Below are 57,472 nucleotides of genomic sequence, written 5' to 3' on the forward strand. Positions count from 1 at the left end.
TACAGCTCGGCGGCCGGGACGTTTGCGGTGAGTGGTGCTGTGCAGGCGGCGTGGATCGCGCAGGGTTGGGAGGCCGGGCCGTTGGGTTATCCGGCTTCCGGGCTGATCTGCGGGTTGCGCGACGGTGCCTGCAGACAGACGTTCGAGGGTGGAACGGTGGTGAGCCGGCCGAGCGGCACCTTCGTGCTCACCGGTGCAGTGGTCGCGGCCTGGACGTCTGCGGGTGGGGAAGCAGGTCCCCTCGGTCTGCCGAGCTCGAAGTTCGTGTGCGGGCTGCGCGATGGTGGGTGCGGTCAGGTCTTCGACGGTGGCCGGATCTACTCATCCGTTGCCGGAGGCACGCGCGCGATGCACGGGCCCATCCACTCAGCGTGGGTGGCCCAGGGGTACGAACTCGGTCCGCTGGGCTATCCGACGTCCGATCCCCACATGGTCTCCGGGGGGACCGCACAGGATTTCCAGGGGGGAACTCTCACGGTGGACGACGCCACCGGTCTGGTCACGCGGAGCTGAGTCCATTCGGGGCCCGCCACCGGACGGTGACGGGCCCCTCGTACGTCGCCGCGGGCTACTCGGCGTCGGCGATGGTGCAGATGACCGCGCCGCTGGTGACGGCGGCGCCGACCTCGGCCGAGAGGCCGGAGATCGTGCCGGCCTTGTGCGCGGTGATCGGCTGCTCCATCTTCATGGCCTCGAGCACGACGACCAGGTCGCCGGCCGCGACCGTGGCGCCGTCTTCGACGGCCACCTTGACGATCGTCCCCTGCATCGGCGAGGTGAGGGAGTCACCGGACGCGGCCGAGCCGCCACCGCCGCTCCCGCGCTTGCGCGGCTTGGCGGCCGCACCGGGCGCCGCGCCGCCACCGCCAGCGGCGGCCAGGCCGGCGGGCAGGGACACCTCGAGCCGGCGGCCGCCGACCTCGACGACGACGGTCTGGCGCGGCGCGTCCTCGTCGGCCTCGGCCGGGGCGGCGTCGTAGGGCGGGACCTGGTTGTCCCACTCGGTCTCGATCCAGCGCGTGTGCACCGTGAACGGCTCGCTGGTGAAGGCCTCGTCGCGAACGACGGCGCGGTGGAACGGGATGACCGTGGGCATGCCCTCGACGACCAGCTCGTCCAGCGCGCGGGCGGCCCGCTGGAGGGCCTCCTCGCGGGTGGCGCCGGTGACGATCAGCTTGGCCAGCATCGAGTCGAACGCGCCGGCCACCTCGCCGCCGGTCTCCACACCGGAGTCCCAGCGCACGCCCGGGCCCTGCGGGATCTCCAGGCGGTTCACCGGGCCGGGGGCCGGCATGAAGTTGCGGCCGGCGTCCTCGGCGTTGATCCGGAACTCGATGCTGTGCCCGCGCGGGGTCGGGTCCTCGGTGATCTCCAACGGGAGACCCTCGGCGATCCGGAACTGCTGGCGGACCAGGTCGATGCCGCTGGTCTCCTCCGAGACGGGGTGCTCCACCTGCAGGCGGGTGTTGACCTCGAGGAAGGAGATCGAGCCGTCGGCGCCGACGAGGTACTCGACGGTGCCGGCGCCGTAGTAGCCGGCCTCGGCGCAGATCGCCTTCGCCGAGGAGTGGATGCGCTCGCGCTGCTCGTCGGTGAGGAACGGCGCCGGGGCCTCCTCGACCAGCTTCTGGTTGCGCCGCTGCAGCGAGCAGTCGCGGGTGCCGACGACGACGACGTTGCCGTGCTGGTCGGCGATGACCTGTGCTTCGACGTGCCGCGGCTTGTCCAGGAACTTCTCCACGAAGCACTCGCCGCGGCCGAACGCCGAGACGGCCTCGCGGACCGCGGAGTCGAAGAGCTCGGCGATCTCCTCCTTCTTGCGCACGACCTTGAGGCCGCGGCCGCCGCCACCGAAGGCCGCCTTGATGGCGATCGGGAGGCCGTGCTCCTCGGCGAAGGCGATGACCTCGTCGGCGCCGCCCACCGGGTCCTTGGTGCCGGGCACCAGCGGGGCGCCGGCCTTGGTGGCGATGTGCCGGGCCTGGACCTTGTCGCCCAGGGCGATGATCGCCTCGGGGGAGGGGCCGATCCAGGTGATGCCCGCGTCGATGACGGCCTGGGCGAAGTCGGCGTTCTCCGAGAGGAAGCCGTACCCGGGGTGGATCGCGTCGGCGCCGGACTGCTTGGCGGCGTCGATGATCTTGTCGATGACCAGGTAGGAGTCACCCGGGGTCGTGCCGCCGAGCGCGAAGGCTTCGTCGGCCACGCGCACGTGCAGCGCGTCGCGGTCGGGCTCTGCGTAGACGGCGACGCTGGTCAGCCCCGCGTCCTTGCACGCGCGGGCCACTCGGACCGCGATTTCGCCACGGTTGGCGATGAGGACCTTCTGCACCGGTGCTCTCCCTCTTCTGTGGGCCGGTCGAACTGTTGTCGGTGCCCGCGCGGGGCGGGGTGGAACGGGGACGTCGCGGTGGTCAGCGGCGCCAGAGATCGGTGATCGTGAGGCCGCGCTTGCCCAGCTGCGTGCGGAGCAGGGTCAGCGAGAGCCCGACGACGGCCGCCGGGTCGCCCTCCACGCGACGGACGAACGGAGCGCCCAGCCCGTCGAGGGTGAACGCACCGGCCACCGCGAGCGGCTCGCCGGTGGCGAGGTAGGCCTCGACCTCCGCCGGGGTGGGCTCGGCGAAGTAGACGACGGTGGAGGCCACCGCGATGTCGCGGCTGACCACCGCGCCCTCCCGCACGTCGAACAGCGCCTGCCCGGTGTGCAGCACACCCGACCGGCCGGCCATCCGGCGCCAGCGGTCCCGCGCCTCGGCAGCGTCGGCCGGCTTGCCCTGCGGCTTGCCACCGAACTCCAGCAGGGAGTCCGCGCCGATGACCAGGGCGTCGGTCTCCCGCTTGGCCACGTCTGCCGCCTTGGCCGAGGCCAGCAGCGCGACCTGCTCGGCGACCCGGGGCGCGGAGTAGGCCGACTCGTCGACGCCGCTCACGACGACCTCGGGCGCGAGCCCGGCCTGCCGGAGCAGGGTCAGCCGCGCCGGGGAGGCCGAGGCCAGCACCAGCCTGCGGTCGACGGTCACTGGGCGAACCTCCCGGAGGCGCGCCAGCCACCCGGACCGGCCAGCGCCGACCGACGGTGCCCGTCGGCGTAGGACGCCCACGCACCCACCGGCGTCGGGCGCTTGCGCGACCGGCGCTGCGACAGGGCGGCGACGACCACGGTGAGCGCGGCCAGCTCCTCGGCCGACGGTTCCCCCTTGACGACACGCAACAAGGGTCGCGCCGAGTGGGCCCCGGAGGGGTCCGCGGAGGCGTGACGGGTGGGCTCAGCGTCCCCGGGGGACGGCTCATGGCCGCGGTGCGGCCCGGAGGGTCGCGATGTCACAGCGGGATGTTCCCGTGCTTCTTCGGCGGCAGGGTCTGCCGCTTGTTCGCCAGCACCCGCAGCGCCTTGGTCACCTGGACGCGCGTGTGCGACGGCGGGATCACCGCGTCGACGTAGCCGCGGTCGGCCGCGATGTAGGGGTTGGCGAGGGTGTCCTCGTACTCGGCGATGAGCTCCGCGCGACGCGACTCGGGGTCCTCGGCCGCCGCCAGCTCCTTCCGGTACAGGATCCCGACCGCACCCTGGGCGCCGACGACGGCGATCTGCGCGGTCGGCCAGGCCAGGTTCACGTCGGCGCCGAGGTGCTTGGAGCCCATGACGTCGTAGGCGCCGCCGTAGGCCTTGCGGGTGATCACCGTGACCTTGGGGACGGTGGCCTCGGCGTAGGCGTAGATGAGCTTCGCGCCGCGCCGGATGATGCCCTCCCACTCCTGCGACGTCCCGGGGAGGAAGCCCGGGACGTCGACGAAGGTGAGCACCGGGATGTTGAAGGCGTCGCAGGTGCGCACGAAGCGGGCGGCCTTCTCGCTGGCGTCGATGTCGAGCGTGCCGGCGAACTGGGTCGGCTGGTTGGCGACGACGCCGACCGGGCGCCCCTCGACCCGGCCGAAGCCGATCAGGAGGTTCGGCGCGAACAGCGGCTGCACCTCGAGGAACTCGCCGTCGTCGAGCACGTGCTCGATCACGGCGTGCATGTCGTACGGGGTGTTCGCCGAGTCCGGGATGAACGTGTCGAGCTCGAGGTCCTCGTCGGTCAGCGCGTCCGGGAGGACGGTCTCGACCGCGCCCACCTCGACGGTGGGCAGCGGGTCGAGGTTGTTGCTCGGCAGGTAGGACAGCAGCGCCTTGACGTAGTCGAGGGCGTCGTGCTCGTCCTCGGCCAGGTAGTGGGCGACGCCGGACTTGGTGTTGTGCGTGCGCGCGCCGCCGAGCTCCTCGAGCGTGACCTCCTCGCCGGTCACGGTCTTCACGACGTCGGGCCCGGTGATGAACATCTGGCTGGTCTTGTCGACCATCACGATGAAGTCGGTGAGTGCGGGGGAGTAGACGTGGCCGCCGGCCGCCGGGCCCATGATCAGCGAGATCTGCGGGATGACGCCGGAGGCGTGCACGTTGCGCTGGAAGATCTCGCCGTAGAGGCCGAGGGAGACCACGCCCTCCTGGATGCGGGCGCCACCCCCCTCGTTGATGCCGATGACCGGGCAGCCGTTCTTGATCGCGAAGTCCTGGACCTTGACGATCTTCTCGCCGTAGACCTCGCCCAGCGCGCCGCCGAAGACGGTGACGTCCTGGCTGAAGATCGCGACCGGGCGGCCGTCGACCGTGCCGTAACCGGTGACGACGCCGTCACCGAACGGGCGCTTGTCGGCCATGCCGAAGTTCGTCGACCGGTGCCGGGCGAACTCGTCGAACTCGGTGAACGAGCCCGGGTCCAGCAGCGCCTCGATCCGCTCGCGGGCGGTCATCTTGCCCGCGGCGTGCTGCTTCTCCACGGCCCGCTCGGAGCCCGCGTGCTGGGCTTCCTGCACGCGGCGCTCGAAGTCGGCGAGCTTTCCCGCGGTCGTGTGGATGTCGACGTCGTCGGGGACCTGTTCCCCGGCGCTCTCCAGTTCGGCGGCACTCACGCGTCCTCGTTCTCCTCGCTGGCGCTCGTCGGCCGCCGGAGCGGCGCTGCTCTTGCACGGGGGCGTGACCTCGCAGAACGGGCCACGGGTTCCGTAGCGTAGGCGAGCACCCGACCACCTTCCTGCTGACGTCCTCAGGTCCGCCGTTCGGGTGGCGACGACGGTCACATCGGGAGGGTCGGGCCCCCGCGTGCGGGGACCGTCCGGCCGCGCCCACGTGCTGGCTACGGTCTCCCCGTGGCCGACTCCTCCTCGCGCTGGTCCGACCTCGAGCGCCCGGCGCTCGACTCCGCCGTCCTGCAGTCGGCGCTCCTCCGGAAGAGCGCCCTGTGGCGCTCGCTGGAGGTGGTCGGCGAGATCGGCTCCACGAATGCCGCGCTCTCCGCGGCCGCCGCCGAGGGCGCCCCGGAGGGCACCGTCCTGGTGGCCGAGCACCAGGTCGCCGGCCGCGGCCGGCTGGACCGGGTCTGGAGCTCGCCGCCGCGGGCCGGGCTGACCGTGTCCGTGCTGCTGCGGCCCGACGTGCCCGCCTCGCGTCGCGGCTGGCTGCCGCTGCTGGTCGGGGTCGCCCTCGCCGAGGCGGTCGGCGAGGTGCCGGGCGTGCGGACCTCGCTGAAGTGGCCCAACGACCTGCTCGCCGCGGACGGCACCAAGCTGGCCGGCATCCTCGCCGAGGCTGTGTCGAACCCCGAGCCCGCCGTCGTCGTCGGGGTCGGCCTGAACGTCTCCACCCGGCCGGACGAGCTGCCGGAGACCGGGTCGTCGTTGGCCCTGGAGGTCGGCCGCACCGTGGACCGTGGCCCGGTGCTGCTGGAGTACCTGCGGGCGCTCGAGCGGCGCTACGTGCCGTGGGTGGCGGCCCTCGGCGACCCGGTGCAGAGCGGCCTGGCCCGTGACTACCTGGCCTGGTCCTCCACGGTGGGCGCGCAGGTGACCGTCACGCTGCCGGACGGCTCGCTGCTGGACGGCACCGCCGAGGCCGTGGACTGGGACGGGCGCCTCGTGGTGCGGACCCCCCGGGGCCCGGTGGAGCTGGCCAGCGGGGACGTGCGCCACGTCCGGACACGCGCCTCCGAGGCATGACGGAGGGCGGTCGCTCCGTCATCCTGGCGGCGTGGCCTACCCCGACAAGCTGCTCGCCGACGACGAAGAGGTCGTCCGCCACCTGCACCCGCACTGGCTGACGGTCCTGCGCCCGGTCCTGCTGCTCCTGGTCGCCATCGGCGCTGCCTCCTTCGGCGCTGCCGTGGTGCCGCCCGGCCCGCAGCAGGGCATGGTCCGGCTCGGGATCGTCGTCCTCGGCGCGCTGCTGCTCCTGGTGTTCGTGCTGGTCCCGCTGCTGCGCTGGCGGACCACCCACTACGTCGTCACGACCCACCGGCTGCTGTTCCGCGAGGGCATCCTCGCCCGCCGTGGCCGGGACCTGGGGTTGTCCCGCATCACCGACGTCTCCTACACGCAGACGCTCTGGGAGCGGATCATCCGGTCGGGCACCCTGACGATCGAGACCGCCGGGGACGGCGGCGCCACCGTGCTGCGGAGGATCCCCGACAGCGACGGCGTCCAGCAGCTCATCGCGCACATGATCGAGGAGGATGCCGACCGGCGCGCGCAGGAGAGCGCCGGATACCTCCGCGACGACGGGGGCGACTGGTTCCCGCCGCAGGACGGCTGGCGACCCACCGCCGTCCTCTGAGGCACCGACTGTGACGGGTCCGTCACGGCGCGCCTGGGTGAAACTGTCGTACCCCCTCCCTAACTTCTGCGCCTATGCGGCTGCTGCACACCTCCGACTGGCACATCGGTCGGACGCTGCACGGCACCGACCTGCTCGCCGAGCAGGAGGAGGTGCTCGGCGGCCTGGCCGCGGTCGTCCGGGACGAGGGCGTGGACGTGGTCGTGGTGGCCGGTGACGTCTACGACCGGGCCGTGCCGTCGGCCGACGCGACGGCGGTCCTCGACCGGGTCATCGGCCGCCTGCTGGCCACCGGTGCGCGCGTGGTGCTCACGCCCGGGAACCACGACTCCGCTCGCCGGCTGGGCACCTTCTCCGGTCTGCTGAGCGCCGCGGGCCTGCACGTCCGGGCGGCCACTCCGCGGCTCGACGAGCCGGTGCTGCTGGCCGACGAGCACGGCGAGGTCGCCGTCTACGGCATCCCCTACCTCGAACCCGAGGTGGCCCGGCACGAGCTGGGCGTGCCGGGCGCCCGAGGCCACGAGGCGGTGCTCCGGGAGGCCATGGACCGGGTGCGCGCCGACCTCTTCCTCCGCCCGGGTGTGCGCTCCGTGGTGCTCGCGCACGCCTTCGTGGGTGGCGGGGTGCCGAGCGAGAGCGAGCGCGACATCTGCGTCGGCGGCGTCGACCTGGTGCCCGCACCGGTCTTCGACGGGGTGGACTACGTCGCCCTCGGGCACCTGCACCGTCCGCAGACGCTCAGCCCGCGCATGCGCTACAGCGGATCCCCGCTGGCCTACTCCTTCGGGGAGGCCGGCCAGCAGAAGCAGGCGTGGCTGGTCGAGCTCGGCGCGCAGGGCCTGGCGGGGGTTCGCGCGGTCCCGCTACCGACGCCCCGGCCCCTGACCATCCTCACCGGCACGCTGGAGGAGCTGCTGTCCGACCCCGCGCACGCCACCGCCGAGCAGCACTTCGTCTCCGCCCGGCTGACCGACCCGGCCCGCCCCGCTGACCCGATGCGCCGGTTGCAGGCCCGGTTCCCGTTCTGCGTGCACCTGGACTGGACCGGTGCGGGCTCCGCCCCGGGGTCCGGGAGCTACCAGGAACGGATGCGCGGTCGGAGCGCCCTCGATGTCGCGGGGGAGTTCGTCAGCCACGTGCGGGGCGTCCCCGCCACGCCGGCGGAGCGGGAGCTGCTGGCCCGCGCGCTCGGGGCGGCCGACCGCGAGGAGGCGGCCCGATGAGGTTGCACCGCCTGGAGGTGACGGCGTTCGGCCCGTTCGCCGGCACGGTGGAGGTCGATCTCGACGAGGTCGGTCGCGACGGCCTCTTCCTGCTCTGGGGCCCGACGGGCGCGGGCAAGACGACCCTGCTCGACGCCGTCGTCTTCGCCCTGTACGGCCGGGTACCCGGCGCCCGCGGCGAGGAGAAGCGGCTGCGCAGCGACCACGCCGAGCCGGGGATCCGCACCGAGGTCTCCTGCGAGCTGACCCTCGGCGAGGAACGGCTGCGCGTCGTGCGCCGCCCCGAGCAGCAGCGGCCGAAGAAGCGCGGTGAGGGCTGGGCGACCGAGCAGGCGCAGCTGCGGGTCTCCCGGCTCACCGACGGCGGCTGGGAACCGGTCAGCATCCGCATCGACGAGGGCTCCGAGCACCTGCGCACCCGGCTCGGGCTCGACGTGCACCAGTTCTGCCAGGTGGTCCTGCTGCCGCAGGGGGACTTCGCCCGGTTCCTGCGGGCCGAGCCCGAGCACCGGGCCGAGCTGCTGCGCACCCTCTTCGACGTCGACCGGTTCGCCCGGGCCGAGGAGTGGCTGGCCGAGGAGCGGGCGCAGGCGCGGGAGCGCACCGCCGCTCACCGGGCCGAGCTGAGCACCCTGCTGGCCCGGGTCGCCCAGATCGCGGACGTCGACGTACCGGAGGAGCTCGCGCCCGAACTGGTCGGTGCCGCACCGGGGGCCCGGGTCCTGCCCTGGGTCGACGAGGTCGCCGCCGGGGCGCAGCGCCGACTGGCCGACGCCGAGGCGCGGGCCGAGGCGGCCGCGGCGGAGGTCGTGGCCACCGACGCGGAGCTGGCCGCCGCACGGGTGCTCCAGGAGCGGCACGCCCGACGGGACCAGGCCCTCACCGAGCTCGGCACGCTGGAGGAGAAGGCTCCGGCGCTGGCGCCGTTGCGCGAGGAGCGCGACGCCGGCCGGCGGGCCGAGCCGTTGCGCGACGTCCTGGTCGCCGCCGGTGCCGCCGCCGTCGCGGCCGAGCGCGCGGTCGGCGAACTGGCAGCGGCCCGGGCGGCCTGGGAACCGGTCTCGGAGGGCCGCGAGGCCGGCGCTGCCACCGCGCGCGAGCTGCGCGACGCGGCCGCCGCCGCGCGCGCGTTGCTGCCGGAGGTCGACCGGGCCCAGGTCCTCGACCGGTCGATCACCGCCCTCGACCGCGACATCGCCGCGCTCGCCGGCCGGTGCGCGGCGGCGGAGGAGGCGCTGGCCGGCGTCCCCGCACGGGTGACCGCCCATGAGCAGCAGGTGGCCGAGGCCCGTGCCGCCGTCGCCGAGCTACCGGGCGCGCAGGCGGCGCTGGCCGCGGCCGAGTCGGCCCTGGCGGCGTGCCGTGCCGTCGAGCAGCTCGAGCGCCGCCTGGGGGCGCTCCGCGAGGAGGTCCGGGTCCGCCGCGACGAGCGGGCCGACGCGCGCGAGCGGTGGCTGGACCTGCGCGGTCGGCGGCTGGACGGCATGGCGGCCGAGCTGGCCGCGGGGCTCAGCGCGGGGAGCGACTGCCCGGTCTGCGGCGCCACGGAGCACCCCCGGCCGGCGACCGCGGCCGGGGAGCGGGTCACGGCGGCCGACGAGGACGCCGCCCGGACGAAGGCCGACGAGGCCGAGACGGCGCACACCGCGGCGACCGGACGGCTGGAGGCGGCCGAGCGGGACCTGGCCGCTCAGCTGGCCCTGGCCGGCGCCCTGCCGACGGTCGAGCAGGAAGCACGGGTCGGAGAGCTGGCCGCCCTCGTGCAGGCCACGGCGGGCCGAGCGGCCGGGCTCGCGCAGGCCGAGGCGGCCCTGCGCGAGCTCGTGGAGGAGCGCGAGCGGTCCGTTGCCCGGGTGGCGGCCGACCGCGAGGAGCTGCACGCGCGCCGGGCCGAGCGGGAGGCCGTGGCCGCCGCTGCGGCCGAGCTGCGGAAGCGTCTGGCGAGCGCGTGCGGGGAGGACGGCGACCTCGCCGGGCGGGTGGCCCGTCTGTCGGCCTCGGCCGCCGCCTGCGAGGCCGTGGTGGCCGCGGAGACCGAGGAGCTCCGCGCCCGGGTGCTGGCCGACGGCACCCGCCGCGCTGCCGAGGAGCGAGCGGCGGCGGCCGGGTTCGACGACCTGCTCGACGCCTCCGGGGCACTCCTGGAGGGCGGTCGGCTGGCGGCGCTGGACCGGCAGCTCGACCAGCACGACCAGCGGGTGGCGGTGCTCCGCGCGGTGCTGGAGGAGCCCGAGCTGGCCGACCTCGCCCCGCGTCCCGACATCGCCGCGCTCGAGGGGCGCTGCGCGGGGACGACGCGCCGCCGCGAGGAGGCGGTGGCCGACCTCGAGCGCGCCCGCCGCTGCACCAGCTCGCTGGCCGACCTCGTCGGCCGGGTCACCGCCGCGGAGCTCCGGCTCGCCGAGCTCCGCGACTGGGCCGACCAGGTGACCGGCCTCGCCGACCTGGCCCACGGCCGTGGCGCCAACACGCGACGCATGCGGTTGCAGTCCTTCGTCCTGGCCGCCCGGTTGGAGCAGGTCGCCGAGGTGGCCAGCCGGCGACTGCTCGACATGTCCGGCGGCCGGTACACGTTCCTGCACAGCGACGCGCAGGGCCGCAACGGCGCTCGCGGCGGCCTCGGTCTCGACGTGTTCGACGAGTACACCGGTGCGCGCCGCCCGACCAAGACGCTCTCCGGGGGTGAGAGCTTCATGGCCTCGCTCGCCCTCGCCCTCGGCCTGGCCGACGTGGTCACCGCCGAGACCGGAGGCGTGCGGATCGACACCCTCTTCGTCGACGAGGGGTTCGGCACCCTGGACGCCCAGGCGCTCGACGCCGTGATGACGGTCCTCGACGAGCTGCGCCGGGGCGGGCGGACGGTCGGCGTGATCAGCCACCTGGAGGAGCTGCGCACCCGCATCCCCACCCGCCTGGAGGTGCTCACCGGGCGGAACGGTTCGCGTCTGGCCGGCTGACTGCAGCAACTGGTCAGGCTGTTGGCAGTTCCGGCCAATACAGACTCGCCGCTTCGTGAGGTTCGTGGTCTGTTACGAGTCGATAACTTTCAGTAGTTTCGACTCGAGAGACGGCGGGATCATTCCTCTCCGCCGACGACACCACCTGCGAGGCCATCCTTGTCGATCGACACCCTTCAGCGCACCAGTGCACCGAGCGGTGCGGTCGCCACCGCTCGCGTCGGTCGGCGTCCCGACGTGCACGCGCTGACCGGACTGCGAATCGTCGCCGCCAGTTGGGTCGTGCTGTACCACTTCCAGGCATACCTGTGGCCAGTTACCGACCAACTGCCGTTCGTGCGCCCCATCCTGCAGGCCGGATGGACCGGTGTGGAGCTCTTCTTCGCGCTCAGCGGCTTCGTGATCGCCCGCGGTTACGTCGACCAATGCGGTCGGCGCTGGGACACCCGGCTGGCTCTGCGTTTCGTGTTCAACCGGTTCGCCCGCGTCTGGCCCGCCTATGCGGTGGTGACACTCCTCGCGCTGTCGTGGATGGTGGTCGCCAGCGGATACGGCCTCCGGACCGACGTCGTCGCGCCCCACCCGCCCATGGACGTGCAGCACCTGTTCCGCCAGCTGACCATGACGCAGATGTGGGGGGCGGACTCCCTGGTCGGCGCCAGTTACAACCCTCCGGGTTGGTCGATCAGCGCGGAGTGGGCGGCCTACCTCAGCTTCCCGCTGCTAGCGCTCCTCGCCCGGCCGTTGCGCCGGCTCCACCCGCTCGTCACGCTGCTCGCCGCGGTCCTGGCGACCCTTCCGCTCTTTCTCCCGGCCTTCCTCTACGGGCCCCATGACACCGAGGTCAGTTGGGTCTTCCGCATCGCAGCCTGCTTCGTCGCCGGAGTGCTCGCCTCGGTGGCCGTCGACGGATTGGAGGGGCGGCGGTACGCGGACTCCTTGGGCTTGTTCCTCTCGGTCACCTCCCTCTCGGCGATCCTGTTCATCTGCTGGTGGAACAGCTGGCGCCGAGCAGGGGACTTCACGATCGACTTCGCGGGCGTCGTCACGCTCTGCTACCCCTTGTTGATCGTCGGTCTGACGCTCACTCACCGGGGACCTGCCCGGCTTCTGGCCCGCAGGCCCTTGGTCTACGGCGGGCGCATCTCCTACTGTCTGTACCTGGTCCACTTCGTGGTGCAGGAGGTGGTCATCACCGCGGTGTGGCGTCAGCAGGAGCAGATCGGGGTCATGACCCCGGGGCTGGCGCTGGCGGCCCCCGTGATGCTGCTGGCCTCGGGACTTGCGGCCGCTGCGCTGCACCACGGTGTGGAGGAGCCGGCCCGCAAGCGTCTGTTGGCGCTGTGGCAGCGGGTCGTCGAGGGCGGTCGAGGCGACCGTCGCGAGCAGCTCACGCCTCCGGTGGAGGTCTCTGAGACGCCAGCCTCGCTGGTGCCGGAGCCGCGCCGTCTGATCGAGTCGCCCACGGAGCGGCTCCTGCTGACCGGTGGCGACTTCGACCGGCACAGCAACGCCGCCCCGGGGGCCCACCGAGGGTCGGCGTTGCGCCCTCACAGCCGCGCCGCGCGGACCGGGGCGGGCCGGCACAGCTCAGAACTCTGAACCCCGGAGGAGCAGCACCGCGTTGCTCCGGGCGCTGCGGTCAGTCTTCTGTCGCGGCGTCGAAGAAGGCCTGGATCTGGTCCAGCCGAAAATTCGATGCGTCGCCGTGCTCGCCGATCGTGTCGACGAGCACGGCGGTACCGCCGCCCTCTCGCACCTGCTGAGCGCAGACGGCCGCGTTGCGGACCTTGGCGACGAGGGTGTCCTGGTCGGATGCCCACGCGATGAGCGGGACCGAGCCGTCGAGATCGACGGGGGAGAGCTCGTCCAGCAGGGCCTGCGGAGCCGAACCTCCGGCGGCCTGGATGGAGGGGCCGAAGGCCGTCAGCATGGAGGACACGTCGCACACCGGGTAGACCCCGGCCAGGGCCCTGACATCGTCCAGGACGCCGGGGGCGGTCAGCCGGGCCGCCGGCAGGCCTCCCATCGACTCGCCGATGAGGAACACTGTCGACGTGGCCGTCTCCTCCCGCGCCAGAGCCACCAGCGCCTGGTAGTCCGCAACGCTGATGTCGTTGCCCCACGCGTCGCCGTGCGCGTCGCTTGCCGCAACCGTGTACCCGGCCTCGACCAGCCCGGCGACGAGGTCGGACCGGCCCCGGTCCCCCACGGCGAGCAGCTGGTCGACGGTTTGGCCGGCGCCGTGCGCGTACACCACCAGCCGTCCGTTCGAACGCTCGGGCACGAGGAGCAGCGATGGCTGGCCACGGACCGTCAGGCGGTGTGTGCCCGCCGGGAGGCGGGGTCTCTCGGCGGCCGTCGACCGCGACTCCGTGGCCTTCTCGGCGCCGCCGGGCGGGCTGGCCGGCCCAGCTGCCGAGCACCCGCCGGCCAGGAGACCGGTGATCAGGAGGGCTCCTGCCCACGAGGACGGGCGCGGACGCACGGACGAGAGCGCTGCCATCGGCGAGCCGTGCTCCTCTGGGCAGTCGGCGGCGCGTCAGCCCGTCTGGGTGACGACCCCGGTGGTCGAGTTCCACGACAGGATCCCACGCTGGAACGTCTGCGTGGTGGTCCCACCGGATGTGACGGGGTTGGCGGTGGGGTATCCGAGGGGGCCGTTCTCCCAGCCGCGGGCACCCCAGGCGTCGCGGATGGCCCCGGCGACGTAGGCGGTGCCGGCGGGGGAGCTGTAGAGGGTGCCGCCCTGGAACAGCTGACCGCAGCCACTGTTGCGCAGACCGCAGACCTGCTCCAGGACGGGGTATCCGAGCGTTCCGTCCTGGGCGCCGAGGGTCGACCAGGCGGAGGCGAGGGTGCCGGAGACCTGGCGGGCGCCGGTGCCGGGGCTGGACCAGAGGGTGCCGCCCTGGAAGGTCTGCTGGCAGCCGCCGCCGGTCAGTCCGCAGACGGGGTTGGCGGTGGGGTATCCGAGGGGGCCGTTCTCCCAGCCTCGGGCACCCCAGGCGTCGCGGATGGCCCCGGCGACGTAGGCGGTGCCGGCGGGGGAGCTGTAGAGGGTGCCGCCCTGGAACAGCTGACCGCAGCCACTGTTGCGCAGACCGCAGACCTGCTCCAGGACGGGGTATCCGAGCGTTCCGTCCTGGGCGCCGAGGGTCGACCAGGCGGAGGCGAGGGTGCCGGAGACCTGGCGGGCGCCGGTGCCGGGGCTGGACCAGAGGGTGCCGCCCTGGAAGGTCTGCTGGCAGCCGCCGCCGGTCAGTCCGCAGACCGGGTTGGCGGTGGGGAAACCCAGGGCACCATTCTCCCGGCGCTGGGCCGTCCATGCCTCCTGGATCGCCCCGCTGACGTAGAAGGTCCCCGTCGGGGAGGTGAGCATGGTGCCGCCCTGGAAGACCTGACCGCAGCCGCCAGCCAGGCCGCACTCCGGCTCGTTCACGGGATACCCGAGCACGCCGTTCTCGTGCTGCAGGGAGGCCCATGCGCCGGCGATCGCACCGGACACCGACGCGGTGCCGGAGGCAGGCGAACGGTAGACGGTGCCGCCCTGGAAGACCTGACCGCAGCCGCCGTCCTTGAGCCCGCAGACCTCGTCGGACGTCGGGTAGCCGAGTCTGCCGAGTTCGAAGCCGGCGTTCTGCCAGGCGGCGAGGATGCTGCCGGAGAGGGCTCGCGTGCCGCCGACCGGGCTCGAGTAGATGGAACCGCCCTGGAAGCTCTGGCCGCAGCCGGTGTCCTTGAGGCCGCAGACGGTGTCGGTGGTGGGGTAGCCGAGAGTGCCCTGCTCCCACCGCTGCGCCGCCCACGCAGAAGCGATCGGACCGGTGACGGTGTGTGCGCCCGAGGGGGTCGACGAGTAGATCGAACCGCCCTGGAAGGACTGCCAACAGCCGCCGTCCTTGAGGCCACAGGCGGTATCGGTCAGTGGGTAGCCGAGAGGTCCGTTCTCGTAGACGAGCGAGCCGTACTTCTCCTGGACGGCGCCATATACCAGGCGCGCGCCGCTGTTCGGGCTCCAGTAGATGGCCCCGGTCTGGAAGGACTGCACGCAGCCGCCGTCCCGCAGGCCGCAGATGACCTCGGTCGTGGGGTAGCCGAAGCCCCCGTTCTCCCAGTCCACGGAGCCCCACTTGTCACGGATGGGGCCGGTGGTCACGTGCGCGCCCGATCGCGGTGACCAGTAGATGGCGCCGCCTTCGTAGCCCTGAGCGCAGCCGCCGTCCCGCAGGCCGCAGATGACACCCCCGATGGGGTCGCCCAGGGTGCCGGACGGCCCGCCCATCGAGTTGTACCGGTCGGCGACGGCGCTGCCGCCGGGGGCCTGGGTCGAGCCGAACCAGTCGGTGTAGTACAGCCAGAAGTTGCGGTTCCCGTAGGAGGAACAGGAGTTCCCCGTCCCGTAGCCGGCGTTCAGCGCGGCGCTGTTGGGCACGTACGGGGTGTAGATGTACAGGCCGGCCGTCGCCTGGTTGGCGATGTAGACCGGCGTCCGACCGCAGGCCGTGTTCGGGTGGTAGAGGACGTTGCTCGTCTGGCCGGCGCGGAAGCCGTAGTTGCTGGGCGTGGCTGCGTACTTCTGGTATTGCCACGCCGCCCGGTAGAGCTGGTTCATGAGCCCGGCGTAGGTGGGGTCGCAGCCACCGTTGGCGCTGTCCGGGCATGCGTAGCCCGTCGCCCGCTCGTACTTCTTCAGCGTGGGACGGGTCGCCGTGACAAGACCCATTTCCTTCTGCAGCAGGACCAGGAGGACCCGCGGGTTGACGCGGCAGGACCACGCGACCTTGGAGATGATCGTCGCAGCGGTCTCATTTGGTGCCGCCACGTAGCCGTTGCAGAGCCTGTCGCCGGTGCGGGTGGTCGTGGTGACCCGGTAATCCTTGAGGCACGGGGCCTCACCGGCGACGCAGCTGCGACCCTTGTAGTCCAGGAACGCCTGGATCCCGGCCACGTCCATCGACGACGGGTCGAAGAAGATCGTGTCGGCGATGATGTTCCCGGGCTGGAACTGACCCAGATCGGCCGCCGTCTCGAGGTCGGGCGCGGGAGGAGGTGCCTGTTGCTCTCGGGCGACCCCCAGGAGGAGCGTGCTGAGGGTGAGGATCGCAACCAGAGCGGTCAGTGCCCTGCGTGCAGTGGTGGCTGCCCGGATCACGGGATGACCACCTCCGCCGTCGAGGAGGCCTCGTCGACAGTCGCGGACCGATAGGTCACCGTCGCGCTCCACGTGCCGGCGTCGAGCGGGCCGGCGACCTGGAGCAGGTCGCAGACGGTCGTCGTGGCGTCGCTGGAGGCCGAGCTCGTCGCCGTCGCCGTCGTCCCGTCCCGCTTCAGCAGGAGGGTGCAGGTGCCGCCGTCTTCGACCAGGCCGGCGACGTAGCCGTTCACCTGCACGCTCGAGCTCGGGCGGTCCCAGGTGGCCAAGGAGATGATCACGTCGGTCCGCGAGCCGTCAGTGACCGCGGGCGGATCGGTGGCCACGTCCGTGGGTTCCGCCGACCGCTCCCAGGCGTCGGCAGGCGAGGTCGCCTGGTCCACCGCGACGGGAGTGACGTCGGTGGCCGGGGTGCTCGATCCAGGAGCAGAAGCCGACCGATCTGGCCTGTCGGGGGCGACGGCCATGGCGGCGACGCCCGTCCCGATCACCCCCAACCCGAGGATGGTTCCCGTGATGACGAGGCGGCGCCTCCGGGTTGTACGCACGAGGTCCCCCCAGCTTGGAGCAGGCGGTCGAGCTCTCCGATGTCGCTCCGTGCGCGCAGGGGGACGTCCGCCGTGGTTCAGGAGGTGAGCCTACCCGCATCCGTGACGAATCGTGAGCATTTCGGCACGCACAGATACATGTGCTCCGCGGGAGCCCGCAGCGCCGGACATGCGACCGGTGGGGGAAGATCGCCCGGTGGCTGCCGATCTCCACCCGCGGACCGGACTCCCCGTCGTGGCGATGGTGGGTGGTGGCCAGCTGGCGCGCATGACCCACCAGGCCGCCATCGCCCTGGGCCAGTCGCTGCGCGTCCTCTCCGGCGGCCCGGACGAGTCGGCGGCCCTGGTGGCGGCCGACGTGCGGATCGGCGACCACCAGGACCTCGCCGCGCTGCGCGATCTGGCCGAGGGCGCCACCGTCGTCACCTTCGACCACGAGCACGTGCCCACCGAGCACCTGCGCGAGCTGGTCGAGGCCGGCACGCGTGTGGCCCCCGGACCCGAGGCGCTCGTTCACGCGCAGGACAAGCTGGTGCTCCGGCGCGTGCTCGCCGAGGCCGGGGAGCCGCAGCCCGCCTGGGCGGAGGTGGGCACCGCCGCCGACGTCGAGGCGTTCGGCGGCGCGCACGGCTGGCCCGTGGTGCTCAAGACGCCGCGGGGCGGCTACGACGGCAAGGGCGTCTTCGTCGTCCCCGACGTGGCGGCTGCCGCCGCGCTCCTCGAGCAGCACGGCACGCTGCTCGCCGAGCAACGGGTCGCCATGGTGCGGGAGCTCTCCGCGCAGGTGGCCCGCTCCCCGTTCGGCCAGGTCGCCGTGTGGCCGGTGGTCGAGACCGTCCAGCGCGACGGCGTCTGCGCCGAGGTGTACGCCCCGGCGCCCGACCTGTCCGACGAGCTGGCGACCGCCGCGCAGGAGCTGGCCGTCCGGATCGCCGACCGCCTGGGCGTCGTCGGCATGCTCGCCGTGGAGCTCTTCCAGACCGCCGACGGCGTCCTGGTCAACGAGCTCGCCATGCGGCCGCACAACTCCGGGCACTGGACCATCGAGGGCGCCGTCACCAGCCAGTTCGAGCAGCACCTGCGCGCCGTCCTGGACTATCCGCTGGGCTCGACGGCGATGCGGGCGCCGGTCGTCGTCATGGCCAACGTGCTCGGAGGCGCGGCCGCTGATCCGGACTGGACCGGCCCGCGGCTCGACGAGCGGATCCACCACTTCATGGCGCACTGGCCGGACGTGAAGCTGCACTGGTACGGCAAGGGGCAGCGCCCCGGCCGCAAGCTCGGCCACGTCACCGCGCTGGGCGAGGACCTGGCCGAGGTGCGGGCCCGCGCCGTCGCCGCAGCCCGCTACCTTGCCGACGGCGTGGTCGACCCGGCGTTCGCCTTCCCCGACGAGCACTGAGCCCCACCAGCGGAGGAGACACGTGACCGAGCAGCGCCGCGACAGCGACGAGCCCGTGGTCGGCATCGTCATGGGCAGCGACTCCGACTGGCCCGTGATGGAGCCGGTCGCCCAGGCGCTCGAGGAGTTCGGCGTCCCGTACGAGGCGCACGTCGTTTCGGCGCACCGCACGCCGCGCCGGATGCTCGACTACGCGGAGGCGGCGGCGGGCCGGGGGCTGCGGGTGATCATCGCCGGGGCCGGGGGAGCGGCGCACCTGCCCGGCATGGTGGCGGCCGCGACTCCGCTGCCGGTCATCGGCGTCCCCCGCGCGCTGGACCGCCTCGACGGCCTGGACAGCCTGCTTTCCATCGTGCAGATGCCGGCCGGCGTGCCGGTCGCCACGGTGAGCATCGGCGGAGGGCGCAACGCCGGTCTGCTCGCCGTCCGGATCCTGGCCGCGGGCGACCCGGAGCTGCTGGCCGCGGTGGCCCGGTTCCAGGCGGACCTCGCCGAGCAGGTCGCGGCACGCGACCTCACCCTCCAGGACCGGCTTGCGACCGACGGGTAGTCGGACGTCCTACGATCGGGGGCGTGGGTAACGACGCTGCGGGGCTCTACGCCCTGACCGAGGAGCACGAGGCCATCCGCGAGGCGGTCCGCGACATCGCCGAGCGGGAGATCGCGCCGTACGCGGCCGAGGTCGACGCCGACTCGCGGTACCCGATCGAGGCGCAGAAGGCCCTGACGGCCGCGGGCTTCCACGCCACCCACATCCCCGAGCAGTACGGCGGCGAGGGTGCGGACGCCATCGCGACCTGCATCGTGATCGAGGAGGTCGCGCGGGTCGACGTCAGTGCCTCGCTGATCCCCGCGGTGAACAAGCTCGGTTCGATGCCGATCATCCTGTCGGCCGACGAGGCGCTCAAGCAGAAGGTGTTGGCCCCGATCGCCGCCGGCGACGCGATGATCAGCTACGGCCTCTCCGAGCGCGAGGCCGGCTCCGACGCCGCCGCCATGAAGACCCGGGCGCGCCTCGACGGCGACTCGTGGGTGCTCAACGGCACCAAGGCGTGGATCACCAACTCCGGCATCTCCGAGTGGTACACGGTCATGGCGGTCACCGACCCCGAGAAGGGCGCCAACGGCATCTCCGCCTTCGCCGTCCACCGGGACGACCCCGGGTTCGCCGTGGGGCCGAAGGAACGCAAGATGGGCATCAAGGGCTCACCCACCTGCGAGCTCTACTTCACCGACTGCACCATCCCGGCCGACCGGATCATCGGGGCCCCGGGCACTGGCTTCAAGACCGCGCTGCGGACGCTGGACTTCACCCGCCCGACCATCGGCGCGCAGGCCGTCGGTGTCGCCCAGGGCGCGCTCGACGCCTCCGTGGCCTACGTCAAGGAGCGCAAGCAGTTCGGCAAGAACATCGGCGAGTTCCAGGGCGTGCAGTTCATGCTCGCCGACATGGAGATGAAGATCGAGGCGGCCCGCCACCTCGTCTACGTCGCCGCCGCCGCCGGTGAGCAGGGCCGTCCCGACGTCACCCGCGTCTCCGCCTCGGCCAAGGCGTTCGCCTCCGACGTCGCCATGCAGGTGACCACCGACGCCGTGCAGCTCTTCGGCGGCGCGGGCTACACCCAGGACTTCCCGGTCGAACGCATGATGCGCGACGCCAAGATCACGCAGATCTACGAGGGCACCAACCAGGTGCAGCGCATGGTGATCGCGCGCAGCCTGCTGCGCTGAGGGTCCCGCTCAGCCGAGCAGCTGCGACACCGCGGACAGGCGGGCATCCCCGGCCATCGCGCTGAGCCACCCCGACCACCCCGGTCGGCTGCGCATGGCCTCCAGCGCCCGCCGCGCCGCCTCGCGATCACCGCGGCGAGAGGCAGCCAGTGCGGCGTAGAGCTCCCGGGCACCTTCGGGGGCGAAGAGCGCCAGGTACTCGTAGTCCCGCTCGTCGTAGGCCCGCTGCAGGTTGCGCAGCATCCGCAGCTGCGCCACCGGATCGCCGGAGTCGTCGACCCGCAGGTCCATGCGCACCCCGTCGTCCTCCGCGGCGGCCGGTGCCCCGCTGACCACCAGCAGCGCCGCGGACTGACGTCCCCGGAGGTCGCCGCCGGCATCCTGCCCCGCGGTGAGCGCCGCCAGCAGCCGGTCGGGCAGGTTCCCGCTCGCGCCGGCGAAGGCGTGCGCCATGGCCGGCAGCACCTCGTCCGAGGCGAGCATGTTGCCCTGGACGCTGAACCCCTCGCCGAGCAGGTGTCCGCCCACCGGGAAGGAGCCGCGGCCGGTGTCGGCGGCGACCCGCCCCTCCGGGTCGAGCACGGCGATCTGCCGGTCGGCATCCTCGGCCGAGTGGGCCGCCCGGCGGACCAGGTCCTCCGGTGCGCCGCCGGCGGCCAGGCCGTCGAGGATCGCCGTCCCGAGCCCCCGCCTGCTGCGTGCCTGCACCGCGACGACGCCGACGCCCGGGCGTGCGCCCGGTACCGCGCGCCCGACGGCGAGGATGCAGCTGGAGACGGCGATGCCCATGTCACCGGTGGCGGCGTCACGTGCCACGATCGAGAACGTCACCTCGCGGCCACCGGGGGACGCCACCGGACCACCGCCGGGAAGGACTGCTCGCGCAGCGTGGACACCACCGTCCGGGTCGTCGCCGTGGGTGCGGTCAGTCGGGGCGCCCCAGCTGTCGCACGCCTTCGATCCGTGTACCGAGGGTAGCGGTGACGCGCTCGGCGGAGGCCCGGCCGCGAAGCGCCTCGGGGTCGGGCGAGCGCACCAGCACGATCGAGGCGCCCGCGGCGATCGGGGCCAGGAGCCACGCGACCGGACCGGCCTGCGTCGCCGTCTCCTCGTCGACGAGCACCCGGTCACCGGCGGCGATGCCCAGCCGGGCGGCGAGTTCCGTGGCCGCCTCGGCGAGGCCGCCCAGCGTGAGCTCCAGGGTGCCGAGGATCAGGCCGGGACCGGCCGGGTCGGGCTGTTGCCACGGGGTGAAGACGTCCCCGTGCGCGCGCACCTCGACGGCGAAGTCCCGCGCCGGCCCGATGTAGCCGGACATGCCCAGGCCCATGGGGTGCAGCGACAGTCCGAGAACATCGGCGTCCGCCGGGACTTCCAGCTCCGCGAGTCGGTCCTGCGCGGCGAGTACCACGTCGGCGCGGTCGAGTCCCCCCTCGTGCTCGGCCGCAGCGTCGAGCAGAGCGGCACCGCAGCTCCACACGGCCATCAACACCGCGGCGGTCTGCCAGTGGACCGGAAGGACGATCGCGACCGTGCTGCCGGGCTCGACGTCGAACTCCTCCTGGAGAAGGTTGGCCGTCTTGGCCACCCAGTTCGCAAACGTGGCCCCGGACAACTCCACGCGGTCCCCCGACGCATCGTCGTAATAGGTCACCAGCGGTGCCGCGGAGTTGCCGCGCAGCCGTGCGGCCAGCAGCGCCGAGGGGCTGGAGTTCTGCATGTGGTCCACGGGGTCAGGCTGTCACGTGAGCGCCTCCCAGGCCGCGCGACCCCGTGCCGCGCGCCGCCCGGCGTCTACAGTCCTCGAGGACGAATGCGTCGGCCGCTCCGGAGCCGGAGTCGCCACCGGGTGGCCCGTGGCCGCCGGTCCGTCGTTGCACAGGGGACGAGGAGCGGGAACAGAGCGGACCCGCTGGTCTCGCGCCGCGAGCAGGGGGTAAAGGCGTGCTTCACGCGCAGGTCGAGCGTCCGCGTAGCCGGGTCGCAGAGGCGGGGACGCCTCAGGTGTCGGCGAACCGGTCGGCATGGATGGTCAGCACGCTGGTACTGGTCGCCGTCCAGGTGCTGCAGCTGCTCGCGCTCCGTGCCCTGGACCCGCGCTTCTTCTGGCTCGACGACTCGCAGGCCCAGTTCGGCCCCACCGCGTGGTGGCTCGGGACGACCGCGGTCGACGGGCGGCCGGCGCTCATGGATCCGGGGTTGGGGTCGGCCAGCAACCTGGTCGCGGACATCCAGTACGGGGTCTTGGATCCCTGGCACTGGCTCATGCACCGGCTCGCCTCGTCCACGGACAACATGTTGCTCCTCTCCTGGGGCTTCGCGTCCGCTTGTCTGCTGCTGCTTGGTGTCGGCACGCTCTGGCTGCTGCTCTGCCACCACGTCCGACCTGCACTCGCTGTGGCAGGTGCCGTCGGCGTGGCCAGCAGCGGCTTCCTGCTCTGGTACGGCGGCTCCTGGTGGCCGGTCATGTGGAGCGTGGCCTGGCTGCCCTGGCTGTGGCTGGGCCTCTCACGCAGAGGGTGGCTGGGTGCGCTGCTGACGGGCGTTGCGGCGTGGGTGCTGCTGACAGCCGGTAACCCGTACCTGCTGCCCTTCGCGGCGCTCCTCGTCGCCGGGCAGGTGTGGGAGTGGCATCGGGAGGGTGGCTGGCGAGCCGGCGTCCTGACAACGCCGCGGCTGAGCCGCCTGCTCGCCGGGGCCGGGGGAGTGGTCCTGGCCCTGCCCACACTGCTGTCCTTGCTGCAGGCCAGCTCGGTGATGCAACGGCAGGGGCCCGAGGCGCTCATCGGCAACGAGGGCTTCGGCGTCACCAACCTCGCCGACGTCCTGGTCGGCGGCGCCACATTGATGGGCCAGACCAACGCCTACGGCGGGGACATCGGCTTCGTGCCGGCCATGGCGACGGCGTTGTTCGCCGTCCCCGCCGTCATGCTCGTCTCGTGGCGGCGTGCGCTGCACGCGCCCGGCGTACTGACGGCCCTGGTCGTGTTCGCCGCCGCCGTGCTCGCCACTCAGCTCCCGACGACGGTCGGCGCCTTCCGCTACCCGTTCCGTTATCTGGTCGTCGTCCAGGTGGCGCTACCCGTTCTGGTGCTGATCGCTCTCGCCGCCGCTCCCGCGTTCACGCGCAGCCGACTCGCGCTGGCCGCGAGCGTGGTAGCCGCACAGTTGGTTCTCGCGGTCTTTCGCGCGCCGGTGTTCCTGGTCTGGCACGTGCTGGCCGCCGTCCTGACCGTGCTCTGTGTGTTCGCGGTCGCCCGCGTCGGGCATGGGGGGTCCCCCCGCAGGCTCGCTGCCGGGGCAGCCGTCGTGCTGCTCTCGACGAGCGGCCTGCTGGTCGGCGTCGGCATGATGCTGCACGTGCAAGAGCGTGCCGACAGCCTCAACGGGCAAGTCGGCGAGAGCGAAGGGCCGCTGCGGGCGCTCTACGACGGTGAGGACATGCCGACGACGGTGGCCGAGTACCGCGCGGGGGCTTTGGCCCCGGGCGATGACGTCACCGTGATCGGTTACAACTTCGGTCCCGACGGAGGCTGGTCCGCCGGCGCGTATCGCGGCAACGGGAACCTTGTCGCCGGGATGCATCCCGGGTACGGGTCGATCGCCGTGGGGCAGGCGGCTTACAACGACCGCTGGTGCCACTCCTTCGACGGCATCACCTGCTCGAGCGCCGAGCAACTGCTGGGCGATGCCCCGACCACGGGGCAGACCTGGGTGGATCTCATGAGTGCGGACACGGTGTTCGTTGCGGACTCCGCCCCCGAGGAACTGCTCGCCCACTTCCGCCAAGGCTGGACCAGCGCCGGCGGGCGCGACGGCTGGAGCCGATTCGAGCGTGAGGACGATCTGCCTGGTCGGGTGACCGCTGAGGACGGGGTCACCGTCGGGGAGGAGGACTGGTACGCAGGGCCTGCGTTCAGCGGTCACCCGATGGACCGGTACACCGTGAGCACCGGAGATCGCGACGGGTCGATCGTGCTGCGGGTCGCGTACTGGCCTGGGCTGCGCGCAACGCTGGACGGCCGAGACATCCCCGTCGACACGGTGGACGGCGCCCTGGTCCGGGTCGCGGTCCCCGCTGACGTCATCGACGGAGACCTGAGGCTGTACTTCGAGCCGATCGGTGACCGGATCCTCTGGCCGGCGATGGTCGTGGGAGCGCTGATCATCCTCGCGGGTGCGGCAGCGTCGGGCGTCGTGCAGCTCCGCGGCAGTGGCCCGGTACCGGTCGAGGCTGACGCCGGGGCGGGCAGGTCGTGAACCCTGTGGCGCGCCACGACCTGCCGGCGCTGGTCCGCCAGTTCCTGCGGTTCCTGCTCGGTTCCTGCCTGGGCCTGGCGGTCGACCTGGCGTTGTTCGAGACCGGGGTCCGGCTGGGGCTCACCCCCGGGCTGGCGAACGTGGCCAGCTCGGCGTGTGCGGTGGTCGTCGTGTTCCTGTTCGTGACCAAGTACGCGTTCCGGGCCGAGCGGACGACGACGTCGTTCTTCTTGTTCGTCTGTTGGTACGCCTTGTCCATCGCCTTCTTCTCGGTGTTCATCCAGGTCCTGCACGACTCGTCGGGGTGGGCGCCCTTCGTCTGTAAGTTGGTGTCGCTCCCGCTGTCGTTCGGAGCCAACTTCGTCTTCAGCCGGTTCCTCTTCCGGCCTCGGGGCGGGGCGGCTCCGCCGGTGCCCGTCCAGGCTCGGCAGGACCTCGATGGCTGAGCTGTCCGGCCGCGTCGTGCAACAGTCCGATGCGCGGGAACCTGAGACGGAAGGACACGGGATGGAGCCCGTCGGAACCGCGCTGCGAGGCCTGCTGTTCGATCTCGACGGCACGCTGGTCGACACGCGGGCGGCCAACTACGAGGCCTACCGTGCGGCATTCGAGGAGTCCGGCCACGCGCTCACCCCGGAGAGGTTCGAGGGCACATGGGGCCGCGACTCCCGCGACTTCATCCCCGATCTCCTCCCGGGCATCCCCTCGTCCGAGGTCGACGACATCCGGGCAGCGAAGAGCCGCATCTACGCCGGGCAACTGCATCGCACGATCCCCAACGAGGCGCTGATCGCCTTTCTCCGACTGGTCGCCCCCTCGCACCGAACCGCGCTGGTCAGCACCGCCAAGTCAGCCAACGGTGAGCAGATCCTGCAGGCCCACGGCATCCGTGAGCTCTTCGACGTCGTCGTCTGGGGGGACCAGGTGCAGCGGAGCAAGCCGGACCCTGAGGGGTATCTGACGGCCATGCGCGCCCTCGGCGTGGAACCGGCCGAGTGCCTTGCCTTCGAGGACTCCGACACCGGCCGGAGGGCGGCCATCGCAGCAGGGATCGCCGTGCTCGAGGTGCCGTCATTCTGATGTTCTCCCGCTACTCACGCGGCCGGCAGATCCTCATCGCGGTCGCGCTCGCGTCCCTCGGGGCCTTCGTCGCCTTCACCTGGACGACGCTGCACCGGCTCGGCGCCCGGCTGGTCGACGGGCTGCAGCCCGGCGACTGGATCGTCCTGGTCTGCGGTGCGCTCGTCCTCCTCATCGGCCATGTCCTACGCGCGGCGCGCACGAAGGTCCCGATCGACAACGTGCGCCGGGGCAGCCTCGCCGGCCAGTTCCGCCATCTGACCATCGGCTACCTGTTCAACATCGTCTTCCCGTTCCGGGTCGGTGAGGCGGTCCGTGCCTGGCTGATCGCCAAGACCCTCCGTATCAGCGTGCTCTACACGTTCATGGCGGTGGTCCTGGAGCGGCTGATCGACATCGTCCTCGTGGCGACGGCCTACCTGGTCTTCGTGGCTCTCGTCGGTGCGCCGGTCAGCGGCATCGTCCCGGTGGCGGCCATCGGCGCCGTGGTCGTGGCGGTCTCGCTGATCGTCGGTTTCGTCCTGCTGGTACGGGAGAACCGGGTGCTCATGCGGCTGGCCTGGCGCATGACCGGGTGGCTGAACCCCGAGTTGGAGAACAGGGCGCGGTTCAAGCTCTGGTCGGTGATCTTCGGCTTCCAGCGCTTCGCGCGGCAGCGGCGCCAGGTGATCCGCTACGCGGTTCTCGTCGTGGCCTCGTGGGTCTGCTACCTGGCCGCCGCCACGCTCGTCACGGTTGCCGTGCTCCCCCACTTGGGTGCAGCGGACACCTTCCGTGCGGTGGCCGCTCCCTATGCGGTGGCGAGTCCGGCCGTCGGTAACGGGGCTCCTGGTGGCTTCGTCCAGGGCGCCGAGAGCTTCCTGCAGGGCGCGGTGGACGCCGATCCGGCGGCGATCGCCGCGTACGCCGGGGCGACCTGGTTCGTGCTGAACGTGCCGGTGCTGGCGGTTGCCGTCATCGCGCTGTTCGTGAACTGGGCTCGCACCAAGCCGCAGCCGCCGGCGCCGGCGGAGCTCTCCCCGGGGTACCGGTTCGTCAACAAGCTCGGCCGCGAGCAGGACATCTCTGGGCGCATCACGCACTTCCTCGACGCCTATTTCCAGCGGCAGCACCTGAGCCAGGTTCTGCACCGGCTGGAGGTGGGCGGCAACGTGAGCCTGGTCCAGTTCTTCAAGGGCGGCTCGAATGCCGTCACGCTGCTGGCCACCTCCGGTGACGAGCTGTTCGTGAAGAAGATGGTGCCCCTGGAGCACGCGCACAGGTTGAAGAACCAGCATGACTGGCTCGCGGCCCGCGCCGACCACCCACAGCTGGTGACGGTCCTGCGCGAGCAGCACGCCGAGGACCACTACGCCATCGACCTGGAGTACCGCCCGAGCAGCGTCCCGCTGTTCGAATTCGTGCACGAGAACCCGCTCAAGGACGGCGTGGACAAGCTGCGAGAGGTCTGGGACTACATGTACGACCGGGTTTACGAACTCGGTCCGGTCCAGCGGCATCCCGAGCTGCGGGACGACTACGTCACCGAGCGGTTCGTGCGACGCGTCCAGGCGGCCGCGGAGTCACATGCGGCGCTGGCCGAGGCGATGAAGGGCGATCGGATCGTCGTCAACGGCGAAGAGCTCGACAACTTCGACGCAATCCTGGGGCGGATCACCGCCAACGGGGCTGCGTGGAACGACCTGGCCACGTTCCAGACCTCCGCTTCCATCCACGGCGATCTCACGGTCGACAACGTGCTCGTGGACCTGCCGACGCGCTCCGTGCTGGTCATCGATCCCTCCGACGACAACCAGATCCGCGGTCCGATCATCGACTTCGCCCGCCAGATGCAGTCGCTGCTCTACGGGTACGAATTCCTCAACGAGGAGGAGTCGCCCGTCGTGCTCGGCCGGGACGGCGAGCTCCCGGAGATCACCTACCGCGACGAGCGTTCTGCCCGGTACGCCGAGCTCGCGGAGTTCGTGGGGACGACGATCATGCCGAGGCGACTCAGCGCGCCCGAACAGCGTTCGGTGCTGTTCCACGTCGGGCTCTTCTACGGCCGGATGCTCACGCACCGCGTGGTCATCAACCCCGGAACAGCCCTGAAGTACTACGCCGTGTGCGTACAAGCGCTCAACCGTTACCTGGACCAGTACGAGGTCTCCCGGCTGGACGCCGGAGACGGCGACGTCGACACAGAAGAAGGACAGGTGCTCTCCTCGTGGAGGCCGTGATCGCGATCCCCGCCTACAACTGCGCCCCCCAGATCGGCCGGGTGCTGGACGAGATCACCGACGAGGTGGCCGCCCGAGTCGCGCAGATCTGGGTCATCGACAACCGCAGCACCGACGACACACTCGAGCGGGCGCTGGAGTACAAGCGCAGCGGGCGCCTTCCCCACCTCAGGGTCTTCCGAAACCGCCAGAACAACAGCCTCGGCGGCACGCACAAGGTGGCGTTCGAGCATGCCCGGGCTGTCGGGCACACGCACGTGGTCATCCTGCACGGCGACAACCAAGCGCACAGCGACGAGGTCGCGCTGCTGCTGGACCACGCTGAGGCGCATCCCGAAACGCAGACGGTGCTGGGCTCGCGGTTCAGTCGAAGGTCCCGTCTGCAGGGGTACGACGCCAAGCGGGTCTGGGGCAATCGGGTGCTCAACACCGTCTACAGCATCGTGGCGCTGCGTCGGCTGCAGGACCTCGGCTCGGGTCTGAACCTCTTCGCCCTCCGCGACCTGGACCCGGCCACCTACATGGGCTTCGCCAACCACTTGACGTTCAACTACGAACTGATCTTGGACCTCGTGAAGCGCAAGGTCCAGTTCGCCTACGTCCCGATCAGCTGGCGCGAGGAGGACCAGGTCTCCAACGCCCGCAACTGGAACATCTTCCGCACCGCCTTGCGCAATCTGGCGCTGTGGCGGCTGGGTCGGCAAACCTCCGCGCCGGCCCCCAACCGAGACTACGAGTGGGACGAGGTGCAGTGATGTCGACTTTGCAGGTGCTCATGCCGATGGGCGGCCTGGGGACACGGTTTCGCAAGGTCGGTATCACCACGCCCAAGCCGCTGATCGAGGTCGGCGGGGTCCCGATGTTCCAGCGGGCCCTCGGCTCGTTTGCGCCGTGGCACGGGGACAAGACCGTGACGGTGGTGGTGCGGGAGGACAATGACCGCGAGTTCGGTCTGGCCGACCAGGTGGTCGCCGTCGAGCCGTCGGCCCGAATCGTCCTCCTCGACCACGACACGCGGGGTGCGGTGGAGACCTGCCTCGAGGCCCGAGACCGGCTCGACCCGGACCAGCCGCTCGTGATCATGGACTGCGACATCGCCTTCGACAGCCCCGAGTACTTCCGGGTGCTTCAGGCCGCGGTCGAGAGCCGCGACGTCGATGGCTTGCTGCTGTCCTTCCACTCGATCGAGCCCCGGTACAGCTTTGCTGAGGTCGACGACAGGGGGCGCGTGGTTCGCACCGCGGAGAAGCGGGCCATCAGCTCCGACGCCCTGATGGGCGTCTACTCGTTCACCTCGGCCGGCGTGTTCATGGAGGCCGCGGATCGCTTGATGGAGAAGCAGATCGGTGTCGCCATGCCGGAGTACTACGTCTCCTTGGTGTTCAACGAGCTGATCGACTCGGGACGCCGGGTCGGGCTCGTCCGCGGCGACTTCTATTGCTTCGGGACTCCGGAGGAGCTCGCCGCCTTCGAGGCGACCGGCGCCCCCGTCTGAGTCCGGGGGTTCAACGAGCGGTGCACGGTGGTCCGCAAGGCGGACGGCCGTGACGGCTCACAGCCTCGCGTCGAGCAGCGGCCCGAGCGACCGCGAGAAGGCGCCGGACACGTGGCTGGCGTCGAAGTATGCGATGACTCCGCCGATGACGGTGTGGCAGCGCTCGGCGTCGCAGAACCCATCGCTGAGGTCGACCACGCGGATACGGGGGTCCCCGAGCGCTTCGGCGGCCTCGGCCAGGTAGTCGGGGGCGAGCCGGACCTCGCGGGGTCCGGCGCAGGGATCGTCGGCCCGCCCGGCCGCGGCGATGCAGTTGGGGACGTGCACACCCGGGTCGACCAGCGTCTTGGTCGAGCGCAGCGTCTCGCGGGGGGCCACGCCGTTGGTCGTCGGAACAGCGCGGATGACGGTGACCCGCTTGCCCGAGTCGGCCAGTGCTCGGAGCGGCCCTTGGAGCACCTCGGCCGGCACCTCGCGGTGCAGTTCGTCCGCAGTGTCCCGATAGGCGTAGATGTCCGAGCGGTAGCTGGTGAACACCCGGCTGATGGTGGGATCCCGCTCGATGGTGCGCAGCACCTCGGAGGCGTACTCCTGGCAGATCTCGGTGGCGCCCGGCTGCATGTTGGGGCCGACCATCCGGTCACTGTCGGCAGTCGTGGGGCAACCGCCGCGCACGTAGGTCACCACGGCCCAGTTGCGTCGCTCGGCGACGACCTGGAGGGCCTCGTAGAGGCTGGCCGTGTGCGAGTCGCCGACCAGCGCGACGGTCTCGGTCGGGTGCGCGCTGCCGAACCGGCAGGACTTGATGACGGGATCGCCCTCCGGCTGCATGCAGGGGAGCCCCCGCGAGCCGTCTGTCTGGGCGAACGCCGGACTCACGGTGGAGGTCTGGGCGAAGCGGTCCGAGCATTGCCCGTCCCGCTCCATGGCCGCCGCACCGAAGCAGGGGTCGTCGCCGGCCGCGAACGCCTCGGCAGCCGCACTGGCCTCAGCAACCTCCCGTTCCTGCCACTGTGCGGCGCCCACACAGCTGAGGACGACCGTGCCGGTGCACAGCACGGTCGCGGCGTAGGTCCACCGGGGCCGTTTGCGGACGAGAAAGCCACCGGAGCGCACGGGGTCCTCCACCCACCGCTTGGTGAGCCAGGCCGCAACCACCGTGAAGACGAGGACCCCGGCCTTCGTTCGGAGGCCCAGCGGGTGCCCGACGGCCAGCGGCACCAGGACGACGGCCGGCCAGTGCCACAGATAGGCGGAGTAGGAGATGTCGCTGAGGAATGCCACGGGACGTGCGCCGGCGAGGCCGGTGGGCGCCCAGGCGGCGCGCGGCGCCCCCGCCCAGATGACTGCAACCGTGCCGAGGACCGGAACCAGCGCCGCCGTGCCCGGAAACGCTGTCGCTTCGGACATCATCAGCGCCGAGGCCGTGATGGCGAGAAAGCCCGTCCAGGAGACGGCGGCTCGCAGCTGGTCCCGCGTTGCGGGGGTTCGGGCAGCGAACACCGCCAGCAAGCCACCCAGTCCGAACTCCCAGGCCCGGGACAGGGTGGAGAAGTACGCGTAGGGCGGCGAGGCCTCGGTGGCCCACAGGGAATAGAGGAAGGACGCCACGGCCACGGCGGCGAGCAGGACGGCTGCCGGCTGCCAGCGCCGCCGCTGGCGGCGCGCCAGCCAGCCCGCGGCGAGCAGCAGCAGCGGCCAGGCCAGGTAGAACTGCTCCTCGGTCGAGAGGGACCAGTAGTGCTGGGCGGGCGAGGCTACGTTCGCGGCGGCGAGATAGTCGACGGCATCGTTGGCCAGCGCCCAGTTCTCGACGTAGACGGCGGAAGCGGACAGCTCCCGCAGGAACTGCGGCCAGTAGGTCACCGGAGCCAGCACGACGGTGCCCACGGCGCTGGCCAGAAGGACCAAGAGCGCGGCCGGCAGGAGCCGGCGGGCACGCCGGGCCCAGAACTCGGCCAGCCGTATGCCGCCGGTACGCGCTACCTCCCGCAGGAGGTGGCCGGTGATGAGGAAGCCGGAGACGACGAAGAACACGTCTACCCCGACGTAGCCACCCGGTAGCCGGCTGGGAGCGACGTGGTACACCACGACGAGGGAGACGGCAAGCGCCCGGAGTCCCTGGATCTCTATCCGTATCCCGCGTCCGGTCGGAGCGGTAGGGGGCGTGGTGGTCGTGACCCGCTCCTGGGTCACTCCGGTCGCCGTCATGCTGTTCCCGTCGTCGTCGGACCGCTCGGGGACCGGGAGGTCGCGGACCTCCCGGCGCCCCTGCGTCGGTCCAGCGTGGTCAGTTGATGCAGCCGGTGTCGGCCGCGGTCCGAGCATCCTCGCCGGCGACCGGGTCGGTCGGAGGCTGCGCGGTCGTCGCCTTGCCGACACCGTTGAAGTCCGACCCGAGGATCAGCTGCACGCTGCCGGGACTCGCGTCGTCGCTCACCTTGGTGATCGCGCCAGGGATGACGGCGGCCAGGGTGGCCGCGAGCGCCTCGTCCCCGGCTGCGAAACGGATCTCGGTCTGGGCGTAGCGGTTGCTGTCGGCATTGCCGGTGCTCGGGACGCCGAAGCCCTTGGCTTCCAGATCCGTGGCTGCCTTGGCCGCCAGGCCGCTGGTACCCGAACCGTTGAAGACGGTGACCGAGACCTCGGACGGGTCGACCAGCTTCGGGGGCTCTGCCGACTTCGGCGCCTCCTCCTTCGGCTCGGAGGAGAGCTGGGCGAAGAATTCGTGCAGGGTGTCCTCGTCCTCGAGGCGGACGATCGACTTGCCGTCCTCCTCACCGGTGCCAGCGTTCGGCACGGTCTGGAACTCGATGCTGCTGGCGGTCACGGACTGCATCTGCTCCGCGAGCTGCAGCAGGTTCAGGTTCTTGTCGACGGTCAGTGCCTCGGACGCGGCCTGCACCAACTGGCGCTGCTTGCCCAGGTCGAGCAGCACGTCGTCGGAAAGCATCTTGCGCAACACGCCCGCCATGAACACCTGCTGGCGGACGATGCGGTCGAAGTCGCCTCGGCCCTGCGGTCCGTAACCGTGTCGCTGCCGGACGAACTTCAGCGCGTCAGCACCGCTGATGGTCTGCACACCGGCCGGGAAGTAGGCCCCCGACCACTTGCGGTCGTCGACGGCCTTGCAGAGGTTGACCTCGACGCCGCCGACGACCTTGGAGAGCTCGAAGAAACCGAGCAGGTCGACCTCCGCGTAGTGGTCGATCTTCAGTCCGCTGAGCTGACTGATCGTCCGAACCAGCAGTTGGGCCCCGGCCGCCTGCTTCGTCTTGTCCGAGGCGCCGTCGGGGGCATTGGTGTAGCCGTAGGCGTAGGCCGCGTTCAGTCGATCCCTGCCGTACCCGGGAATGTCGACGTAGGAGTCGCGCGGGAAGGAGACGAACGAAGCTCGCGAACCGTCGGCGGGCACGTGGACCAGGATCATGGTGTCGGTGTTGACGCCTGAGTCGGTCCCGGCGTTGAGCTCGGCCAGCTGGGCGTCGGTGAGAGTGCTACGGCTGTCGTTGCCGACCAGCAGGAGGTTCATCGCCGCGCCGGAGTCGCCGGTGCCCTCGTTGCCCTCCGTCGGGATGGCGTCGGTACGGTTCACGGTCGCCTCGGCCACCTGTCCGAGATACCAGCCCCAGCCGCTGGTCGCCAGCACGGCGACCGCTGCGACCGCCGCAACCGAGCGACCGACGAGTGCGACGCGCGAGCGGCGGCGTCCCTCGGGCTTCGGCGTGCGGTCGGCGACGTCCCGGGTAGGACGTCCGGCACGGGGGTCGAGCCGCGGGGGGAGCGGGCGAGCAGCAGATGACTCCTGTTCGAAGCGGTCTCGGCTCACGATGTCCTTCCTGCGGATGGTTCTTCCGGTGGCCCGGAGGACGACTCCGTGTCACTGATGTCGGAGGGCAGCACCGAAGGGGCCCGTCGGGATCGATGGTAGGTGGGCGCAGGGCGGCGGTCGGGGGTCCGACACGGGAACCGTCCGTCACTGCCAGATGCCCCTGACCCTCCGAGGTCCCTGGCCCCCACCCGTCACACCATCCCCAGCCTCGGGGATGCGGCGGCTCGACCAGGCGGGGGCCGATGGTGTTGCCGAGACGGTCGGGGAGGGCGAGCCCGAAGTGCCCTCCGGGGTTCGACCCGTCCCGCACGGGCGAAACCGGACCGGGATGCGGCAGGTAGCGTGGTCCGGCGTGGCAACGGCACAACGGAGCGGGCGCACCTACGGTGCTGCCCTGGACGACCTCCGCACAGGGTGGGCGCAGCGGGAACTCTGGGCCCACCTGGGGTGGCAGGACATCCGACAGCGATACCGGCGCTCCGTGCTCGGGCCGATCTGGATTTCGATCACCATGGCGGTCACGGCGATCGCGCTCGGCATCCTGTATGCGGGGTTGTTCGAGAACGACCTGTCCCGCCAGCTGCCCAACATCCTGGTGGGTTTCATCATCTGGGGGTTCATCAGCGGCTGCATCGCCGAGGGGTCGGAGGTGTTCATCGCCAACAACGGTCTGATCACCCACCTGCCGGCGCCGCTGTCGGTGCACGTGTACCGACTGGTGTGGCGTCAGACGCTGTTCTTCGCGCACAACCTCGTCGTGTACGTGATCATGCTCGTGGTGTTCCGGCAGGACCTCCACTGGAGCAGCCTGAGCGCGATCCCGGCCTTCCTGCTGCTCGTCGTGAACGGGCTCTGGGTGGCGCTGTTGCTGGGCATCGTCACGACGCGCTTCCGGGACATGGCCCCGATCATCGGTTCGGTCGTGCAGTTGGCGTTCTTCATGACCCCGATCGTGTGGATCTACCAGGATTTCCTGCAGAGTCCCAACCCGTCCATAGCTGAGAGGGCCCGGCTCGCCGAGCTCAATCCGTTCCTGCACTTCGTCGAGATGCTGCGACGGCCGATGCTCGGCCAGCCGCAGGAGCTGCGCTACTGGATCGTGGTCCTCGTCATCACAGTCGTCGGATGGGCCCTCGCCTTGTCCACGCTGCGCCGCTACCGCGCTCGAGTCTCGTATTGGGTGTGACCGTGTCCTCCGATGACCTCCAGGTCAGCATCACGACCAAGGACGCATGCGTCGACTTCCCCATCTTCGACGCGAAGAGCCGTTCGTTGAAGAAGACCGTCATGGGGGTGGTGGGCGGCAACATCGACAGCGGTGCACGAGTGCCGATCATCGAGGCGCTGCGCGGCATCACGCTCCAGCTGGAGCACGGCGCGCGGGTGGGCCTGGTCGGCCACAACGGAGCCGGGAAGTCGACGCTCCTGCGCCTGCTCGCCGGGATCTACGAACCGACCCGGGGCACCGCGGCGATCCGTGGCCGGGTCGCCCCGGTATTCGATCTCGGCGTCGGCATGGACCCCGAGATATCCGGGTTGGACAACATCATGATCCGTGGGCTGTTCCTGGGCATGACACGCAAGCAGATGGAGCAGCGGGTCGACGACATCGCCGACTTCACCGAACTCGGCGACTTTCTGGACATGCCCCTGCGCACGTACTCGACCGGTATGCGAGTGCGTCTGGCGCTGGGTGTGGTCACCAGCATCGACCCCGAGATCCTCCTGCTGGACGAGGGCATCGGTGCTGTGGACGCGGCATTCCTGGAGAAGTCCAGAAGACGGCTGTCCGAGCTGGTCGAGCGCTCGGGGCTCCTGGTGTTCGCATCTCACTCAGATGAGTTCCTCCGCGAACTGTGCGATACCGCGATCTGGATGGAGCACGGCCAGATCAAGCAGCACGGCGCGATCGACGACGTCCTGAGGTCCTACAAGGGGCATGCAGGATGACCGAACCGGGGGATGACGTCGAACGGGTGGTGGCGGTCATCGTGACGCGGCACCGGCCCGAGCTGTTGGCCGAGAGCCTTGCGGCGATCGCCGCTCAGACCCGTCAGGTCGACGCCGTGGTCGTGGTGGACAACGGGCAGGACCGATCGGCCGAGAAGACCGTCACCGCGAGTGGCCTCGATGCCACCTATGTGGCCAGCCTGCGCAACCTCGGCGGCGCGGGTGGGTTCGCCCTGGGGATGTTGCACGCGTTGGCAATGGGCGCCGACTGGGTGTGGTGCGCTGACGACGACGGGCGGCCGGCCGACGACGAGGTGCTGGCCACTCTCCTGGCCGCAGCGCGGAGGCACGGTCTGGCGGAAGTATCCCCTCTGGTCACCGACAAGGCGGATCCTGACCGGCTGGCCTTTCCGCTCCGGCGGGGCCTCCGGTGGCGGCGCCGGCGCAGCGACTTTGCCGGGCTGGATCTTCTGCCGTCCTACGCCTCGCTGTTCAACGGCGCACTGTTCCGGGCCGATGCGCTCGACGTCGTGGGCGTGCCGGACTACCGGCTGTTCTTTCGCGGCGACGAAACGGAGATTCACCGCCGACTGCTGCGTTCGGGCCTGGCCTTCGGCACGTGCCCGCAGGCGGCCTACGTGCACCCCGAGGGAACCAGCGAGTTCGAGTCGATCCTCGGCGGCCGCCTGTCCGCGCAGTACCCGACCGACGCAGCCAAGCGGTATTTCACGTACCGGAACAGGGGCTACCTGATGTCGCAGCCGGGAATGCGCTGGCTGCGACCTCTGGAGACCATCCGCTTCGGCTGGTTCTTCCTGGTGTCCCGCCGCGACCCGGGTGCATGGCGCGAATGGCTTCGCCTCACCCGGGCCGGGCGGAAGGAGCGGTTCAGCCGTCCGTGAGCTGGCCGTTGAAAGCCCGCTCCCAGCTCTCCGGCGAGGTGAGCTGCTCCATGTGAGCGCGGTACTCCTCCCGCAGGCGCGGAAACTCGCGGCGGAGCTTCATGTGGATCTGGACGGAGTGCCGGAGCATCCGCCAGAACGTCGTCTGGTCACGGCGACGGAACGTCACGCCGCGCCCGTCGGCGGTACCAACCGTGGCGCTGTCGAGACGGGACAGCAGGAACCAGCGCGCATCCTGCGCACTGATGTTCATCTCCGGCACCTGCACCGAATCCGGCTTCGGCGCTCTCAGGTTGTGCGCCAGCGCGGCGAACAGGGTCCGGCCGATCGTCAGCGGCGTCGTGGGGGGCTTCATGTAGCGCTCTGCCTTGAGCGCTCCCATCGAGGGGAGTGGCAGGTCGGAGGACGATGCAACGACCTGACCGTCGGGGTAGTCCCCCTGGTGCTCCAGCGCCGTCGGCAGGGCCGTGGGAAGCTTCGGGAACAGTTGCTCCGGGCCGGCGAGGAAGTCGTCGTAGGCGCGGTGATGCAGCGCTGCGGTGGCATATTGGAGCATGATCAGGAACTTCAGGTCCATCTTGAAGGTGTCCCGCAGCAGGGCGCCACCGTGCTTGAAGGGTGTGTGCAGCGCCGCCGCGACCAGGCGGTTCCTGACGTGGAAGTAGGCCTGCCAGCCCGCTGTGTCGTCCTTGTCGCTCCACGACAAGTGCCACACTGCGACGCCGGGCAAGGTTGCGGTCGGAATGCCGTGCTCGCCTGCTCGGATGCCGTACTCGGCGTCGTCCCACTTGATGAAGAGCGGAAGCGCGAGGCCGAGCCGCTCGATGGCTTCGCGCGGGATCAGACACATCCACCAGCCGGTGTAGTCCACGTCGATACGCCGGTGGAGCTCGGGCGTTTCGCGCAGTGAGTCCTTGGCGAAGTCGTGGGCGTACTCCGTGTTGGGCGCTGCCCGCCAGAAGAACGTGTCGCGGGAGACGACCTCGCCCATGGTGTGCAGGACCGAGCGGTCCTGGAGGGCCAGCATCTGTCCACCGACGATCATCGGCGCCTTCGTGAACCGGGCGAAGGCGTAGGCGCGCGCGACGCTGTCGGGCTCGAGCAGGACGTCGTCGTCCAGGAGGATGTGATGGGTGGCGTCGGTGTTCCGCAGCATCTCGTACATCGTGCGGGAGAAGCCGCCGCTACCCCCCAGGTTCGGCTGCTCGACGAGGCGCAGGCGCCCATCCAACGCCTTGGCCGCGGCGGGGTACTCCTCGGCGTCGCGCACCTTCTTGTTGCCCTGGTCGGCGACGATGACGGCGGAGATGAGCTCGCGGACCACGTCGTCGTCGGCCAGCGCGGTCAAGGCGGCGACGCAGTCGTCGGGGCGGTTGAACGTGCAGATGCCGATGGACAGGCGAGCTTCGCTCGTGGGGGCCTGTGCAGCCCACCAACCTGCTGCGTGCACCTCCACGGGGGTGTCGTCCGCGGTGACATCGAACCAGTACCAACCGCCGTCCTCGAAGGGCGTGAGGTCCAGCTCGAACTCCAGTTCGCGCCGCTCGGCAGAGGTGGCTGCGCCGGTGACGTGGATGATGCTGCCGTCGGCCTTGGACCGGTAGACGTCGATGCGACCGTGGCCGGACACGTCCATCTTGAGCACGACGCTGCGCAGCACGGTCCAGCGTCGCCAGTAACTGGCCGGGAACGCGTTGAAGTAGGTGGCGAAGGAGACTTCGTTGCCGTCCGGCACCAGGGCCTGGGTTCGGGAGGCCGACTGCACCCGCCGCGCACCCTCTTCGTCCACGTAGAGGGACCGGACCTTCGAGGGGTCGCCGGACCTCGGGAGGAGCACCCGCTGCAGCAACGTCACTGCCTTCTCCGGAGCGAGTGCCTCGGCCGACGGCTCGCTCACGCGCTCCGGTGAGACGGGGGAATTGGTGATGGTGGTCATCAGGCTGGGGTCCTCGGTTCAGTCGTCGAGGCGGCCGTCGAGCGACGCGCCCTGGTCGAAGAAGGGCCGGATCCGATTCTCGAACATCGTGAGCGCAGAACCGATGGCCATGTGCATGTCCAGGTACTTGTACGTGCCCAGCCGGCCGCCGAAGAGCACACGCTTCTCCGCGGCCTCCTTCGCGGCCAGCTCGCGGTAGCGCTCGAGCTTGGCGCGGTCCTCGGGCGTGTTGATCGGGTAGTACGGCTCGTCGCCGGTCTCGGCGAACCGGGAGAACTCCCGCACCACGACCGTCTTGTCCTGCGGGTAGTCCCGCTCCGGGTGGAAGTGCCGGAACTCGTGGATGCGGGTGTAGGGCACGTCCTCGTCGGCGTAGTTCATGACCGAGGTGCCCTGGAAGTCGCCGATCGGCAGGACCTCGGTCTCGAAGTCCAGGGTGCGCCAGCCGAGCTCGCCGGCCTCGTAGCCGAAGTACTTGTCGATGGGGCCGGTGAACACGGTCGGGACATCGGAGGGCAACTCGTCGCGGACGTCGAAGTAGTCGGTGTCGAGCCGCACCTCGATGTTCGGGTGGTCGGCCATCCGCTGCAGCCAGGCGGTGTAGCCGTCCTTCGGCAGACCCTCGTAGGTGTCGTTGAAGTACCGGTTGTCGAACGTGTACCGAACGGGGAGCCGGGCGATGACGGCCGCGGGCAGGTCGGTGGGGTCGGTCTGCCACTGCTTCTTCGTGTAGCCGCGGATGAAGGCCTCGTAGAGCGGGCGGCCGATGAGCGAGATCGCCTTCTCCTCGAGGTTGGCGGCCTCGGCGGTATCGAACTCCGCAGCCTGCTCGGCGACCAGGGCGCGGGCCTCGGCCGGCGAGAAGCTCTTGCCGAAGTACTGGCAGATCGTCGCGAGATTCATCGGCAGCGAGTACGTCTGCCCCTGGTAGATGGAGTAGACCTTGTGCTGGTAGTTGGTGAACTCGGTGAACTGGTTGACGTACTGCCAGACGCGCTCATTCGAGGTGTGGAACAAGTGGGCGCCGTAGACGTGGACCTCGATGCCGGTCTCGGGCTCGGGTTCGGAATAGGCGTTACCACCGATGTGGCTGCGGCGGTCGATGACCAGTACCCGCTTGCCGAGCTGGCTGGCGACCCGTTCCGCGACCGTGAGGCCGAAGAATCCGGAGCCGACGACGACGAGATCGGGGCTGGGAGAAGTCACACGGCCCACGATACCGTCGCCGCATCGGATGCTCCGGTCGGTGAGCGAGCGGGGGCGGGACATTCCGTCACGACCGTCACAACGTGCCCACGCGGTCCGCGCTGTCCCGCACCTCGGCCGGACACGCGGTGGACGTGCCGCTCGGTGCTCGCGCGGAACTACGGTGGGTCACCGGAAGCGCCGCCCCATGGCCGGCGGGGCGAGGACGGGCGGTCACGCGGCGCACGCCCGGCGAACGCCCGTCCTCCGACGAACGGGAGCATCACGCGTCATGCCTGTCATCAGATCGACGACGGCGCCACGGGAACGCGTCGCCGCGGCGTCGCGAGAGTCCGCAGCTGCAATGGGCCGCCGACGAGGTGACCATCCGGCCCGCCCCCTCGGCTCCGCCGTGGGCCCGTATGTGGGCTACCTGGCGGCCCAGCTGGCCCAACTGATCGTGCTTCACCGTTTGGTGCCGCGCTTCTTCTGGCTGGACGATTCACAGGCTCAGTTCGGCCCCATGGCCTGGTGGCTCGGCAGGAACCTGGACAACGGGATCCCGCCCTTGGTCGATCCCGGCCAGGGTGCCTCGGGGAACGTCACCAGCGACATGCAGTACGGGGTGCTCGATCCCCTCCACTGGTTGCTGTGGGGGGTGCTCGGCCGGCAGGACAACGTGCTCACGATGGCGTGGGAGTACGGCGCGACGTGCGTGATCCTGCTGGGGCTGGGCGTCCTAGCTCTGCTGCGTCGGCACGGCGTACCGGGCTTCGTGGCCACCGCCGGTGCTCTCGGCGTGGCGTCGAGCGGCTTCTTCCTCTGGTACGGCAGCTTCTGGTGGCCCCTCATGTGGGGTTCGGCGTGGCTTCCCTGGCTGTGGCTGGGCCTGAGCTCCCGACGGCCTCGGGGGCTGCTCCTGACCGGGCTGGCCACATGGGCGGTGCTGGCTTCTGGCAGCCCGTACACGATCCCTTTCGCCCTCGTCATCGTGATCGCCCAGGCGTTCGAGATGCGCCGGGAGGCCGGTGGCTTGCGTCCGCTGGTGCACAGCCGTGCCTTTCTCGGCCAGTTCGGCGCACTCGTGGCCGGCGTGCTGGTGGCGATGCCCACCTTGCTCAATGCGGTTCAGCAATCGTCGTACGTCGAGCGGCAGTCAGCGGACGAGGTCATCGGCAACACCGGAGGCCAGGTGCCCAATCTGCTGGACGTCCTGGTGGGCGGGCCGACGTTGCTCGGCCAGACCAACGCCTTCAACGGCGCCGTCGGGTTGGTCCCAGCCATGGCCACGTTCCTGCTCGGTCTGCCCCTGGTTGCGATGGTGCGCTGGCGCGCGGCGTTCTCCGCTCCGGGGCTGGTCACCGCCGGGGCGCTGGCGCTGGCCGGCGTGATCGCCACGCAGTTGCCCACGGTCGTGGGGCTCTTCCGATACCCGTTCCGCTACCTCGTGGTGGTTCAGATCGCGCTGCCCGTGCTGGTCCTCCTCGGACTCGCCGTGGCGGGAACGGTGACCCGGCGGCGGGTCGCCGTCGCGACGGGGCTGGTGGGTGTGCAGCTGGCGCTGGCCATCTCGCGGGCTCCGCTGCTCTGGCCGTGGCACGTGGCCGGCGCGGTCGTCGTGGCAGTGGCGCTGATCGCGTTCCTGGTGTCCCGGTCGCGCGTCGACCGTGTCGGAGTGCTGGCCGCAGTCGTCCTGGTCGTGCTGACCGCGGTGCCACTGGTGCTGGCCGAGAAGATGATGGTCGTGGTGCAGGACCGGCTCAACATCGAGCGGGGCTTCACCGGCGCCGCCGGTCAGCCTTATCGAGACATCGGGGTCCCCGATCAATCCGGCGCCGGCGCCATGGGGCAGACCGTGAGGGAATTCCGCGACCGGTCGATCCTCACCGACCGCACCGCCACCGTCTATGCGTGGGGATTCTTCGGTGACGTGTTCGGTTCCGATCGGGGCTGGGCGAAGGGATTCTTCCCGGGCAACGCGAACCTCCTGGCCGGGGCCACGGTGGGCACCGGCTACGTCACCTCGCCGCACAAGGGACTCGCACCGATCCTGTGCACCAGCTATGTCGGGAACGTGGACTGTCCCTCACCGACACGGCTGCTGAACCGGGTACCGGGTACCGATCTCCCGTGGATCGAGGCACTCTCGTCCGACACCGTGGCGTTGTCGCGTAGCGTCCCCGAGGAGCTGCGTTCCTACTTCGACCGGCGCTGGGAGCAGGTCGACGGCGACGGCGAGTGGCAGACCTATCGGCGCCCCGAGGAGATGCGACTGCCCGGCCGGATCGCGGCTCTGGACGGGGTCGAGGTCGCGCGCGAGGGGTGGTCGGTCGGTCTGGGCCGGATCGATCAGCCGCAGGAGGAGTACACCGTGACTACGTCGGGCCAGTCAGAGGGCACCGTCCTGCTCCGCGTGCCGTACTGGCCCGGTTACCGGGCCACGATCGACGGCGAGGAGGTGCCGGTGACTGCGGTCGACGACGCGCTGGTGGAGGTGACGGTGCCGGCGGGCGTGCGGGACGGACGCCTCGCGCTCACCTTCGATCCGATCGGCGCTCAGCTGCTGTACCCCTCGCTCGCTGCCGGGGCGGGTCTGATGATCCTGACCGTCACGCTCGCGATGCTGGCGGTGCGCCGATCGCCTCGGGGCGACGACGCGATCGCCCACGACGGTGAACGGGTGCACGTCCGATGAGCGGACCACGTCCGCTCCGCGTCGTTGCCGTCACGTACTCGCCGGGAGAGGCGCTCGAGGGGTTCATCGAGTCGCTGGCCGCCGCCACGACCCGGCCCGTGGAGGTCGTCCTCGCCGACAACGGCTCCACCGACGGGGTTCCGGAGCAGGCTGCCGCCCGGCACCCGAACGTCCGGGTCCTGCGCACCGGCGGGAACATCGGCTACGGAGCCGCGGCGAACGCCGGGCTCGCCGACCTGCGCACCGGGCGCGCGCTGATCGCCAACCCCGACCTGCGCTTCGCCCCGGGATCGGTCGACGAGCTGCTCGCCGCCGCCGACCGCTGGCCGCGCGCGGCGATGCTGGGGCCGGCGATCATGACGCCGCAGGGGGAGCTGTACCCCTCGGCCCGCGACCTGCCGCGGCTGTCCACCGGCGCCGGGCACGCGCTGCTGGGCTGGATCTGGCCCAGCAACCCGTGGACGGCGCGGTACCGGCGCGAGCGGGAGGCGCCGCGTGAGCGCCCGGCCGGCTGGCTGAGCGGCTCCTGCCTCCTGGTGGACCTCGAGGCGTTCTGGTCGGTCGGCGGCTTCGACCCCGGCTTCTTCATGTACTTCGAGGACGTCGACCTGGCCGAGCGGCTCGGGCGCGCGGGCTGGCTGCACGTCTACGTGCCCACCGCGGTCGTCGAGCACGAGGGCGGGCACGCCACCCGGCGGGAACCGCACCGGATGCAGCGCGTGCACCACACCAGCGCCCTGCGCTACCTCTCCGGCCAGTACCCCGGCCGTCGCAACGCCCCGCTGCGCGGCGCCCTGAGGGCGGGCCTGGGCGGCCGGATGCTCGTCTCCTACGTCAGCGGCCGGGTCGCCGCGGGCGCGCGGTTCCAGCGGCGGGCACGCGATCTGGCCGTCGTCGCCGCCCCGCCGGACCAGCCGCGGGAGCGCTGAGGTGCGCCACGCGGTGATCATGGCCGGGGGATCCGGGACGCGGCTGTGGCCGCTGTCGCGGGCCGGCCGGCCCAAGCAGCTGCTCGACGTCGTCGCCGATGCCGGAGGCGGCGCGCACAGCCTCCTGGCGGAGGCCTTCACGAGGGTCCGCGCCGTCGTGCCGGCCGACTGCGTCTGGGTCTGCACCGCCGCCCGCTACGCCGACCAGGTGCGCGCGGCGCTGCCCGAGCTGGCAGAGGGGCGGCTCGTCCTCGAGCCCGAGGCCCGCGACACGGCCAACGCCGTGGGGCTGGCGGCCGCGCTCGTCGCCGACGTCGACCCGGACGCGGAGCTGGCGGTCGTGAGCGCCGACCACGTCATCCGCCCGCTGGAGCGGTTCGCCGAGGTGCTGAGCACGGCCTTCGACGCGCTGGCCGAGCGACCCCGGGCGCTGGTCACCCTGGGGATCACGCCGACGTCCCCGGCCACCGGGTTCGGCTACGTGCAGCGCGGGCCGGCCACCACGACCCCCGGGGTGGCCGAGGCGGCCTCCTTCCGGGAGAAGCCCGACCGCGCCACGGCGGAGGAGTACCTGGCCGGCGGCCGGTACCTCTGGAACTCGGGCATGTTCGTCTGGCGCGCCCGCACCGTCCTCGACGCCCTGGCCGACCACCTGCCCGAATCGGCCGAGGGGCTGGCGCGGATCGTGGCCGCGCCCCCGGGCCCGGCCCGGGACGCCGTGCTCGCCGAGGTGTTCCCCACGCTGCCGAGGATCAGCGTCGACTACGCCGTCCTGGAGCCCGCGGCCGCCGAGCCCGGTCGCGTCCTCGTCGCCGACCTGGACGTCGACTGGCTCGACGTCGGGTCGTGGCCGGCGCTCGCCCACACCCTCGACGACGACGGGGCGGGCAACGCCGTGCGCGGGCTCGCCGTGGTGCTCGACGGCTCGGGCAACATCGTGTTCAGCGACGACCCCGCGCACCTGGTGGCGCTGGTCGGCGTCCGCGACAGCGTCGTGGTGCACACCGCCGACGTGACCATGGTCTGCCCGGTGGCCGACGCCGAGCGGGTCAAGCAGCTGCTCGCGGCGGTGCAGGAGCGACACGGCCCGCACTTCGGCTGACCCGCATGATTGGCTGCCGGGCATGAAGAACTTCGACGTCGCAGCCGTTGTCAGCGGAGGGGCCTCCGGGCTCGGCGAGGCCACGACCCGGGCCCTGGCCGCCCGGGGCGCCGCCGTGACCATCATGGACCTCAACGAGGAGCGCGGGCGGGGGCTCGCGGCCGAGCTGGGCGGGCACACCACCTTCGTCCGCACCGACGTCACCGACGAGGCCTCGGTCCAGGCGGCCGTCGCCGAGGCGACCGGCAAGGACCGGCCGCTGCGCATCGCGATCAGCTGCGCCGGCATCGGGGCCGGCCAGCGCACGGTCGGCCGCAACGGCGAGCCGCACGACCTCGGCGCGTTCATGAAGGTCCTCACCGTCAACCTGGTCGGCACCTTCAACGTGCTGCGCCTGGCGGGCTCGGCGATGGCGCAGACCGAGCCGGGGGAGGACGGCGAGCGCGGCGTCGTCGTCAACACCGCCTCGATCGCGGCGTTCGACGGTCAGATCGGCCAGCTGGCCTACTCGGCGTCCAAGGGCGGGGTCGTCGGCATGACGCTGCCCGCGGCGCGTGACCTGTCCTCGATCGGCGTGCGGGTGTGCACCATCGCCCCGGGCCTGGTCGACACGCCGCTGCTGGCCGGTCTTCCGGAGGAGGCGCGGGCCGCGCTCTCGGCGGGCATACCCTTCCCCAAGCGGCTGGGCCGCCCGTCCGACTTCGCCGAGCTGGCGCTCGCGATCGTCGAGAACGGCTACCTCAACGGTGAGGTCATCCGGATGGACGGCGCGCTGCGGATGGCACCCCGCTGACCTCTTCCGGGAGCACCTCCTGAGCACCAGCACGACCTCGGGCACCCGGGCCGTCGCGGACGTCGCGACGACCTGGGTGCCCGACTGGCCCCTGGACCTGCTCCGCGTCCTGTCCCCGCACCGGCGCGGTGCCTCCGACCCGACCATGCAGGTGGGCGACGGGGGGCTCTGGCGGACGACGAGCACCCCGGAGGGGTCGGCCACCGTGCGGATCGCCCGGGAGGGTCCCGAGGTCAGGATCGAGGCCTGGGGCCCGGGCGCCGGGTGGGCGGCGGCGGCGGTCCCGGGGTGGCTGGGGGCCGAGGACCGGCCCGAGGAGTTCTCCCCGGGCACGGCCCATCCGCTGGTCGCCGAGCTGCACCGCACCCACCCGCACCTGCGGCTGGGTCGCACCGGCCGGACCTGGGACGCGCTGATGCCGGCGGTCCTGGAGCAGAAGGTGACCACCGCCGAGGCCTACCGGGTCTTCCGCGAGCTCTGCCGGCTGGCGGGGGAGCCGGCGCCGGGGCCCGCGCCGGCCGGCATGCGCGTCCTCCCCTCGGCGCGCCGCCTGCGGGAGGTCACCGACTGGGAGTGGCACCGCTGCGGCCTGGACGGGGCCCGGCGCCGCGCCCTGATCGCGGTCGCGGGGGTCGCCGACCGTATGGAGCCCGACGCGGGATGCGACTCGGCGGAGCTGCAGCGCCGCCTGCGGGTGGTGCCCGGCATCGGCGTGTGGACGGCGGCGGAGGTGGTGCAGCGGGTGCTGGGTTGCCCCGACACGGTCAGCGTCGGCGACTACCACCTGAAGAACACCGTGGGGTTCGCGCTGACCGGGCGCCGGAACACCGACGACGAGGAGATGATCGCCCTGCTCGAGCCGTGGCGCGGGCAGCGGCAGCGGGTGGTCCGCCTCATCCTGGCGGGGGGTCCGCGCCGACCCCGGCGGGGGCCGCGGTTCGCCCCGACGGATTACCGCCGGGTCTAGACGGCGGCCGGCTCAGGGCTGGTCGAGCAGGCCCAGCAGGTAGGCGCCGTAGCCGCTCTTGCCCAGCGGCTCGGCGATCGCCCGCAGCCCCTCGTCGTCGAGCCAGCCGTTGCGCCAGGCGACCTCTTCGATGCAGCCGATCTTGAGGCCCTGGCGCTCCTCGACCACGGAGACGAACTCGGTGGCCTGGCGCAGCGAGGCGAAGGTGCCGGTGTCCAGCCAGGCGGTGCCACGGTCCAGCGCGGTGACGGTGAGCCGGCCCTCGCGCAGGTAGTGCTCGTTGACGGCGGTGATCTCCAGCTCGCCGCGGGCGCTCGGCGTGATGCCCTTCGCCACGTCGACGACGTCGGCCGCGTAGAAGTACAGCCCCGGCACGGCGTAGGAGCTCTTCGGCCGGGACGGCTTCTCCTCGATGGAGAGCACCCGGCCGTCGTCGTCGAATTCCACGACGCCGTAGTCGCGCGGGTTGGCCACGTGGTAGGCGAAGACGTGCCCGCCGTCGGGCTCGGGGAGCCGCGCGAGGGCGGTGCCCAGGCCCGCGCCGTAGAAGATGTTGTCGCCCAGCACCAGGGCCGCGGCCTCGCCGTCCAGGAAGTCCGCGCCGATGAGGAACGCCTGGGCCAGTCCCTCGGGGCGGGGCTGGACGGCGTACTCGATGCGCATGCCCAGCCGGCTGCCGTCACCCAGCAGGTGGCGGAAGGCCTCCTGGTCGCCGGGCGTGGTGATGACCAGCACCTCGCGCACCCCCGCCATCATCAGGGTGGAGAGCGGGTAGTAGATCATCGGCTTGTCGTAGACCGGCATGAGCTGCTTGCTCACGGCCTGCGTGATCGGGAAGAGACGGCTCCCGGTGCCCCCGGCCAGGATGATCCCGCGCATGGGGAGGAACCGTAGGCGATCGGCGCGGCTCAGCGCGCCGCCGAGCCGAGCCACAGCCTCCCGACGAGTGAGGTGCCCCCGAGCGTGCCGGCCGGCTCCCAGCGGGTGGCCCAGCCCATGGCGTGCAGCTGCACCACGGCGGCGCCGAGCACCGCGCCGAGGTTCACCGCCGTCGCGAGGGTGAGGGCATCGGAGAGGTGCACGTCGACCACGCCGTCGCCCTCGCCGCCGTACCGCAGGACGACCGGGAACTCCGGGAGCGCGGCAGCGGCCACCCGGAAGGCCTCGGCGGCGGCGTCGAGCTCCCCGGGCCGCGGGACGATGTCGGGCTCGGGGGCCCGGGAGGGCACGACGTCGCGCGAGCCGTACGGGAAGAGGTCGTCGGCGGGCAGCCGCACCAGCGGCCGGGTGCCGTCGTCCTCGGCCGGCCGCTGGTGGGGGAGCCCGCGGACCACGGCGACCGGGACGCCGGCGAGCTTGCCCTTCACCAGGTCGGCGGCCGAGGCGATCTCGTCGACCACCGCCACGCGGGTGGTCTCCAGCCGGTTGCCGTGGGCGTCGACCGCACCGCGGTGGTCGTCGAGGGCCTCGATCCCGGCCGATCCGATGGCGACGTCGGTGAGCCCTTCCCGCCACGTGCGGCCGAAGGTGTCGCTCACCACGACCGCCACGTCCACGCCGGCCAGCTCCCGCAGCCGGCCCCGCAGGCGCCGCGCGGAGGCGTCGGAGTCCTCGGGCAGCAGGACGAGGGCGTCGGCGGCGACGTTGGAGGCGTCGATGCCGGCTGCGGCGACCACCCAGCCGTGCCGGGTCTGCACGATCCGCAGCGGGCCGCGCCGGGCGACGACCCGCACGGTCTCGTCGTCGACGGCGCGCTGGCGCGCGGCCTCGCGGTCGGCCCCCGGCTCGACGCGAACCAGGTTGCCCTCCACCTTGGAGACGACCTTGGAGGTGACGACGACGACGTCGCCGTCGGCGAGCCAGGGCGCGGCCGAGACGATGGCGGCCGCCAGGTCGTCGCCGGGCGCGAACTCGGGCAGCCCGGCGACCGGGTGGACCGAGACGCCCCCAGGAACGTTCACCGGGCGCAGGCGTCGAGCGCGGCGCGGGCGAGGGCCTCGGTCGCCTCGGGGGAGTCCATGAGCAGCGGACGGCGCCGCACGTCGACGCCGGGGACCTCGGCGGCGTCGTCCTCGGCGACCAGCCAGGCGTCGAGCAGCCCGCCCTCGGAGCGGGCGCCGTAGTGCCGGCCCACGCCCTCGGCGCTCACCTCGATGCCGAGGGCCGGCAGGCACCGGTCGGCCATCCCGCGCACCACGGCGCCGCCGACGATCGGGGACACGCCCGCGATCCGGGCGGGGGAGGCGAGCAGGGCCTCGCGCAGGCCGGGCACACCCAGGACGGTGCCGATGGAGACGACGGGGTTGGACGGGGCCAGGAGGACCGCGTCGGCCCCGGCGAACGCCTCCACGACTCCGGGGGCCGGACGGGCGGCGTCCACGCCGACCTGGACGAAGGCCTGGGGGTCGAGCGCGGCGCGGTGGCGCACCCACCACTCCTGGAAGTGGATCGCCTGCGGGCGCCCGCTCTCCGGGTCGGGGACGACGACGTGGGTCTCCACCCGCTGGTCGCTCATCGGCAGCACGGTGACCCCCGGCTGCCAGCGGGTGCACAGCGCCGCGGTGACCGCCGAGAGCGGATAGCCGGCGTCGAGCATCCGGGTGCGGACCAGGTGCGTGGCGAGATCCCGGTCGCCCAGCCCGAACCAGGTGGGGTCGGCGTCGTAGGCGGCCAGCTCCTCCTTGACCGTCCAGCTCTCGCGGGCCCGGCCCCAGCCACGCTCCTCGTCGATGCCGCCGCCGAGGGTGTACATCACCGTGTCCAGGTCGGGGCAGATCCGCAGCCCGTGCATCGTCACGTCGTCGCCGGTGTTGACCACCGCCGTGATCTCCGCCTCGGGCGCCGCTGCGCGCACCCCACGGAGGAATCGAGCCCCTCCGGTCCCACCTGCCAGCACGACGATCTGCACGAAACGAATGGTGCCTGATGAGCACTTGTCGACTGTTCGCCGGGCGTGTCGAGGGGTGCCACGAGATGTGACGAACGGCGTGTGACTGGAGGGGCTGGTGTGGCGTGTCGCTTACACCGGGCGAAGTTGACGACGAGGCAACGACACGCGTGTAATTCCGGCGGTGTCAACGAGTGCTGAACGGCCCGGGAACGTCCTGCCGGCCGAGCACCGGGACGAGAGCGAGAGGGGACGCACCGTCATGGCTGAGGTGTCGTGGTTGAGCGACTACGCGAACGGGACCGAGCGGTCGGCCGACCGTCTGGGGGCCGCCGGCGGCCAGGGGGCGGGGCAGGCTCTGACGCAGGGCACCGGGCAGACCTTCGTGGGCTTCCTGGGCTTCGGGCTGGAGCCCGACGCGCAGTCCTGGCAGGAGCAGGCGCTGTGCGCCCAGACCGACCCGGAGGCGTTCTTCCCCGAGAAGGGCGGCTCCACCCGCGAGGCGAAGAAGATCTGCACCGGCTGCGAGGTCAAGGCCCAGTGCCTGGAGTACGCGTTGGCCAACGACGAGCGCTTCGGCATCTGGGGCGGGCTCTCGGAGCGTGAGCGCCGCCGCCTGCGCCGCCGCGCCGTCTAGGCAGCTCCACAGCACGTGACCACAGCCGCCGACGCCCCCCGTCGGCGGCTGTGGTTCTGTTCGGGGCGTGCCGGACTCCACCGATGCCCGTCTGGTCAGCGACCGTGAGGGCGTCGGCCGCGAGGTCCGGGCCGCCGGTCCGCTGATGGGCCAGCTCTCCGCGCCGGTGACGGCTCGGGAGCCCTGGCTGACCGCCGCCCTGAACCATGGGGCGGCGCACCGCTGGGTCGGCCGCCCGCTCGCCGTCGTCGTCGACGGGAGCCCCGGCGGCCCGCCGCTGGCCGCCGCCTTCTTGCGCGTGCGTCGCCGCGGCCCGCTCGCCGTGCTGGAACTGCTGGGGCAGAGCGTCGGTCCGCTGCCGGGCGGCCGCCCGACGGCCCGGCTCCTGGCGCGCGACGACGACGCCGCCGAGAGCCTCGCCGCCGGCATCGCGGCCTTGCTCGGCTCGCTGCGCGGACCGGTGTCGCTCCGGCTCGCCGGGCTCCCGTTGGGGGACCCCACCGCCCGTGCCCTCGCCGCACGGCTGCCCACCTCGGTCCTGGCGAACACCCGCAGCAGCCGGCTGGTGGACGATCTCGATGGCGTGGGCGCCGTCGAGCGGTCCCGCGATGCACGGATGCTCGAGCGCGTCCTGCCCGTGGCGCTCGACGTCCAACCGGACCGCCACGCCCGGGACTTCCTGCGGGTCGCGGCGCGGTTGCACGCGGCACTGGGCCAGCTCGAGGTGGCCGTCCTCGGGGCCCCGGCCCGCCCCAGGGCACTGCTGCTCAGCTTGGTCGTCGGGGACGACCGGTGGCCCTGGTGGGGTACCGGCCCGGGTCTGCGCGAGGAGATGGGCGCGCCCCTGGTGGGCCTGTCCGTGCCGGCGCGGGGGTGGCCGCCCCTGGCCCGGTCCGGAGGACGCTGAGCCCTCCCGGCGGGGTCAGCCCCCTCGGGGTCACGGGCGACGGTGCTCGCCGAGTGGTCGTCCGCGTAGCAGCACCACGACGTCGGGGCCCAGTTCGTGCTGCACGTCGTGGGCCAGGGTGATCAGTTGCCACCCCGACTCGGTCGTCGGCTCCTGTCGTCGGGAACGCCGGCGCGCCATGCCCTCACTGTGGCAGGCCCGCGCTCCTGAAGCGGCTCGGAACTCAGTTCTCGCCGAGCTTCCCGGTGACCTGTGCGGACCCGGTTCCGATCCGGATCTCCCCGGCGGGCTCCGCGCCGAGGACCACGGTCAGCTCGACCTCGTAGACGCGGCCGGTGGACTCGGGAGCGGAACCGGACGGACGAAGCTCGGTCGTGGCAGGACCCCGCAGGACGAGCCTGTTGCCGTCCCGCTCGACGGAGAGCTCCGGGGTGGTCAGCTCGGCGTGCTCGACCAGCGAGGGGATGCAACCGGACGCCGCAGGGTCCGTTGGCGCCGTCGCGGTCAGGCAGTTCCAGGTGGGCAGGCGAAGGTCGAGGGCGACGGTGTCCCTCTCCACGGAGAGGGACAGCTCGGGATAGGTCACAGTGATGCCGACCGCTCGCTGCTGCAGCACGAGTCCTCCGGCGGTCAGCTCGCCGGTGGTGCGGCCGGAGGGGCTGGGTGGGGTCGTGGCCCGCGTGGCAGACGCGCGCGGCTCGTCGCTCTCCCGGTACCCGGCGGCCACCGCGCCGGCCAGGCCGACCAGGGTGAGCGCTGCGAGGCAGAGCAGCGCGAGGGCGCGGTACGTGTGGTCGCCGGCCGGGGGAGCGGTCGTCAGGATGGCGGGCGGCGCGGGGGGAGTGAGCGAGGTCCAGCCCGCGGCGGGCCCGGGTGGCTCGGGCCGCGTTCCCGGTGGGTGCTCCAGGAACTCGGCGAGGTCGTCCACCCGGAGCGGCGCCGGCTGCCCGGTCGCCGTTCCGCGACCCCGGCGGCCGCGAGCCGCCCGCACCGTCGCGAGCGCGGTGGCCGCCAGCAGCAGCCCGAGGACCGCGCCGAGCACGGTCCACGCGGCGGCGCCGGCGGCAGAGGTGTCCATCGCGGTCAGCATCTCAGCCAGTGCGCGCGGCGTCGCCGGTCAGCCGGTGGGGTCGATCTCCTCGGGGTCCCGGCCCAGCAGCGTGGCCACCTGGTCGACGACGACGTCGCGGACCAGATCGGCCAGGTCGTCGCGGTCGTTGGCCCGCAGCTCGAGCGGGCGGCGGTAGACCACGACGCGCGGCGGCAGCTCCTGTCCCTGCTCCCGGCGTGCGGGCAGCACGCGGGCGAGCGGGACGCCCCCGTCGTCGAGCACGTCGCTGTCCAGGACGACCTCGTCCGGCCGGGTGTGCTCCACCCAGGGCACGTCCTCGACGGCGAACTCGACCCCCGCCAGCTCCCGCTCCCACCGGCGCTCCAGGTCCTCCACCGCGTCCAGGACGAGGTCGTCGAACAGCTCGCCGCGGGTGCGCGCGAGCGGCACCCCGTCGGGGACCAGGCGCCCCCGGAGGCCGCGACCGTGCCGGTCGCGGCGGGATCGGGCGGGGCGGCTGCGGGAGGCGCTCATGACGGGAGGAAGCGTACGGCGAGCCGCGACACGCCGGGTCCCGGAACGGGTCCGGAGAAGTTCTCCCCGGTCGCGCCGCGTAGGACCCGATCCCGCGTCCGACCGGTGACGATGCCCACGGGACCATCGTGCAGGATGGTGCGCGTCGGGCCGGAAACCGGTGCGCCTGCTGACGCGCGCCGCGCAGCGGGATTACTGTTCCCAGCGTGAGGAACCGGTGGTGAGGCAGTCACGTCGCTGCTCGCGCAGCGGCTGCGCGCAACCGGCAGCGGCGACCCTGACCTACGTCTACGCGGAGTCGACCGCTGTCGTGGGTCCGTTGGCGACGTTCTCCGAGCCGCACAGCTACGACCTGTGCGAGTTCCACGCCGAGCGGCTGACCGTGCCGCGCGGCTGGGAGGTCGTCCGGCACGAGATCGACCTGGACGACTCCGGTCCGACCGGTGACGACCTGCTGGCGCTGGCCGACGCGGTCCGCGAGGCGGCCCGTCCGGAGCCCCCGCGCGATCCTGCCGACGACGGCAGCGGCACCCGGCGCGGTCATCTGCGGGTCCTGCCCGACCTTCCCTGACGGTCCCGCCGATAGTGTCGTGCTCGTGGCAGACCTGTCGGCACTGATCAAGGCCTACGACGTCCGGGGCGTCGTGCCCGACGAGTGGGACGAGTCGACCGCACGCGCCATCGGCGCGGCGTTCGCCGAGTTCGTGCGCGCCGACAGCGGGGCCACGACGGTCGTCACCGCCCATGACATGCGCGAGTCCTCGGTCCCGCTGTCCCGGGCCTTCGCCGAGGGTGTGATCGCCCGCGGTCTCGACGTCGTCGAGGCGGGGCTGGGCTCCACCGACCTGCTGTACTTCGCCGCCGGGTCGCTGGACCTGCCCGGCGCGATGTTCACCGCCAGCCACAACCCGGCCCGCTACAACGGCATCAAGATGTGCCGGGCGGGCGCGGCACCGATCGGGCAGGACTCCGGGCTCGTCACGATCCGCGAGTGGGCCGAGCGCGACGACTACGAGCGCGTGCCCGACCGCGTGGGCACGGTGACCGGCCGGGACGTGCTGGCCGAGTACGCCGCCCACCTGCGCGGCCTGGTCAACCTCTCCGGGATCCGCCCGCTGAAGGTCGTCGTCGACGCCGGCAACGGCATGGGCGGCCACACGGTGCCGGTGGTGCTCGCCGACCTGCCGCTGGACGTCGTCCCGATGTACTTCGAGCTCGACGGCAGCTTCCCCAACCACGAGGCCAACCCGCTCGACCCGGCGAACCTGGTCGACCTGCAGGCGGCCGTGCGCGAGCACGGTGCCGACATCGGCCTGGCCTTCGACGGTGACGCCGACCGCGTCTTCGTCGTCGACGAGCGGGGCGAGCCGGTGAGCCCGTCGGCGATCACCGCGCTGGTGGCCGTCCGTGAGCTCGCCAAGGGCCGCGGGACGACGATCATCCACAACCTGATCACCTCGCGGGCCGTGCCGGAGATCGTGCGCGAGCACGGCGGCGAGCCGGTGCGCACCCGTGTCGGCCACTCGTTCATCAAGGCCGAGATGGCCCGCACCGATGCGGTCTTCGGCGGCGAGCACTCCGCGCACTACTACTTCCGCAACTTCTGGCGGGCCGACACCGGCATGCTCGCCGCGATGCACGTCCTCGCGGCGCTGGGGGAGCAGAGCCGGCCGCTGTCGGAGCTGACCGCGGCGTACGCGCGGTACGCCGCCTCCGGCGAGATCAACTCGACCGTCGCCGACGCGCCCGGGCGGGTGGCCGAGGTCCGGCGGGTCTTCGAGGACGAGGGGGCGACCTTCGACGAGCTGGACGGGCTCACCGTGGAGCTCCCCGACGGCGCGTGGTTCAACCTGCGCGCCAGCAACACCGAGCCGCTGCTGCGGCTGAACGTGGAGGCGCCCGACGAGGCGCGGATGACGGAACTGCGCGACCGGGTGCTGAGCACGGTGCGCGACGGACAGGAGCAGAGATGACCGCGACCCCCGGCAGCGCGACGAGCGGCCCCCTGGGTCTGGACCAGGACCTGCTGGCGATCCTGGCCTGCCCCGACACCCACCACACGCCGCTGACCGTCGACGAGGCGGCGAGCGAGCTGGTGTGCCCCACCTGCGACCGGGGCTTCCCCGTGCGTGACGGCATCCCGGTGCTCCTGCTGGACGAGGCACGGCAGCGCGGGTGACGGCGGCGCCGGCATGACCTCGCCCGAGTTCGCCGAGGAGGTCCTCGACGACCTCGAGCTGCTGCGCGCCCGGGATCCGCGAGGCCTGCTGCCCGCCGTGGCCGGTGCCGGGGCGCAGGTCCGGGAGACCGCCCGGCTGACCGAGGAGGCGGACCTCTCGCGGGTCACCGACGGCGGCCGGCCACGCGGGCTGATCATCGTGGCCCGCCGCGAGGGGGCGGTGGCGGCGTCGGTCCTGCGGGCGCTCCTCGGGCCGTCGAGCCCCGTCACGGTCGACGTCGTCCCCGGTCCGGCCCTGCCGGTGTGGGCCGGCCCCAGCGACATCGCGGTCGTGGCGACCCGGACCGGCGCCGGCAGCTACGCCGTCGGCCCGGCCTACGAGGCCGCCCGGCGTGGCGTCGCGGTCGTCGGGATCGGCGCCGACGAGGCGCCCCTGCACGCTGCCTGCGCCACCGCGCGCGCCCCCTACGTGGCGCTGCCGCGCACCCGGGTGCGGCACACCACGCTCTGGTCGCTGCTGACGCCGATGCTCCGGCTGGCCACCGACCTCGGGCTGCTCGCCGCCGGCGTGGCCGATCCCGAGGCGGTCGCCGCGGCGCTCGACGAGGTGGCCGAGGAGTGCGGTCCGGCGCGCGAATCGTTCGTCAACCCGGCCAAGACCCTGGCCCTGGAGCTGCTGGACGCGCTGCCGGTCGTCGTCGCCGAGGGGCCGCTGGCGTCGGCTGCGGCCACGCGGGTCACCGACCAGCTGGCCACCCTCGCCGGGCTGCCGGCAACCGGGTTCCGGCTGCCCGACCAGCGGGTCGCCGCCTGCGCTGTGCTCGGCGGTCCGCTCACCTCCGGCGACCAGGACGACTTCTTCCGGGACCGCGCGGACGATCCCGGGCGGCGACTGCGGCTGCTCACCATCCGGGACCCCGACGCGGGGGAGCACGACGGCTCCGGCGAGCGCGAGCCCCGGTCGGCCGCCGAGGCGCTCGAGGCGGTGCTGCGGACCGCCGGAGCGCACGGCGTCCCGGTCAGCGGCGTGGGCGAGCACGGGGAGCCGACCCGGTTCGGCCGGCTGCCGCGGGTCGCCCGCCAGCTCGCCGTCGCCGACTTCAGCGCCGTCTACCTCGCGCTCGCGCTCGACTCCGAACGGGCACTGGGCTCGTGACCGTCCCGCCCGCGCACCGCGGCACCGGACGGGCGACCATGTCCTCACCAGCTCCGTGCTGAACGACCGGAAGGAACTCCCGTGGCGGGTGGACTCGTAGCCCTGCTCGACGACGTGGCGGTGCTCGCGCGGGCGGCCGCCGCCTCGGTCGACGACATCGGCGCGGCCGCCGCGCGGGCGAGCGTGAAGGCCGCGGGCGTCGTCGTCGACGACACGGCCGTGACCCCCCAGTACGTGCACGGCCTGGCGGCGGAGCGGGAGCTGCCGATCATCCGGCGGATCGCGGTCGGCTCGCTGCGCAACAAGCTGCTGATCATCCTCCCGGCCGTGCTGCTGCTCAGCCAGTTCCTGCCGGTGCTGCTGACCCCCCTGCTGATGCTGGGCGGGATCTACCTCAGCTACGAGGGTGCGGAGAAGATCTGGCACAAGCTCCGGCCGGGGCACGACGACCACGCGGCGGCCGAGGAGAAGGCCCCGGACGAGAACACCATCGTCTCCGGGGCCGTGCGCACCGACTTCATCCTCTCGGCCGAGATCATGGTCATCTCGCTGAACGAGGTCGTCGACGAGCCGTTCCTCTCGCGGGCGGTCATCCTCGCCGTGGTCGCGGTGGCGATCACCGTGCTCGTCTACGGCGTGGTCGGGCTGATCGTGAAGATGGACGACGTCGGTCTGAACCTGGCCGAGCGTCCGGGCAGGGCCGTGACGAAGCTCGGACGCGGGCTGGTCAAGGGCATGCCGAAGCTGCTCACCGGACTCACCGTGGTCGGCACCGCGGCGATGCTGTGGGTCGGCGGCCACATCCTGCTGGTCGGCACCGACGAGCTGGGCCTGCACGCGATCTACGAGCTGGTGCACCACCTCGAGGAGGCCGCGCACGACGCCGCCGGGGCGCTGGGAGGGCTGGTCGGCTGGCTGGTCAACACGCTCGGCAGCGCCGTCCTGGGGCTGGTCGTCGGTGCGCTCGCGGTGGTGGTCATGAGCCTGACGTTCCACCGCAAGCAGTCGCACTCCGTGTCGTGACCGGCATCTCCGTCACGACACGCGGGCGAGGGGGACAGTGGGGGGCATGAGGGGCACGGAGCTGTCACCGGAGCGGCGACGGGCGGACCGCGCCCGCCTGGCGGACGGGGTCGTCGACGTCCTCGTGATCGGCGGCGGCGTCACGGGCGCCGGCGCCGCGCTGGACGCGGCCAGCCGTGGGCTGTCGGTGGGCCTGCTCGAGGCCCGGGACTGGGCGTCGGGCACGTCCAGCCGGTCGAGCAAGCTGATCCACGGCGGGTTGCGCTACCTCGAGCAGATGGCGTTCCCGCTGGTCCACGAGGCGCTCAAGGAACGCGCCCGCCTGGTGCGCACCATCGCCCCGCACCTGGTGCGTCCCCTGCCGTTCCTGCTCCCGCTGACCGCCCCCGCCTGGCAGCGCGCGTACTACGGCGCCGGCGTCGCCCTCTACGACCTGCTGGGTGCCGCCTTCGCCCGCGATCGCGCCATCCCGCGGCACCGGCACCTGTCGCGGCGCCGGACGCTCGAGACGTTCCCCGCACTCAGGCGCGAGGTCGTCCGCGGCGCCATCCAGTACTACGACGCCCAGGTCGACGACGCTCGGCACACCCTCGCGGTGGTGCGCACCGCGGCCGGGCACGGCGCGGCGGTGCTCTCCAGCGCCCGCGTCATCGGCCTGCTGCGCGACGGCGACGGGCCGACCGCGCCGGTCGTGGGCGTGCGGGTCGCCGACCTCACCGACGGCTCCGCCTTCACCGTGCGGGCCCGCAGCGTCATCGCCGCCACCGGGGTCTGGAGCGACGACGTCGGCGCGATGCTCGGCGACTCCGCGCCGAGCCTGAAGGTGCGCGCCTCGAAGGGCGTCCACCTCCTGGTCCCGGGACCGGCCATCGACGGAGGCGACGTCGGCCCGCACGGGCTGATCCTGCGGACGCCGACGAGCGTGCTGTTCGTGATCCCGTGGGCCGACCAGTGGATCGTCGGGACGACCGACACCCCCTGGACGCTGGACCGCGACCACCCCGCGGCCAGCAGCGCCGACATCGACTACCTGCTCGACCAGGTCAACCGGGTGCTGACCCGCCCGCTGACGCACGAGGACATCGTCGGCGTGTACGCCGGCCTGCGGCCGCTGCTGGCCGGGGAGTCCGACGAGACCAGCCGGCTGTCCCGCGAGCACGCCGTCATGACGCCGGTGCCCGGACTGGTGCTGGTCGCCGGGGGGAAGTACACGACCTACCGGGTGATGGCCGCCGACGCGGTCGACGCGGCCGCGGAGGGTCTGCCGGGGACGGGGCCGTCGCGCACCGCCGACCTGCCGCTGGTCGGTGCCGCGGACTGGCCCGCCGTCCGCGACGGCGCCGTGGAGCTGGCGGCGGCCTACGGCGTGCCGGAGGAGGCCGTGGCGCGGCTGCTGCGGCGGCACGGCGACCAGGTGACCGCCGTCCTGGACCTGGTGCGGGAGGACCCGGCGCTGGGCCGTCCGCTCCCCGGGGCGCCCCACCACCTGGCCGCCGAGGTGGTCCACGCCGTCCGGGCCGAGGGCGCGCTGCACCTGGACGACGTGCTCACCCGCCGGACACGGATCTCGATCGAGACACCGCACCGGGGCGTGGAGTCCGCGCCCGAGGTGGCCCGGTTGATGGCCACGGTCCACGGCTGGCAGGACGACTTCCTGGCGCAGGAGATCGCGCACTACGAGGCGCGCGTGGCCGCGGAGCGCGAGTCGCAGCGGATGCCCGACGACCGGACCGCCGACGCCGCCCGGCTCGGCGCCCCGGACGTGCGCAAGGCCGTGCACGGCGCCTCTTCGGGGTGATGCCGGTCTCCGGGACGTCCTCGACGGTTCCTGACCGGCGGGCGGCGCCGTAACCTGCCAGCACCATGTGGCAGCTGAGCAACGGCGTCCGGTTCTACCCCTGGGGGAGCCGCACCGTGATCCCCGAGCTCCTCGGCGAACGCGTCCCGGCGGACCGTCCGCATGCCGAGCTGTGGGTCGGCGCGCACCCGGACGAGCCCAGCCTGCTGTCCGACGGCCGCCCCCTGGACAAGGCCGTCGCCGCCGATCCCGAGGCGCTGCTCGGCGGGCCCGTGGTCGAGCGCTTCGGG

Annotated in this window: 51 protein-coding genes (1 of these 51 cut by a window edge); 32 read left to right on the forward strand and 19 right to left on the reverse strand. The window is 72.2% G+C overall.

Annotation, left to right across the window (positions count from 1 at the left end; translation table 11 throughout):
• The coding region (locus tag DQ237_RS07100; protein WP_369832202.1) for an LGFP repeat-containing protein at positions 1–513 on the forward strand (513 nt) is incomplete at its 5' end.
• A 55-nt stretch (positions 514–568) separates the two neighbouring features.
• On the opposite strand, the gene DQ237_RS07105 is transcribed toward DQ237_RS07100, so the two are convergent.
• From DQ237_RS07105 to DQ237_RS07120, 4 genes are all read right to left on the reverse strand, one after another.
• Positions 569–2,332, reverse strand: a complete 1,764-nt coding sequence (locus DQ237_RS07105; protein ID WP_113798614.1) for a biotin carboxylase N-terminal domain-containing protein — start codon at positions 2,330–2,332, stop codon at positions 569–571.
• Positions 2,333–2,414: 82 nt separating this feature from the next.
• Positions 2,415–3,023 carry a nucleoside triphosphate pyrophosphatase gene (locus tag DQ237_RS07110; protein ID WP_113798616.1) on the reverse strand — a complete coding sequence of 203 codons (609 nt, stop codon included), beginning with the start codon at positions 3,021–3,023 and terminating at the stop codon, positions 2,415–2,417.
• On the reverse strand, positions 3,020–3,214 hold the full coding sequence (locus DQ237_RS20110) for an acyl-CoA carboxylase subunit epsilon (protein WP_240619465.1): 195 nt from the start codon (positions 3,212–3,214) through the stop codon (positions 3,020–3,022). Before DQ237_RS20110 ends, DQ237_RS07110 begins: the two co-directional genes overlap by 4 nt.
• A 110-nt stretch (positions 3,215–3,324) precedes the next feature.
• Positions 3,325–4,953 (reverse strand): acyl-CoA carboxylase subunit beta, encoded by a 1,629-nt coding sequence (locus DQ237_RS07120; RefSeq protein ID WP_113798620.1) that lies wholly within the window; start codon positions 4,951–4,953, stop codon positions 3,325–3,327.
• A 237-nt stretch (positions 4,954–5,190) separates the two neighbouring features.
• Here DQ237_RS07120 and DQ237_RS07125 point away from each other — a divergent pair, with 237 nt between their 5' ends.
• The 5 genes from DQ237_RS07125 to DQ237_RS07145 all read left to right on the forward strand — a co-directional run bounded on the left by DQ237_RS07125 (position 5,191) and on the right by DQ237_RS07145 (position 12,431).
• Complete coding sequence (locus tag DQ237_RS07125; RefSeq protein ID WP_113798622.1) at positions 5,191–6,036, forward strand: biotin--[acetyl-CoA-carboxylase] ligase; 846 nt, start codon at positions 5,191–5,193, stop codon at positions 6,034–6,036.
• 31 nt (positions 6,037–6,067) lie between these two features.
• Positions 6,068–6,649, forward strand: coding sequence for a PH domain-containing protein (locus DQ237_RS07130; protein WP_113798624.1), 582 nt, complete (start codon positions 6,068–6,070; stop codon positions 6,647–6,649).
• 74 nt (positions 6,650–6,723) lie between these two features.
• Positions 6,724–7,872, forward strand: coding sequence for an exonuclease SbcCD subunit D (locus tag DQ237_RS07135; protein ID WP_113798626.1), 1,149 nt, complete (start codon positions 6,724–6,726; stop codon positions 7,870–7,872).
• Complete coding sequence (locus tag DQ237_RS07140) at positions 7,869–10,829, forward strand: AAA family ATPase (protein WP_113798628.1); 2,961 nt, start codon at positions 7,869–7,871, stop codon at positions 10,827–10,829. The genes DQ237_RS07135 and DQ237_RS07140 overlap by 4 nt, the downstream gene beginning before the upstream one ends.
• Before the next feature lie 159 nt (positions 10,830–10,988).
• Positions 10,989–12,431, forward strand: coding sequence for an acyltransferase (locus tag DQ237_RS07145; RefSeq protein WP_113798630.1), 1,443 nt, complete (start codon positions 10,989–10,991; stop codon positions 12,429–12,431).
• A gap of 40 nt (positions 12,432–12,471) precedes the next feature.
• On the opposite strand, the gene DQ237_RS07150 is transcribed toward DQ237_RS07145, so the two are convergent.
• The 3 genes from DQ237_RS07150 to DQ237_RS07160 form a co-directional block, all read right to left on the reverse strand.
• On the reverse strand, positions 12,472–13,116 hold the full coding sequence (locus tag DQ237_RS07150) for a S9 family peptidase (protein WP_166509535.1): 645 nt from the start codon (positions 13,114–13,116) through the stop codon (positions 12,472–12,474).
• A 255-nt stretch (positions 13,117–13,371) separates the two neighbouring features.
• Positions 13,372–15,984, reverse strand: a complete 2,613-nt coding sequence (locus DQ237_RS20500; RefSeq protein WP_113798634.1) for a hypothetical protein — start codon at positions 15,982–15,984, stop codon at positions 13,372–13,374.
• Positions 15,981–16,475, reverse strand: coding sequence for a hypothetical protein (locus DQ237_RS07160; protein ID WP_147251757.1), 495 nt, complete (start codon positions 16,473–16,475; stop codon positions 15,981–15,983). The genes DQ237_RS20500 and DQ237_RS07160 overlap by 4 nt, the downstream gene beginning before the upstream one ends.
• A 253-nt stretch (positions 16,476–16,728) precedes the next feature.
• Between DQ237_RS07160 and DQ237_RS07165 the strand changes: the two genes are divergently transcribed.
• The 3 genes from DQ237_RS07165 (at position 16,729) to DQ237_RS07175 (ending at position 19,665) form a co-directional block, all read left to right on the forward strand.
• A complete protein-coding gene (locus DQ237_RS07165) occupies positions 16,729–17,934 on the forward strand; it encodes a 5-(carboxyamino)imidazole ribonucleotide synthase (RefSeq protein ID WP_240619466.1) in 1,206 nt (401 codons plus the stop codon).
• Positions 17,935–18,004: 70 nt separating this feature from the next.
• On the forward strand, positions 18,005–18,484 hold the full coding sequence (purE, locus tag DQ237_RS07170) for a 5-(carboxyamino)imidazole ribonucleotide mutase (protein ID WP_113799351.1): 480 nt from the start codon (positions 18,005–18,007) through the stop codon (positions 18,482–18,484).
• A gap of 23 nt (positions 18,485–18,507) precedes the next feature.
• Positions 18,508–19,665 (forward strand): acyl-CoA dehydrogenase family protein, encoded by a 1,158-nt coding sequence (locus DQ237_RS07175; RefSeq protein ID WP_113798640.1) that lies wholly within the window; start codon positions 18,508–18,510, stop codon positions 19,663–19,665.
• A 9-nt stretch (positions 19,666–19,674) separates the two neighbouring features.
• Here the strand turns inward: DQ237_RS07175 and DQ237_RS07180 are convergent, their stop codons facing one another.
• Positions 19,675–20,520: a DUF1028 domain-containing protein gene (locus DQ237_RS07180; RefSeq protein ID WP_240619468.1), complete on the reverse strand. Its 846-nt coding sequence runs from the start codon at positions 20,518–20,520 to the stop codon at positions 19,675–19,677.
• 70 nt (positions 20,521–20,590) lie between these two features.
• Positions 20,591–21,385, reverse strand: coding sequence for a TIGR03089 family protein (locus DQ237_RS07185; RefSeq protein WP_113799355.1), 795 nt, complete (start codon positions 21,383–21,385; stop codon positions 20,591–20,593).
• 308 nt (positions 21,386–21,693) lie between these two features.
• Here DQ237_RS07185 and DQ237_RS07190 point away from each other — a divergent pair, with 308 nt between their 5' ends.
• From DQ237_RS07190 to DQ237_RS07215, 6 genes are read left to right on the forward strand one after another with little or no spacing between them, the layout of a single operon-like run.
• On the forward strand, positions 21,694–23,925 hold the full coding sequence (locus tag DQ237_RS07190) for a hypothetical protein (RefSeq protein ID WP_113798642.1): 2,232 nt from the start codon (positions 21,694–21,696) through the stop codon (positions 23,923–23,925).
• A 5-nt stretch (positions 23,926–23,930) separates the two neighbouring features.
• Positions 23,931–24,371 (forward strand): GtrA family protein, encoded by a 441-nt coding sequence (locus DQ237_RS07195; RefSeq protein WP_166509536.1) that lies wholly within the window; start codon positions 23,931–23,933, stop codon positions 24,369–24,371.
• The gene (locus DQ237_RS07200) at positions 24,364–25,005 is read left to right on the forward strand and encodes an HAD family phosphatase (RefSeq protein ID WP_113798646.1); all 642 of its coding nucleotides are present in this window, start codon (positions 24,364–24,366) and stop codon (positions 25,003–25,005) included. The genes DQ237_RS07195 and DQ237_RS07200 overlap by 8 nt, the downstream gene beginning before the upstream one ends.
• On the forward strand, positions 25,005–27,224 hold the full coding sequence (locus DQ237_RS07205; protein ID WP_113798648.1) for a lysylphosphatidylglycerol synthase transmembrane domain-containing protein: 2,220 nt from the start codon (positions 25,005–25,007) through the stop codon (positions 27,222–27,224). The genes DQ237_RS07200 and DQ237_RS07205 overlap by 1 nt, the downstream gene beginning before the upstream one ends.
• A complete protein-coding gene (locus DQ237_RS19670) occupies positions 27,212–27,979 on the forward strand; it encodes a glycosyltransferase family 2 protein (protein WP_166509537.1) in 768 nt (255 codons plus the stop codon). The genes DQ237_RS07205 and DQ237_RS19670 overlap by 13 nt, the downstream gene beginning before the upstream one ends.
• Positions 27,979–28,719 carry a glycosyltransferase family 2 protein gene (locus tag DQ237_RS07215; protein WP_147251758.1) on the forward strand — a complete coding sequence of 247 codons (741 nt, stop codon included), beginning with the start codon at positions 27,979–27,981 and terminating at the stop codon, positions 28,717–28,719. Before DQ237_RS19670 ends, DQ237_RS07215 begins: the two co-directional genes overlap by 1 nt.
• A gap of 57 nt (positions 28,720–28,776) precedes the next feature.
• Here the strand turns inward: DQ237_RS07215 and DQ237_RS07220 are convergent, their stop codons facing one another.
• Together DQ237_RS07220 and DQ237_RS07225 are read right to left on the reverse strand one after the other, a co-directional pair.
• Positions 28,777–31,047: an acyltransferase family protein gene (locus DQ237_RS07220; protein WP_113798652.1), complete on the reverse strand. Its 2,271-nt coding sequence runs from the start codon at positions 31,045–31,047 to the stop codon at positions 28,777–28,779.
• Positions 31,010–32,368, reverse strand: a complete 1,359-nt coding sequence (locus DQ237_RS07225; protein WP_240619470.1) for an LCP family protein — start codon at positions 32,366–32,368, stop codon at positions 31,010–31,012. The genes DQ237_RS07220 and DQ237_RS07225 overlap by 38 nt, the downstream gene beginning before the upstream one ends.
• 511 nt (positions 32,369–32,879) lie before the next feature.
• Here DQ237_RS07225 and DQ237_RS07230 point away from each other — a divergent pair.
• The 3 genes from DQ237_RS07230 to DQ237_RS07240 are packed head-to-tail and all read left to right on the forward strand — an operon-like array spanning position 32,880 to position 35,403.
• On the forward strand, positions 32,880–33,737 hold the full coding sequence (locus DQ237_RS07230; protein ID WP_113798655.1) for an ABC transporter permease: 858 nt from the start codon (positions 32,880–32,882) through the stop codon (positions 33,735–33,737).
• 2 nt (positions 33,738–33,739) lie between these two features.
• Positions 33,740–34,501: an ABC transporter ATP-binding protein gene (locus DQ237_RS07235; RefSeq protein ID WP_240619472.1), complete on the forward strand. Its 762-nt coding sequence runs from the start codon at positions 33,740–33,742 to the stop codon at positions 34,499–34,501.
• Positions 34,498–35,403, forward strand: a complete 906-nt coding sequence (locus DQ237_RS07240; protein ID WP_113798659.1) for a glycosyltransferase — start codon at positions 34,498–34,500, stop codon at positions 35,401–35,403. Before DQ237_RS07235 ends, DQ237_RS07240 begins: the two co-directional genes overlap by 4 nt.
• Here the strand turns inward: DQ237_RS07240 and DQ237_RS07245 are convergent.
• Positions 35,390–37,339, reverse strand: a complete 1,950-nt coding sequence (locus tag DQ237_RS07245; RefSeq protein WP_113798661.1) for a glycosyltransferase — start codon at positions 37,337–37,339, stop codon at positions 35,390–35,392. The two genes, DQ237_RS07240 and DQ237_RS07245, sit on opposite strands and share 14 nt — an antisense overlap.
• Positions 37,340–37,357: 18 nt before the next feature.
• The gene (gene glf, locus DQ237_RS07250; RefSeq protein WP_113799359.1) at positions 37,358–38,545 is read right to left on the reverse strand and encodes a UDP-galactopyranose mutase; all 1,188 of its coding nucleotides are present in this window, start codon (positions 38,543–38,545) and stop codon (positions 37,358–37,360) included.
• Positions 38,546–38,936: 391 nt separating this feature from the next.
• Here glf and DQ237_RS07255 point away from each other — a divergent pair, with 391 nt between their 5' ends.
• From DQ237_RS07255 to DQ237_RS07275, 5 genes are all read left to right on the forward strand, one after another.
• Positions 38,937–41,219 carry a hypothetical protein gene (locus tag DQ237_RS07255; RefSeq protein ID WP_113798663.1) on the forward strand — a complete coding sequence of 761 codons (2,283 nt, stop codon included), beginning with the start codon at positions 38,937–38,939 and terminating at the stop codon, positions 41,217–41,219.
• Entirely contained in the window at positions 41,216–42,148 is a 933-nt protein-coding gene (locus DQ237_RS07260) for a glycosyltransferase family 2 protein (RefSeq protein ID WP_113798665.1), read from the forward strand. The genes DQ237_RS07255 and DQ237_RS07260 overlap by 4 nt, the downstream gene beginning before the upstream one ends.
• Before the next feature lies 1 nt (position 42,149).
• The gene (locus tag DQ237_RS07265; protein ID WP_113798667.1) at positions 42,150–43,250 is read left to right on the forward strand and encodes a mannose-1-phosphate guanylyltransferase; all 1,101 of its coding nucleotides are present in this window, start codon (positions 42,150–42,152) and stop codon (positions 43,248–43,250) included.
• Between the two features lie 22 nt (positions 43,251–43,272).
• A complete protein-coding gene (locus DQ237_RS07270) occupies positions 43,273–44,043 on the forward strand; it encodes an SDR family NAD(P)-dependent oxidoreductase (RefSeq protein WP_113798669.1) in 771 nt (256 codons plus the stop codon).
• Between the two features lie 76 nt (positions 44,044–44,119).
• Positions 44,120–45,010 carry a DNA-3-methyladenine glycosylase gene (locus DQ237_RS07275; protein WP_240619473.1) on the forward strand — a complete coding sequence of 297 codons (891 nt, stop codon included), beginning with the start codon at positions 44,120–44,122 and terminating at the stop codon, positions 45,008–45,010.
• Positions 45,011–45,022: 12 nt separating this feature from the next.
• Here DQ237_RS07275 and rfbA read toward each other — a convergent pair whose 3' ends face one another.
• The 3 genes from rfbA to cofD are packed head-to-tail and all read right to left on the reverse strand — an operon-like array spanning position 45,023 to position 47,918.
• The gene (gene rfbA / locus DQ237_RS07280; RefSeq protein ID WP_113799361.1) at positions 45,023–45,889 is read right to left on the reverse strand and encodes a glucose-1-phosphate thymidylyltransferase RfbA; all 867 of its coding nucleotides are present in this window, start codon (positions 45,887–45,889) and stop codon (positions 45,023–45,025) included.
• Positions 45,890–45,918: 29 nt separating this feature from the next.
• Positions 45,919–46,971, reverse strand: a complete 1,053-nt coding sequence (locus DQ237_RS07285) for a coenzyme F420-0:L-glutamate ligase (RefSeq protein ID WP_113798671.1) — start codon at positions 46,969–46,971, stop codon at positions 45,919–45,921.
• Complete coding sequence (cofD, locus tag DQ237_RS07290) at positions 46,968–47,918, reverse strand: 2-phospho-L-lactate transferase (RefSeq protein ID WP_113798673.1); 951 nt, start codon at positions 47,916–47,918, stop codon at positions 46,968–46,970. Before cofD ends, DQ237_RS07285 begins: the two co-directional genes overlap by 4 nt.
• A 364-nt stretch (positions 47,919–48,282) precedes the next feature.
• Here cofD and DQ237_RS07295 point away from each other — a divergent pair, with 364 nt between their 5' ends.
• Both DQ237_RS07295 and DQ237_RS07300 read left to right on the forward strand, forming a co-directional pair.
• A complete protein-coding gene (locus tag DQ237_RS07295; protein ID WP_166509554.1) occupies positions 48,283–48,534 on the forward strand; it encodes a WhiB family transcriptional regulator in 252 nt (83 codons plus the stop codon).
• Positions 48,535–48,601: 67 nt separating this feature from the next.
• Positions 48,602–49,441 (forward strand): hypothetical protein, encoded by an 840-nt coding sequence (locus tag DQ237_RS07300; protein ID WP_113798677.1) that lies wholly within the window; start codon positions 48,602–48,604, stop codon positions 49,439–49,441.
• A 30-nt stretch (positions 49,442–49,471) separates the two neighbouring features.
• Here the strand turns inward: DQ237_RS07300 and DQ237_RS19675 are convergent, their stop codons facing one another.
• From DQ237_RS19675 to DQ237_RS07310, 3 genes are read right to left on the reverse strand one after another with little or no spacing between them, the layout of a single operon-like run.
• Positions 49,472–49,621, reverse strand: a complete 150-nt coding sequence (locus DQ237_RS19675) for a hypothetical protein (protein WP_166509539.1) — start codon at positions 49,619–49,621, stop codon at positions 49,472–49,474.
• A 43-nt stretch (positions 49,622–49,664) separates the two neighbouring features.
• Complete coding sequence (locus DQ237_RS07305) at positions 49,665–50,519, reverse strand: hypothetical protein (RefSeq protein ID WP_147251759.1); 855 nt, start codon at positions 50,517–50,519, stop codon at positions 49,665–49,667.
• Positions 50,520–50,558: 39 nt separating this feature from the next.
• Complete coding sequence (locus tag DQ237_RS07310) at positions 50,559–51,026, reverse strand: metallopeptidase family protein (RefSeq protein WP_113798681.1); 468 nt, start codon at positions 51,024–51,026, stop codon at positions 50,559–50,561.
• Between the two features lie 220 nt (positions 51,027–51,246).
• Here DQ237_RS07310 and DQ237_RS07315 point away from each other — a divergent pair, with 220 nt between their 5' ends.
• The 7 genes from DQ237_RS07315 to manA form a co-directional block, all read left to right on the forward strand.
• Positions 51,247–51,597, forward strand: coding sequence for a DUF3499 domain-containing protein (locus DQ237_RS07315; RefSeq protein ID WP_113798683.1), 351 nt, complete (start codon positions 51,247–51,249; stop codon positions 51,595–51,597).
• A 25-nt stretch (positions 51,598–51,622) separates the two neighbouring features.
• Entirely contained in the window at positions 51,623–52,999 is a 1,377-nt protein-coding gene (locus DQ237_RS07320) for a phosphomannomutase/phosphoglucomutase (RefSeq protein WP_113799365.1), read from the forward strand.
• Positions 52,996–53,205, forward strand: a complete 210-nt coding sequence (locus DQ237_RS07325) for a Trm112 family protein (protein ID WP_113798685.1) — start codon at positions 52,996–52,998, stop codon at positions 53,203–53,205. Before DQ237_RS07320 ends, DQ237_RS07325 begins: the two co-directional genes overlap by 4 nt.
• Before the next feature lie 13 nt (positions 53,206–53,218).
• Positions 53,219–54,361 carry an SIS domain-containing protein gene (locus DQ237_RS07330; protein WP_113798687.1) on the forward strand — a complete coding sequence of 381 codons (1,143 nt, stop codon included), beginning with the start codon at positions 53,219–53,221 and terminating at the stop codon, positions 54,359–54,361.
• Positions 54,362–54,442: 81 nt separating this feature from the next.
• Positions 54,443–55,384, forward strand: coding sequence for a DUF808 domain-containing protein (locus DQ237_RS07335; protein WP_113798689.1), 942 nt, complete (start codon positions 54,443–54,445; stop codon positions 55,382–55,384).
• 46 nt (positions 55,385–55,430) lie between these two features.
• Positions 55,431–57,182: a glycerol-3-phosphate dehydrogenase/oxidase gene (locus DQ237_RS07340; protein ID WP_113798691.1), complete on the forward strand. Its 1,752-nt coding sequence runs from the start codon at positions 55,431–55,433 to the stop codon at positions 57,180–57,182.
• A 65-nt stretch (positions 57,183–57,247) separates the two neighbouring features.
• Positions 57,248–57,472, forward strand: partial view of a mannose-6-phosphate isomerase, class I gene (manA, locus tag DQ237_RS07345; RefSeq protein ID WP_113798694.1) — the 5' end (the start) only. 951 nt of this gene lie beyond the right edge of the window; the window shows 225 of its 1,176 coding nt (coding positions 1–225); it begins with the start codon at positions 57,248–57,250; its stop codon lies beyond the right edge, outside the window.

The sequence above is a fragment of the Blastococcus sp. TF02-8 genome, from assembly GCF_003319175.1.
Lineage (GTDB): Bacteria > Actinomycetota > Actinomycetes > Mycobacteriales > Geodermatophilaceae > Blastococcus.

What these genes read in the sequence shown, in the direction of transcription:
- DQ237_RS07135 (WP_113798626.1), top strand. Translation starts at nt 6,724, where the DNA reads ATGCGGCTGCTGCACACCTCCGACTGGCACATCGGTCGGACGCTGCAC.
- DQ237_RS07140 (WP_113798628.1), top strand. Translation starts at nt 7,869, where the DNA reads ATGAGGTTGCACCGCCTGGAGGTGACGGCGTTCGGCCCGTTCGCCGGC.
- purE (WP_113799351.1), top strand. Translation starts at nt 18,005, where the DNA reads ATGGGCAGCGACTCCGACTGGCCCGTGATGGAGCCGGTCGCCCAGGCG.
- DQ237_RS07185 (WP_113799355.1), bottom strand. Translation starts at nt 21,385, where the DNA reads ATGCAGAACTCCAGCCCCTCGGCGCTGCTGGCCGCACGGCTGCGCGGC.
- DQ237_RS07190 (WP_113798642.1), top strand. Translation starts at nt 21,694, where the DNA reads ATGGTCAGCACGCTGGTACTGGTCGCCGTCCAGGTGCTGCAGCTGCTC.
- DQ237_RS07200 (WP_113798646.1), top strand. Translation starts at nt 24,364, where the DNA reads ATGGCTGAGCTGTCCGGCCGCGTCGTGCAACAGTCCGATGCGCGGGAA.
- DQ237_RS07205 (WP_113798648.1), top strand. Translation starts at nt 25,005, where the DNA reads ATGTTCTCCCGCTACTCACGCGGCCGGCAGATCCTCATCGCGGTCGCG.
- DQ237_RS07215 (WP_147251758.1), top strand. Translation starts at nt 27,979, where the DNA reads ATGTCGACTTTGCAGGTGCTCATGCCGATGGGCGGCCTGGGGACACGG.
- DQ237_RS07220 (WP_113798652.1), bottom strand. Translation starts at nt 31,047, where the DNA reads ATGCTCGGACCGCGGCCGACACCGGCTGCATCAACTGACCACGCTGGA.
- DQ237_RS07230 (WP_113798655.1), top strand. Translation starts at nt 32,880, where the DNA reads ATGCGGCAGGTAGCGTGGTCCGGCGTGGCAACGGCACAACGGAGCGGG.
- DQ237_RS07240 (WP_113798659.1), top strand. Translation starts at nt 34,498, where the DNA reads ATGACCGAACCGGGGGATGACGTCGAACGGGTGGTGGCGGTCATCGTG.
- DQ237_RS07245 (WP_113798661.1), bottom strand. Translation starts at nt 37,339, where the DNA reads ATGACCACCATCACCAATTCCCCCGTCTCACCGGAGCGCGTGAGCGAG.
- DQ237_RS07260 (WP_113798665.1), top strand. Translation starts at nt 41,216, where the DNA reads ATGAGCGGACCACGTCCGCTCCGCGTCGTTGCCGTCACGTACTCGCCG.
- DQ237_RS07270 (WP_113798669.1), top strand. Translation starts at nt 43,273, where the DNA reads ATGAAGAACTTCGACGTCGCAGCCGTTGTCAGCGGAGGGGCCTCCGGG.
- rfbA (WP_113799361.1), bottom strand. Translation starts at nt 45,889, where the DNA reads ATGCGCGGGATCATCCTGGCCGGGGGCACCGGGAGCCGTCTCTTCCCG.
- DQ237_RS19675 (WP_166509539.1), bottom strand. Translation starts at nt 49,621, where the DNA reads ATGGCGCGCCGGCGTTCCCGACGACAGGAGCCGACGACCGAGTCGGGG.
- DQ237_RS07305 (WP_147251759.1), bottom strand. Translation starts at nt 50,519, where the DNA reads ATGGACACCTCTGCCGCCGGCGCCGCCGCGTGGACCGTGCTCGGCGCG.
- DQ237_RS07310 (WP_113798681.1), bottom strand. Translation starts at nt 51,026, where the DNA reads ATGAGCGCCTCCCGCAGCCGCCCCGCCCGATCCCGCCGCGACCGGCAC.
- DQ237_RS07325 (WP_113798685.1), top strand. Translation starts at nt 52,996, where the DNA reads ATGACCGCGACCCCCGGCAGCGCGACGAGCGGCCCCCTGGGTCTGGAC.
- DQ237_RS07330 (WP_113798687.1), top strand. Translation starts at nt 53,219, where the DNA reads ATGACCTCGCCCGAGTTCGCCGAGGAGGTCCTCGACGACCTCGAGCTG.
- DQ237_RS07340 (WP_113798691.1), top strand. Translation starts at nt 55,431, where the DNA reads ATGAGGGGCACGGAGCTGTCACCGGAGCGGCGACGGGCGGACCGCGCC.